The sequence below is a fragment of the Trichococcus pasteurii genome, assembly GCF_900112935.1.
Lineage (GTDB): Bacteria > Bacillota > Bacilli > Lactobacillales > Aerococcaceae > Trichococcus > Trichococcus pasteurii.
The window spans coordinates 1-57,671 of the sequence record NZ_FONM01000015.1 but is presented as its reverse complement, the minus strand read 5'-3'; the positions used below and the strand labels follow the sequence as shown (position 1 = coordinate 57,671).

The window sequence follows — 57,671 nt, the reverse complement described above, 5'->3', positions numbered from 1 at the left end:
GCAACTCTTGCCGGCAGTTTTTTGGGCTTCCTTAAGATTCTCGATCATCTTCATCCAGACGGCACTGTCGTCATGGGCGCAGTTGATGCGGGCAACATCCATGCCGCGCTCCAGCAGGCGGACGAGGAAGTCTTTGTCGGTTGCGGCCTGCTCCGGAAGGGTGACCATGATCCGGGTCGTCCGGTGCTTCGGCGCATCGCCCAATAAGGCGGTCGCCTCGGTCGCCAGTTTTTTCCGGCCCGGGAATTTCTCGGGCGTCTTCGGATAGTCAGACAGCTGCTTGATCGCCCCTGACATCAGCGCCAAGTTGCGCACAATCGCATCCAGTTGTTGGAGTACTTTCGATTCCGTCCTTCCCAATGAGGACAAGCCCCATTTCGACAGTCGGTTCTGCAACGGGCGGATATCCCTTCTGCGCAGCGCCAGATAGTAGGCCAAGTTTTTGGCGCTCAACTCAAATGCTGTCCGGGAAATACCCGACTTCCATTCCGCATAAAGGCCATTGCCTTCCTCATAGACCGCCTGACGGAGCGCCTTCATCTCCTCGTATAATGACAGCAATTCATTCCGTTCTTTTTCTTTCATTCCGCACCCACCTCGGCCTTTCATCATCTTTGAAACAAAGGATTGTCTACTGAAATATAACTCGGTATCTGAAACAAAAACACCCTGCTCTGCTTCAGAATAGGATGTTTTTGAAAGTATGGATGACGCTCGTCAGAACGCCCCTCCGCCTGAACCGCCACCGGAACCGCCGGATGAACCACCGCTGAAACCGCCGCCGAAGCCGCTGCTGTTCGAGGAAGTCGGCATCGATTTGGTTACACCTGTGTTGATGCTGTTGTTCAGCGAAGACAGGAAGATGGCGTTGTTCATGTAATAATAGCTGCCGAATGCGGAAGCCTGGATTTCATTCACCGGGAATTCGACCTGCATCTGTTTCATGACTTTGTCGGCCACGCCCAGAGAAACAGCATAAACCAAGAAATGATCCCATAAAGCGATGGATCCGACTTCACGCATCGGGAAATCACCCACGTCCTTCAGCATATTGCGGAAGCCGTTCCATTCCTGCTTCGTCCGTTCACCTTCCGCAGTCATGATCGGCTTGACCGCCACTGCCATAAGCTGGATGAAGCTGAAAGCCGCACCCAAAACGGCGAGAACGATTGCCCAAGCGGTAAAATTGCCGCTCATGGCGCCGAAGAACACAACAGCGATCACAAGGAAGATATTTGCCACCAAAGCCAGTGCTGCAAAGGCAACGGCTTTCTTATTAACCTTCGAACGATAGGTTTTACGTTTTGGCGTGGCAACGTCCATTACGCGTTCTTGCCATTTTTCCCGATTTTCATTGAATCGTTTTGCTTCAGCCGAGTTATCGGCGATATTCTCGATATCATCGAGGGTGACGCTTTCCCCATCCCCGACATCGCTGATGAACCAATCCAAAAGCTGCTTTTCGTGGCTCAGGAGCGGCGCATTTTTCGTATCCTTGATCTGCGTCAGACGGAAGGAGTCTTCCGGCGCTTTTTCCCGCCCGAAGATCCCTTTTTGAGGAATCTGCACCGGCGAAATCGTCAGATAGCCTTTCCGCACCAGATCCAGGATAGTCGCCGAAATGTCGGCAGCCTGCACATTGCCGCTGAAGACGGCACCGTTCATGACGGCCGGCGTCATATCCTCAGGCAATTCATAGATATGGTCCGGCAGATGGATTTCCTGCGGGATTTCTTTTTTTCTGGCTTTCCTTATCCAAAGGAACACCAGGATCGGCAGGATCGGCGCGACCACCGCCAATACCGCACTGAGGATGCCGAAGATCATCGCATTGCGTTCTTCTTCCTCCGCCAATGCGGCTTCCTGCGCCAAGATTTCATCGAATTTGTCTTCGTTCACGACATTCGGATTGTCTGCGGTGATGCTGGTCGGGAAGATCACATGGGCCTCCACGAACTGGTTAGCCGGATTCTGCGGGACATAAAGCAGGACTTTTTGGTTGTCTTCCAACACTACTGTACTGTTCTCATCGCCGCCGTGTCCCCAAGCGCGCAATTCCTCTTCGCCGGTGGCTTCCGGCAAAAGAACGGTGACGTCCACATCGTTCAATGGATCCTCCCAGGCGGAACCGATGACTTTGCGATTGAACTCAGCAATGTCGTTATAATTCGTGACGATTTCGGGAATGCGGTATTGGTAGATGACCGTCTGGATCTCATCGGTCATTTTGTTGTAGACGGTGAAATTCAGGAAATCGCCGGTGTTGTCCAGTTTGAACGTTCCCGATTCCTCCGTGTCGCTTAAAGCAAAAGGGAAAGGATTTTCCGACAGATAGCCTTGCATCGAAACCTTCACGTCTGTCGGGTCCGCTACCTCCGAAATATCCAAGTCATAAAGCACCCCATTGAATTCCCCTTCAAAATCGTAAGTGATGCTCTCTGTGAAAAAAGCGCTACCATCCCGCTGTATTTCAACCAACACATCATAATTCGTAATCTCATAGGAACGGGCCTGTACTTCCTTCTGTCCAAATCCGATCAAAAAAAAGAACATGAACAGCACAATTGAGCCTATCCGTTTCATTATTACCTTCCCCTTCCGATACCCTCCATCAAGCTTGTCGCTTCTGATACCCCCATTTTAACAAACTTAAGACAGTAAGAAAAGCTATCCAAGCCCGCTCTGCCTCGAAAGAAATTTAGGAAATCTGGCCCTGAATGAGCATCGTAGAGCGCAATGGGTCAGATTTATCTAATTTCCGAGAGGCAGGCTTGGATAGCTGGACAACTCATTTTGGTGCACAATTTTTTTGGAATCTTTAAAGCACCGAAGGTGATGCACTTTTGCAATCTAAAATATTATAGGATTAGTTATATATTAAAAAAGGAAGAACCTCATTTCGAGACCCTTCCTTTTTTAAGTGTTGGTTTAGAAAACAATTTCCGTTTCAATCCACTGCGTTGTCTGTTTGCGAAGAGTCCTCTTCCTCCAGCAGCAACGCACTGCTGGTGGCTGTCTTCGCCTTGACTTGCGCTTCGGCTGACGGAAGCGTAACGGTAGGCGTCGTGATGATGCTGCCGGTCAACGCATCCACCCGTCTGATTTCCACAGGCGCATTCTCGATTTCAAGCTCGATATACCACATCGGGCTGTAGATATCCATATCCGACAGACTCAGCGTGCGGTAATACGTCAATTGCACCGTCCGCACGGTGGAATTCGCCGGAATCTGGTTGTTGAGGTACAGTGCTTCAACCGCCCGCTTCTGTGAAATCACAGTCCGGCTGTTGCCTTGCACTTCCGCCGTGCCCGCAAAAGTCTGTTCATAGGAAATAACCTCATAATCGGGATCCAGGTTGAAAGTGATGCTGCCCGTACTGTCGCCGATAGGGATATTGTTCGCGACTTGCGCGTACACAAGTTGTCTTCTCAGCGGCAAATACGTTAGGAAGGTATATTCGGCTCCGTGGAGTACGTTGCCTTGCAAAATGAAATCCGTGATCGGCGTTCTGTCGACAATCGCCAAATCTTCCGCATCAATCTCAAGCGGGATCGGCTCGGACAAGGTGCTGAACAACACACCATCCTCAAAGACAGTCGTCTGATTCACCAATTTTGACTGATCGGACTCCAACGTGCTGCCTTTGTCCGTCTTCAGCAAAGGGATTTTCTCCTGATCGGACGACAAAGCCGAAAAGCTGATGTCATCGGCCTTCATTGCCTCTTCGATGTTCAGCGTGCTGCTCTCGGTGCCGAAGCTCAAGGTTGTCGCGTTTTTTTCCAACAGCACACTGAGCAGGTAGATGTTCAAAGCTGCAAAGGTGAGGATAAAAATGATTTTGATGCGTCTAAAGTCCACTATCATCCGCCTCCGTTTCCGTTCCGCCGATCCATTGATCCAGCGCCTTCCATGCGCCGTCGATCTGGATGAACCATTTAGGCGTCAGATTGACGAGACGGTTGGATTCCTCACTGAAGGTCCAATCATACCCCAAAGCGATCATCTGAATCTCTTGGCTGCTGTAGCCACCGGCATCCAGAGCGGCCAAAAGGTCTTTTCCGCTCAACAGGGTGACATCCTCTCCGCGATCCGTCAGCGGCGTCTGGATGACTTGCGTCAGGAATTGCAGTTCAGTCAAGGATGATCCGGACATATGGATCTGCGTCAAGCCGTAATCGACTTCCCCGAAGATCGGATAGCCGTTCACATATCTGCGGTAATAGACGTTGTCCGTCCCCTCATCAAACCCATAGAAGTAAAAAGGATTCGTCCAATTGTCCAACATCTTGATTTCATGGAAACTGTCGCGGATCAGGCGGTAATCAGGCAGCTCCTCGGCATCGAGGATGTTGCGGTAATAGCTCAACTGCCCTGTTTCCTTATCAATGCTCAATTCGGAGATGTTATCACTGTAGCTCACGAATGCATCGCTTCCGTTATCCTTCAGGTCGGTTGTGTCATCGAAAAGCAGATCGATGAAATAGCTGTTCGAAGGCTTTTCCACCAGATAGACCAACTTTTCGATCGTGATTGCCTCTGTCGGAAGGTAGGAGATGGATGATTCGGATTGATACGATTCCACTTCCATGTACGCTTCCTTTTGACCTTCGTAAAGGTCCACCAACGGCTGCAGCAGATTATCCGGCCGCGCTACTGTGAACACTTGCTTCGTCTCATCATTCAGCAGATAGACGGGATCTTCCTCCTTTGAGTTGAGGATGATCCGATCGACGCCCTCATCGTAATATTCCTCCTGGAGATTCGTGAAATAACGTGAAAGCAGCTCCAGCGGAACCTCCTCAGCAAAGCGGATTTCCAGTTGCGTCGGCGAGAGGATGAGCGCATCATAGTCCTCCTGCGTGTAGGTGGAGACTCCCTCGATTCCGTCAAACACGCTCTCACTCAACAGCTCATTCACGCTCTGCATGATTTCGGGTTCCTGCGTCAAATAGATGCGCTTATCCGTATGGATGATCATCCTGATCGGCGCAAAGACATCCTCTACCTTCTTCGTGTTGGTCAGATTGGCGGAGACGGATGTCGTCGAATTTTGGCTTAAACCGACCGTACTCGGAGTGGAAAGGATCCTTACAGTAAGGAACAGGCTGATTGCGACCAAAGTGTACAGCAACGCGCTCAGCATCGGTGATTCTTTATGTTTCATCCCCACTCATCCTCCTCGTCCATCGGAATGTAAGGCAAGGAAATAAAGAAAGTCGATCCTTTATTTTCCACGCTGGTCACCCAGATTTTTCCGCCGTGCAATTGGACGACCTCTTTTGAAATGGCCAATCCAAGTCCGGTGCCGCCCATCGAACGTGCGCGGGCCTTATCGACCCGGTAGAAACGGTCAAAGACATGGCCGATATCTTTGCGCGGAATGCCCAAGCCTTCATCGGTAATGCTGATGACGACGCTGTTGTGCGTCTCCATCAGTCGGCAGGTGATTTTCCCGCCGTCCGGAGAATATTTGATGGCATTGTTCATGATGTTGTCGATTACCTGGATAAATTTATCCTGATCGATTTCGACCCATAGCGTACGCTGCGTAAAGTCCCGCTCGATCTTGTATTTTTTGTTGCGGTACTGTTCCGATTTCAACACCATTTCGAAGCGGTCGATGATATGCGCGACCAATTCGTTGATGCTGACGAACTCCAGGTTCAGTTCCTGTTTCCCTTGGTCCATCCGGGATAAGTTCAGCAGGTCGGTGATCATCCGGATCATCCGATCTGTCTCCGTGGAGATGACCTTCAGGAATTCAGGAGCGATTTCTTTATCTTCCCAAGCACCGTCGATCAGCGACTCCGTGTAACTTTTCACGCTCGTCAACGGCGTCCGCAATTCATGGGACACGTTCGAAACGAAGCTGCGGCGTTCCTGTTCGACTTTTTCCTGCTCCGTAATATCGGAAAGCACACACACCAATCCGCTGATGAAGCCGGATTCCCGCTGGATGACGGAAAATTCACCGCGCAGGATCGTATCCTGATCGTCTGTCGGGATGTTCAGGATCAATTCATCCTGCGTCTCCAGCAACTGGCGGAAAGTGAATTTCTCGCCTAGCTTCAGCACCTTCATGATCGATTGTCCGATCGCTCTGTCTTGTGAAATCGAGAGCAGATCCATCGCCCGGCTGTTGATGATGATGATCTTGCCGCGGCGGTCGGTGGCCAACACGCCATCCGTCATGTGGCGCAGGACGCTGTCCAACCTTTGGCGCTCCGATTCTGTCGTTTCCTGGGCATCCTTGACTTTGTAGGACAGGTCATTGATGGTCTCAGCTAATTCGCCCAATTCGTCCGCTCCATAGACGGTCACCTTGCCGGAATAATCCCCATCGGCAATGTTCGCCGTCTGTCGGCGCATTTCTGATATGGGCCGCGTGATGCCGCGGGAGATGATCACAGCCAGCACAATCGTAATGATGATCGCCACGACCGAAGCATTCAGAAAGATGCTCACCGTCTGGCTCATCTGCGAATAGACCGATTCGATGTTCGATTCCATCACCAAGACGCCGATCAGGGTACCCGTATTGTCCGTCGAATAGATCGGACTGATGTTCTTCAGTACGCGGCTATTCGTGTCTTCCTTCACATATTGATAGGAAGAAGGTGCATCCAGAAGAATGACTTGTTGGACATCCTGATCGGTCGACTTCGTTCCGATCAGCGATTGCAGCGTTTGGTCATTGATTCCGAGAATGTATCCCTGCTCATCCATGACCTGCGTTTCCAGGATGTTGGCACCCGTAAAATCGCTGAGGATGGTCTGCACCGACTCCTCCAGCTTATCCGTATCATCGGCCATCAGGATCGGCTGCAGCGTTTTTTCCAGAAAGCCCGCATTCAGGCTCATCTGGCTGTCGAAATTGCTGATCATTTTCGTTTCCAGTTCACGGATAAAATAAGCCCCAATCAGTTGCAGGGATACCAACAGGAGAAGAATGAACAGCATCGGTATCTTGAAATGGATGGAGTGAACCAAACGTATCTTTTTGTTCATATACTGTTACTCCTGATCCGGATTCTTCAAGAAGTAGCCTACTCCTCTTCGCGTGATCAACCAAGTCGGATGGCTCGGTGTATCTTCGATTTTTTCGCGCAGTCTGCGGACCGTCACATCAACCGTGCGGACATCGCCGAAATAATCATATCCCCATACAGTCTGCAGCAGATGCTCCCGGGTCATCACTTGGCCGATGTGTTTCGCCAAATAATGCAATAATTCGAACTCGCGGTGGGTCAGCTCGATCTCTACCCCGCGCTTCGACACGATGTAAGCATCTTCGTGGATGACCAATGCTCCTATTTTGATTTCATTCGTATCGTCTTCTTCAGGCGGTGCGGCGACCGGAGAGGCTTGTCTCCTCAAATTTGCTTTTACGCGCGCGACCAATTCCCGGTTCGAAAATGGTTTCGTGACATAGTCATCCGCACCCAATTCAAGTCCAAGCACTTTGTCGATTTCAGAGTCTTTTGCCGTCAACATGATGATCGGCACATCGCTCGTCTTACGGATTTCCCGGCAGACTTCCAAACCGTCCATCTTCGGCAGCATCAGATCCAGCAGGATGATATCCGGGCCCACTTCCGCGAACTGCGCCAAGGCTTCTTCACCATCAAATGCAGTGAAGACATCATAACCTTCTTTGGTCAGATTAAACTTGATTATATCTGAAATTGGTTTTTCATCGTCTACCACTAGTACCTTTTTCATCTTCAAACCTCCTTGTTTCTTGAAACTCTCTGTCCCATTCGGAACGTCTACTCTTTATTATACAATTGCAGGCGGTTATGTGCAAAGCGTTCCTGGATTACCGGGCGACTGTACCAAAAAGGACGAGCCATCAATCGTTTTCCTGACTGATGGCTCATCCCCCTATTAGACATTATGGCGTTCGTTCATTGACTCATCAGCTGTGGATGACGACCGGAACCCCGATACCGATCATCCCATACAGTTCAGCCATGACCCCCGGTGGCGTATTGACACAACCATTCGATCCGGCAGTAAGCCAATATTCGCCGCCGTAAGCAGGCTGCCAGGATGAATCGTGGATACCGATCCCGGTCCAATCGACAGGCATCCAGTATTCGACAGGCGACTCGTAATCTTTTTCCGTCTTTGGATTGTAGCCTTTCAGGACGGCATCCTCTTCTTTGTTCCAGATATAGAAGACCCCAGTCGGAGTCGGTGTCTGCGGGTGTCCGGAAACGATATCCGTCTCGAGCGCAACCGCGCCGTCCTTGTAGTACCACATGTGTTGGCTGGAAAGATCCACTTCGACATAGGTAGTGCCGATGTCCGCGCCGTCCGCGTGATAGCCGGTACCGTTATAATTCGGCGTTACCGTAACGTCCTCACCTGCCAAAACATATTCGATCAGGTTGTCCGTTTCGGCTGCGACAGCCAGTGTCCATCCATACGTACCGGATGGGACCTGGACCGTTTCTCCGTCCGTCGCCAAGAAATCGCGCGTACGGGAATAGGTGCTGTATGTATCGCTCAGTCCCTGCAGATAGGCTGCAACGCCTTCACGGTTGACGGACACTTCGCCGTTCTCGTCTATGCCCAACCATTCGACGATGGCTGTTTTCGGAACGGTTTCTGTCTGTCCGGAAATGGTGTATTGGATGACCGTATCGGTCAAATCATCCAATTTCTTCACTGTTTCCGTCAAAATTGGATCGTCCGCGGTCAATGTCGGTTGCTGATAGGCCTCTGTCAGATCGATTTCGGTTTCTCCGGCAATGATCGCTTCCAGCATCGTTGCCTTCAACAATTCCAGATCGACTTTATTTCCGGCAGTTTCTGGCGAAATTTCGTAGCCTTCCGTTCCTTTGACGACTGTAGCGTTCACGGGGGCAGTGCGCGTTTCGTTCTCCAACGGCATCGCCGCCAAGATGTCCGCCAAAGCTGTTTCATCCACAGCTACGCCGCTCAGGTCGGTTTCTTCCTGTTTGTCTTGGAACAGCAGGATTGGCCAATTCCAACCGCTTTGTTCGGCCTTCATCGTTTCCAATTTCTCGGTGTTGTCGATGGAAACACCCAGCTCAGCGGCTGTGAATGCATAGATGGTTTCTCCATTTTCGACGATTTGGATTTGTGTTTGTGCGATTGCTGCAGTTGTCTCTTCTTTTGCTTGGGCTACGGTATCATTCGATATGTCAATGCCATCCAGCATCGTATTCGGTAAGAATTTATCCTCATAATAGCTACCTGCACCAAAGTATCCGGCTGCGACCAATAAGACCGCTGCAGCGCCAATGATGATGGGTTTCTTTTTCACTTTCAGACCACCTTCTTGTTTTATTACAATCAGATTACGTTTTCGTTACAAATAATCATAACTTACTTTTTATTACTTTACCATGTTTTCTTGAAAAATCAACCTATTTTATCTTAATTTTTTTATAATAGGCCGATTCTTAGACACTCATCATAATACCAATGCGGAAGAAATGCAAACAGACACGTTCCGTTTTCACCAGCCCCGCAATCCTCCGGGCGGGCTGAAATGGGCGGCACCGCAAGGTTTTCCTCCGATGAACGCAGGCTTCGCCGGAGTTTGATTACATTTTGTCTGCGTTCTCTGATAAGGACCGCTTCCTCGGAGTTGCGGCCGATTGTTACCGGTCTGCTCCGGCGGGCGGCCGCTTGCCGGAGTTGGGACCCGTTTCACCGGCTCTCCTCCGGCAACCTGGCGCCACGCAAATCAAAAAAGGCCTGTCTCATTTCGAGGCAAGCCCTAAATTCCTATGCGCGATTCTGTTTCTCCGCTTTGATTTCATCCAGGATGTAGCCGAAATCGAAGTCTTCTTTCTTTACGATCAGCAACAGGCCATCGCCCAAAGGCACGAGGGAAGTTTCCAATGCCGGGTGGTCCAGCACGGTATCCATCAGCTTGTTCAGGCGGCGGTGGATTTTGCGGACCCGTTTGGGAACGTCTGCTTCATCATCCAGGATGGTTCCGCCTTGGAAAACATCATCGATGACCAGCATGCCCTCTTTCTTCAGAAGTCTCATGCAATGAGGCAAAAATTCATAATATTTGGATTTCGCGCTGTCCATGAAGATGAAATCATACGGCCCTTCCAAAGTAGGCAGTACTTCCGCCGCATCGCCTTCCAGCAGTGTCACTTTGTCCGCGATGCCGAGTTTTTCAAAATTCGCTTTGGCGTGGTTGATCATGACCTCAAAACGATCGATGGTCGTGACGTGGCCTTCCGCTCCGACGTGCTGCGCCATCAGGCTGCCTGAGAAGCCGATCGCCGCACCGATTTCCAGTATCTGTTTGGGTTTGATCTGGCCCAACAGCATATTCAGGAAAACGGCTGTTTCGTGAGGGATGATCGGCACGCCTTTTTCATTCGCGGTTTTTTCCAGTTCCCCCAACCCTCCCGGGAAACGTTTCAGTCTGTCGCGCATAAAAGCGACCAGTTCTTTCTTTACGACGGGTCTGTTCATCATTTCGTTCAATGCCATACTTTTTTCTCCTTATCGCATACTCTTTTATTAATGGCAACAAGGCTGGGAATGGATCCCAGCCTTGTGCTTATTCGTCTTCGACAACTGCTTCTTGGACGGGCTCTCTTGTGACACGGATGCCACGGATCCGGCCGCTTTCGACTTGCGTAGTCGTCAGCAGGTACTCTTCCGCCTGAATCGTCGCCTGTTCATCATCTTTCGGAAAATAGCCGAGTTCCTCGATCATGTAGCCGGCGATCGTGTCCACTTCTTCGGAAGCGATCGCTGTCTTGAACAATTGATTGAACTTGTCCAATGGCATGCGTCCATTGACGACATAATGATTGTCATCGATTTTTTTCGAAAGGCGGTAAATTTCATCATATTCATCTTCAATGTCCCCAACGATTTCCTCCAGAAGGTCCTCGAGGGTGATGATTCCCTCCACGCCGCCGTATTCATCCTTGATGATGGCCATATGCGTGTGGGTCTTGCGGAATTCAACCAAAAGATCATCGATATAAATAGTGGAAGGGACAAACAAAGGCGTGTTGACCAACTCACGGAAAGAGATCCGCTCGAAACCGACTTCCTTTGATGCCTTCAAAACATTTTTCATATGCAGAACGCCGATGACATTGTCCTTGTCTTCCTCGTAGACCGGAATCCGGGAATATTGACTGTTCAGAACCAGCGCGATATTGTATTCCAGATCATCATCCAAATCCATCATCAAAGTGTCGGTACGCGGCACCATCAATTCGCGGGCAAGCTTCGTGTCCAACGAAAGTACCCCCTGCATCATCGTGAACTCGGATGGATCGATGACCCCTTCGCCTCGGCTCTGCGCAAGGATGGCCTTCATTTCATCACGGGTGAGCTTCTCTTCCTCATTCGTGAATTCGATCGGCGTCAGCTTTTTCAGGATACCTGTCGAAAAGGACAAAAGCCAAACGAACGGCTTGAAGAGTGTCTTGACGACAACGATCGGTCCTGCAGTATGGCGCGCAATGCTTTCGGGCATCTGCAAGGCAATCTGTTTAGGGTACAGCTCACCAAACACGAGCGTGATATAGGAAAGGACAACAGTGATGATGATCATCGCTATCGTTTTGCCGCCTGCGATGCTTCCCAACAACGGTTCGATATAGCCGACGAAATTGGAAGAAGCTGACGCACTGCTGAAGAATCCGGCAAATGTGATGGCAACTTGGATAGTGGCCAAGAAATCATCCGGATTCTCCAAGAGACGCAAAACCTTCTGCGACTGCTTATCGCCGTCTTTGGCAAGCTTCTCGATTTTGGAACGGTTGATGGAAACAAATGCTAATTCGGCTGAGGCAAAATAAGCATTCAGTAAAGTCAGGGTTAGGATCAATGCTATTTTTGATAATAACGACTGGCCTTCGGGGTCTGGGTTCATATGATTTTTTTCTCCTTTTGAATGATGACTCACGCAACTGGGACATGCCCTGAAACAAGACACTGTGCAGCTGCATAAAAAAATATAGATTGTGTTCAATTATATACTACTTAATATAGTGAACTCCACTCGAAAAATCAAGAGATTTTTCATTTGCGGGCTAATGGAGCCCCCTTGCTCTTCACCTTTCAGCCTTTCGTGACCGACAAGTGTTCTCATTCCAATCTAATGTTCAATAAATCCTGGCATCCTCTTGGAAGGGCTTTACCGCTTGATTTATCAAATGTTTAAGAATTTCCAAGTATGCGTTTATAACCGTTGCTTTTTTTCATTTTAATGTTATTATCACATTAGACAACCGTGTTTTTAGGAGGATTTAAACTATATGCTTATCCGCTCACTTGCCATCCCCAAAAGGGAGTTGACCATCGTCAAAGAGTCAGCCACGCTTCGGGATGCACTGGATATCCTTGAAAATTCCGGCTACCGTTGCGTTCCGATTTTGGACGAAACAGAAACCATTTTCCGGGGAAATATCTATAAAATGCATATCTATCGGCATAAAGCGAACGGCGGCGACATGAACCTGCCCGTCACGCACCTGCTGAAGAATGCCACAAAATTCATTTCGATAGACAGTTCATTCTTTAAGGTATTTTTTACCATCAAAGAATTGCCCTACATTTCCGTTTTGAATAAGGACATGACCTTTTACGGCATCCTGACCCACAATGCCTTGTTGAACATGCTGGCCCAATCGTGGAGCATCGACGTCGGCAGCTATGTGCTGACGGTCATCGCACCCGGCCAAAAAGGCGATCTGTATCATATCACCAAGATCATCAACCGCTATTCCTCCATCGCCAGCTGCATTTCCTTGGACATCAACCGTGAGGACGCTTTGCGCAGGGTATTGGTCACGTTACCCGCCGGCACTCCCAAACAGGTGCTGGACTCTATCGTAAAGGCGCTGGAGCGCAAAGATTTCCGTGTGACGGAGATCGAAAACCTGCAAGTTGATTTCTAAAATCCAACCCGTCACATTAAGTGTCCGGAGCGGCGTTTTCCCGGCGAGGCGGCCTTCATCGGGAATTCCGCTCCGGACGGGTGGCGTTTTCCCGGCGAGGCGGCCTTCATCGGGAATTCCGCTCCGGCTCCAGACGCCTGCTCGATCTAATGCCTAATTAAAAAAGTCGGACGAAGCCTTGTGCTTGTCCGACTTTTTTTGCGCGTCACCTGATCAGCGGGTAGCGCCATTCAGATAGGGGTTTGAATATATTTCTTCCCTTACTGTCGTAGGATCGCCGTGTCCCGGGAACAGTACTGTTTCCCCCGGCAGGGTTACGATATATTTCTGGATTCCTTCAATCAAGGTAGTATGGCTGCCGCCCGGCAAATCGCTGCGGCCTACGCTCCCTTTGAAGATGACATCCCCAACGATCGCGAACCCATTTTCACGGAAAATGAACACGGTGCTTCCTGGCGAATGCCCAGGAATGTGTTGCATCTCAAAGCGGAACTCGCCGATTTCGTATGGCCCCATCTCTTCGAAGAAGACATCCGCTTCTTTCGTCAATCGGACATCCGGAACGTTCGGATTGCCTGCAGATCCATTCAGTTGCGGATCCAACAACCACTCCCGTTCGATTGGATTTTGATAGACGGGAACGTCGTATTTTTCCCGGATCGTTTCAAGGGCTCCAATGTGATCATAGTGCGCATGAGTCAACACGATCGCTATCGGATGCAACTCATTCTCTTCGATGGCTGCGATGATGTCCTCCGCTTGCTCACCTGGATCAAAGATGATCGTGTCATTTTCATGGTCTCCGATCAAAAAATAACAGTTTTCCTGGATAGGACCGACTGTAATTGCGTACATTTCCATATACTGATTCCCCCCTCTTTTTGGATTACCTCTCTATTATAAGAGAACGATGAGAAATATCCTAGCAAAAAACGGGGATTTTTGCTGTTCATCCAGCAAAAGCCCCCGTTCTCCCGTTTTTTTCATATTAATTTTTAATGGATCAAGCCATTTTCTCGGCAAAACCGATGATCTTGTTCATGTACTTCATGAGCGGTGCTGACACAACCAGCACAACAGCTTCACCGAATGCCGCTGTCACAAAGCTGAACCAGAAAGGCAAATCAAGAACGATGTAGAGCTCGATTGCGACAAGAACCATCGTCACCGTGAAGACGAACGCGGTCATCATCATGCGTTTCATTTCAGAATCGTTGGGTTTGAAAAGTTTCTCCAGAATAAGGAAAGAGATCAATGTCTGTCCAAATCCGAACACCAAGTCCCAAGCCCCTAATGTTGAAAAAATCAGATTGGCGATAAAAACACCCGCCAAAACACCGTATTTATAATCTTTGTGGTAGCCCACCAAATGATTCAGCATTTCTGAAACGCGGAATTGGACGGCACCGAACGACATAAAAGCAAAAATCCCTGTCATAGCGACATAAAGCGCTGCGATAATTGTATTGATAACCATTTTTTTTGTACTCAACCTGAAAACCTCCTAGTTTTTTTTCGTGGGATGGTAGACGAACCACGCACTCTTCCAAGAGCTAAAACAGTTTACCATACATGTTCGCTTTTGAAAACGACTAACGGCGCATTTTCATCTGATTTTCATAACAAAAAGCCGCCTGGCCTTTAGTAGGCACCGGGCAGCTTTCCTGATTTATCTGTTTTTCTATTTGTAGATGCGCGGAACGCGGGCGTTGATTCCCGTCAAGATTTCATAGCCGATCGTATCGATTGTTACCGCCATTTCGGATGGATTGTTTACGATTCCGCCGTTTTCACCCAGAAGTGTCACTTTCGTCCCGACCGGATATTCTTTCGGAAGGCTGATCATGCATTGATCCATGCAGATGACTCCCCGGATCGGACAGCGCTGGCCATCGACGATGACGGTCTGATGGCGAAGATCCCGTCTCCACCCGTCGGCATAGCCGATCGGAAGTGTAGCGATCCATTCTCCCTCAAAAGCGCGGTAGCGGGCGCCGTATGCGATCGTGTCGCCTTCATGCATCTGTTTGACATAGCTGATCTGCGTATCCAACTGTACGGATGGCTTCAGTTCATAAGGAAGCTCCAACACGGTGTCGGAAGGGTTGTAGCCGTACATAGCGATTCCGACGCGGACCGCATCCGTCCGGAACGCTTCATGCCAAAGCGAAATCGCGGAATTCGCCAGATGCACAATCGGCGGCCGTTGCGCCATCGCCTGCAAGATTTCTTCAAACAATGTCAGTTGGCGTTCCACCAATGTCGGATCTTCGCCATCGGCCGTTGCGAAGTGCGTAAAGATGCCTTCAAACACAAAGCCACCCAGTTCGGCAAGGCGCGTTTCGAAAGCTTTGACCTCTTCAACCGTGCGCAGACCGATGCGGCCCATGCCGGTGTCGATCGCCAAATGGACACGGACCGGCAGATCCGTTTTTCGTTCCTGCAGATACGGCAAGGCCGCCTCCAGCCATTCTGTTGCCGTGACAGCCACGCTGATTCCGTTGTCGGCTATGAGCGCAGCGTCTTCTGCCTCCGTTGGGCCCACAACCATGATGAAATCATCGGACAGCCCATTCTCCCGCAACTCCATTGCCTCATCCAACAGCGCGACACAGAAGCCGTCCACGCCAGCTTCCTTCGCCTTTTTCGCGACCGGGACAGCTCCCAGTCCATAGGCGTCAGCTTTGACGACCGCGAAAAATTTCTTTCCAGGCGACAGGCCCTTCCTGATTTGTTGGATGTTCCACGAAATAGCTTCCAAATCGACAGTTTCTATTGTGGGACGGTGCTTTCCTACTACCATGTGTAAAAGACCCCTTTACTTTTCTAGTACCACTTGCGCGGCAATGATGTTCCCCGAATGGGTGATGGAAACGAATCCTGTCCCTTCAAACGGAGATTTGGTTATTTCAGGCTTTCGGTTCTCTCCTGGCAAAATTTCGATGTCTTGGAAAGACAGCTTGCCGATGCCTGTTCCGTAAGCCTTCGAAAAAGCTTCTTTCGCGGCATAGCGTCCGGCCAGAAACTCCATTTGGCGTGATCCGCTCAAAGCCAGGAACAATTTCAGTTCCGCTTCGGTCAAAACCCGTTCCGCAAAACCCGAACGCCGATCATAGGCTTTCGTGATGCGGTCCAGCTCGGTTACGTCCAGTCCTATTCCATAAATCATTCCAATCACCGCCTCTTCTGCATGCATTGTTCTCATTTTACCAAAAAAACAAAAAATTTCCAGCATAAGAAAAACCTCTTCTCCTGGCGCAGGCCAATTGGAGAAGAGGTTTTTGATTATGGATTAGTCGTTGTTGTTGCGGATAGTGAAGCTATGGCTGCTTTTCTTAGGTGCGCCGGCACTGCCGCCGCCACGTTTTTCATCATAGCGTTTGCCGCCGGAGCGTGGTTTGCTGTCGCTTGAGCGATTTTTGTTGCCACTGCGTTCTCCGCTGCGCTCTCCGCCGCCACGTCTGTCTGATGAACTACGGTTACCTTTGTAGCCGCCGCCACCTTTACCTTTGTAACCACCGCCGCCTTTACCTTTTCTTGAAGGCAATGGGCGTTCTGGTGTGATTTTAACAGGAACATCAGTAGCATCTTTAGAAAGACTCTTCAAGAATGCTGCCACCAAATCTTCAGCAGTGTGCTCTTCAAGCAAGCGAACAGCTGCACGTTTGTATTTGTCTGTTTCTGTTTCTTTAACCAATGTTTCCACTTCATCCATAGCTGTTTTCACTTGGCCACGGAAAGCTTCTTCATCACTCGGTGGTTGTAATGGAGTGATTGGTTTTTTGGTTAAGTTTTCGATTGTACGCAAGTAATCCATTTCGTTTGGTGTAACGAAAGTCACTGACATACCTTCTTTACCGGCACGACCAGTACGGCCGATACGGTGAACATAGCTTTCTGGATCTTGAGGGATATCGTAGTTGTATACGTGTGTAACACCTGAAATATCCAATCCACGAGCAGCAACGTCAGTCGCTACCAAGATGTCCAAATCGCCTGTCTTGAATGCGTTCAATACGCTCATACGTTTTTGTTGCGTCAAGTCGCCGTGGATTCCTTCTGCACGGTAACCGCGTAATTCCAAACCTTTTGACAATTCGTCTACACGACGTTTTGTACGGCCGAATACGATAGCCAATTCAGGATTTTGCACATCGAACAAACGAGTCATTGTATCGAATTTTTCAAAGTCTTTACATTTAACGAAATACTGATCGATTAAGTTAGCTGCAGTGTGTGACGCTTTGATTTTGACATGCTCTGGAGCGTGCATGAATTTAACACCGATTTTTTTGATTGAGTCAGGCATTGTAGCTGAGAACAACAATGTTTGACGTTCAGCCGGTGTTTCGCTCAAGATTGCTTCGATGTCTTCCAAGAAGCCCATGTTCAGCATTTCATCTGCTTCATCCAGAACTAATGTTTCGATGTGATCCAGACGGATTGTTTTGCGTTTGATGTGGTCCAAAAGACGACCTGGCGTTCCGACAATAATTTGCGGTTTGTTTTTCAAAGCACGGATTTGACGATTGATGTCAGCTCCACCGTAGACAACCTGCACGGATACTTTTTTGTCGCGGCTCAAACGGTACAATTCTTCTTGCGTTTGGATAGCCAACTCACGTGTAGGTGCAATAACGATACCTTGAATAACTTTGTTGTTGTTGTCGATTTTTTGCAGCATAGGCAATCCGAAAGCAGCTGTTTTACCAGTACCGGTTTGTGCTTGCCCAATAACGTCCAACCCTTGCAATGCCAAAGGAATGGTTTGTTCTTGGATCGGTGTTGCTTCCTCGAATCCCATTTGTTCAATCGACTTCAATAACTCCGCGTTTAACCCTAATTCTGAAAATTTCATGTTTCCTCCTATGATTGAGAAACTAAAATTTAGAGAGTCTTTTCTTTTACCCACATATCTAATGCGGTTCATAATCTTATAAATAAAAGATAAACCTTTTTTACTTAATCCCTTGAATAGAAAGCTTGATAAATCAAACATTCTGCACTTCGCAGAAAAAACCCTCTTATTTCTCTATTCTTACCATCAGCAATAATAACACGTTCCGCAGAGTTTTACAAATCATTTTCTCTTAAAATAATGAAATTTCTTACAAAAAAACCTTGTTGTAAGGATATTTCCAATGAAAATGACAAGTAGCCCTACAATTTACCGACAATTGACGCATGCGCTCCAAATTGGCTGAAAAAGGTAATCCCTTGCTTTTGCGACGACACGAACCATCCAAATCCCTTACGGTTACTATTATACACGCAAAGCTGCCACGACCGCCAATAAATCAGTGCCGAAACTGGATTTGATCAGCACTTGGTCGGCTTTTTGAAGCTCTGCCTTCAGCTTTTCGATCAATGGCGCCTTCTCCCCAACATAATGATAAAGTGTCCCTTCCGGAAAGGCAGTCTTTAAGTTTTCATAAAGAGCCCCCATTTCCGTGCCGTAAAGATAGACCTGATCAAAATCTTCAGGGGAAATTTCAGTTGCCAAGGCTGCGTGCATCTCAGCAGAACGCTCGCCCAATTCACGGATATCACCGAGCACCGCAATTTTCTTGCCCTCCCGCGGCAGATTCGCGAATGAGCGCAGCACAGCCGTCATCGAAGTCGGACTGGCGTTGTAAGCATCATTCAACAGCTGCGACCCATTTACGCCATCAAGCCACTGTGTGCGGTTGGCGGTCAGCTGAAAGGTCGCCAGCGCTTCCTTCACCTCAGCGATCGTCATGCCCAGCACTTGGGCAGCGGCTAACGCAGCCAATGCATTCCGGACATTGTACACGCCCAATACAGGAATCTCCAGATCGACGTTCGGATCCAGATTCACATGGAAAGTTGTTCTGGTTTTGCCAGGAACGATGTCATAGGCATTGACCGCAGCCGTTTCGTCCGTACCGAAAGTCAGTTGGCGGAAGTTGCTTTCCTGAGGCAGCTCTTCAGCAATCAACGGCTCGTCGCCAGGATAGATGAACGTCCCTTCAGGCTTCAGCCCTTCCAGGATTTCCAGCTTGGCTCTTGCGATGCCTCGGCGGCTCCCGAGGAACTCCAGATGGCTGTCCCCGATCAAGGTAACGATGGCGATATCCGGTTTTGCCAATCGGCTCAACAAGCTGATTTCGCCGAAATTACTCATGCCCATTTCAAGCACCAGCACTTCCGTGTCTTCCGGCATCTCCAGAATGGTCATTGGCATGCCGATTTCATTATTGTAATTTCCCTCCGTCTTGTGGACACGGAACCGCGCGGACAGGACAGCAGCCGTCATATCCTTGGTGGTCGTTTTCCCGTTGCTGCCGGTGATTGCGACCACTTTTGGTTGGATCATATCCAGGTAAGCTTCCGCCAGCTTTTGCAAAGCTTCCAGCGTGTCATCCACCAGAATGACGGCAATATCTTCTGGCGCTTCTCCTGCTGCACGGCTCCATAAAGTTGCTGCCGCCCCGTTTTTGATTGCCGATTGGACATAATCATGCCCATCCGTTTCCCCCTGCAAAGGCACAAATAAACTGTCGGGCATTGCTTTACGGGAGTCAAAGACAACAGAATTTATTTCAGCGAAGCGGTTGGCCGACGTATAGTCGATCGCTCCAACAGCTTTCACAACATCAATGATGCGTAATGGTTTCATACTCAGTTCCTCATTTCCGGTTTTTTCGGCAGCTCTTCGGCTGCTCTAAAAAAAGACCGTCCTTTCCCTTTGGCTGCAGCAAGCATTCCATGCTTTCAGTGCTGCTGGCGATCAGGAAAATCACGGCCTTTCGTTCATCATTCTACAAATTGATAGGATACTTTTTCTTCATGGCGCTTCAAGGCCAACTGGATCAACTCTTCCACCAAGTCGCTGTATTTCAATCCAGTTTCTTCCCAAAGCAACGGATACATGCTGCGGGAAGTGAAGCCAGGCAAAGTGTTGACTTCGTTGATGTAGATTTCATTGTTTTTGGTCACAAAGAAATCGCAACGGCTCAAACCGCTGCCGTCAAGCGCCCGGAAAGCGATTGTTGCATAATTCTGCAATTTGGCGGTGATTTCTTCCGGTAACTCAGCAGGGATCTGCAGCAATACTTCTTCATTGCCGTACTTCTCTTCGTAGTCATAGAAGTCTTTGGTTTTAACGATTTCACCGGGTACGGAGGTATGCACATCGTCATTTCCCAATACCGCGATTTCGATTTCGCGGGCTTCGATACCTTGTTCAACGACCACGCGACGGTCATAGCGGAAAGCCGTCTCGATTGCAGCGGTCAACTCTTCAAGATTCGTAGCTTTGGAAATGCCGACGCTTGAGCCCATATTGGCTGGCTTTACGTACATTGGGTAAATCAGGCTGCCTTCGCATTGGATGAAGATCTTCTCGCGGTCATTTTTCCAGTCATTACGGGTGACTGCAACATAAGGCACTTGCGGCAACCCTGCCTGTTGGAAAAGATGCTTGCTGACGATTTTGTCCATCCCGCTGGCGCTGGCAAGGACTCCGCAGCCGACGTAAGGCATATTCAGGACTTCAAACAGCCCTTGCACCGTACCGTCTTCGCCGTTTGGTCCATGCAATACCGGGAAAATGACAGCATCTTCAGACTGGATATCTGCAGGTGAAATAAGTTCGCCGTAGGATTTCCCATCCTGTGAATCGGCAAAGCGCTTCTCGGAACCTGGCTCCAAGTAAAGGTTCTCAGAGAATGCCACTGGTTCAGAAAGGGATTGCCCTTGAATCCACGCGCCTGCCTTAGTGATATAGACGGGCACAACTTCATAATAGTTGAAATAGATCGCTTTTATGATTGAATGTGCTGTCAGGATCGAAATATCGTGCTCAGCGCTCTTTCCGCCATAAATCAAATAAATTTTCATCGAGAAATCCTCCGAATTTTTTGATAACTGCTTTAACTCAAGAAACATTGTACCACATTTATTTTTTAGCTAAAACGATTTTTGTGAAAAGTGGATTGGCATCCCTGTTGGCGGGGCCAAAACATACAGCCCGTCTCAACGGATACAGAAAAAGCCTAAGTTTCGGCTTAGGCTCTCATTCAAAGTCTATGTCTATTTTCCATTCATTGCGATCCATGTCATAACAGATGGTGCCTACCGAATCCTTTTCGTTGAAACGGCCGCCGATGCTGGCGTAACGGTCTTCCGCGATGAACAACGGGATGCAGTATGTATTCCCTTCGATGCTCATCTGCCTGAAGGAGATCACGGCGCCTTCTTTGAAGATCGGAATGAATTCCTTCACGCGTTCGATCGGGAATGGCGCAATTTCTTTGCTTTTCTGATAGAAACGCTTCTTCTCATTCACTTTTTCCTTCAACTTGACGGTGATGGCTTCGGCGAACAACTCATGGAATTGCTCCAGGTAGCGATAATACATTTTTATGAAGCCATTTGGCAAAGTGAGGTAGATGTAGTTATTTTGTAATTTATAATAGAACGGTGAGTGCAAGTGTGTATGCGCATGGGCGATATAAAGGATCTCGGATATTTCGATTGGGGTGAGGAGATGCAACATGTCCACATTCACAAAATCAATCCACTTCCCCATAGCGGCTTGATTGTCCGTCCCTTTTTGGAAGAACGCTTTTACGTTTTCCTGGCCTTTGATCACCTGAAAACCAGTATGATTATCATATGTTCCTATACTTTTTCTTCCGTCCACCAACAACAAGTTTTCTGGAAGCTTCCGGGCTAACTTTGTGTAATCTTTCACCGCTATCCCTTTGCTCAAAACATAATTGCTGACTGTTTCATAATGAACATATAACATATCTTCGCTCATGAATGATCCCCCCCTTTCCAAAATATCCCTTATTGTCATTCTACTACTTGCAAAACCGATTAAGGTATCAGTACCATGTTAATATTATTACAAATCCGTATCTTTTACAAAGATAATTTGCCTTTTTCTCCTATTTTTTTTCACAGCAACAAACTGAAAGGGTTTTCACTTCAAAAACCGAACTTTATTTATGCAATTTGAATAAAACGTCCGAAAAAAAGAAGCTATTTACATAGCTTCTAATCGTTTGATTCGGTTTGCCGTTGAGGGGTGTGTCGAAAACAGGCCATCACTTTCTGCTTCACCCTCCTTCAGACGTTTGAAAGGATTCACAATATAGAGCGAGGCACTGGCAGCATTCGCCGCCTCCATCGGTTCGCTTGTCGCTATTTTGATTAAAGCGGATTTCAGCCCTTCCGGATTGCGCGTGAACTCGACCGCACTCGCATCCGCCAAATACTCACGGTTGCGGGACAGCGCCAGACGGATGATCGTGGCCACAAAAGGCGACAGAACCAGAATCAACAAGGAAAGGATCAGCAATATGATGCCCGCCCCTCCGCTGTTATCGCTTTTGCGTCGTCGGCCGCCACCCCAAAACATCATCCGGGTGCTGAATTGGGCCAAAAATGCGATCAATCCGGCGATAGCCAAAGCGACAGTGGATAGGCGGATGTCGTAGTTGCGGATATGCGCGAACTCATGCGCCAGCACCCCCGTCAATTCTTCCCGGTTCAACTTCTCCAACAAGCCAGTCGTCACGGCAACGGATGCTTTTTCCGGCGAATTTCCGGCCGCAAAAGCATTCGGGCTTTCGTCCTCAATGATGAAGATTCTCGGAAATGGCAAGCGTGTCACGATCGTCATTTCCTCGACGATATTCCAGAGCATCGGGAATTGCGCCTTATCCGTTATTTCCCGGGCATTGTTCAGGCTCATGACCACTTGGGTGGATTGCGCCACCATGATGAAGACGTAGACCACTCCGATGATCAACGCAAGCGCAAGCCCGGACAAGGCATTATCCCAATTCAGATAGCCGATGGCCGCCCCCAATGCCGCAAACAGGAGAAAGAATAAGAATACGATCAATACAGTGCGCCGTTTATTCTGCTCAATTTGTTGATGGAGCAAAGGTACTCACCAACTTTCCATCTAAATCATATTTACTCAGAATGATACTTTCGGTACATTTTTTTCTTCTTCCGGGGTAGCCAGAACGACTTCCGGACGGAAACCATGGACACCTGCCACAACATTGCTCGGGAATGTCCCTAATTTGATGTTGTACTGCGTAACGCTCGAATTGTACAATTGGCGCGCATAAGCGATCTTGTTTTCCGTTGCGGACAATTCTTCCTGTAAAGCCAGGAAATTCTGGTTCGCCTTCAGATCGGGATACGCTTCCGCCAAAGCAAAGACGGTCCGCAATTGACTGGAGAGTTGATTGGACAGTTCCATCTTCTTGGCCGGATCCTCAGTACCCATATCGGAAATCATATTGCGCAGATTGATGACTTTGGTCAAAGTTTCTTGTTCATGCTTCGCATAGCCTTTGACTGTCTCAACGATGTTCGGGATCAGATCGTTCCTGCGTTTCAATTGGACATCGATCTGGCTCCAAGCTTCCGTTACCCACAATTTATTTTTCACAAGACTGTTGTACAACGAAATCCATACTGCCCCGATGATCGCTGCCACTACAATGATTCCTATTAACCAATCCATTTTGCTCACAGCTCCTTTTCTCTCACGCCGCCTCTGCGGCTGACCTAGACAACTTTCCGTCTACACCTTTCATTATAGAAGAGTCTATTCGTTTTGTAAAAAAATAGACTAACTATCTCTGCGCCGAAAAGTGCTGGCATCTGTGATATCATAAAGGAAAGAAAATCAGATGAGGTGTCCACATGTATTTCATCCCGCAACACACTTTTAAATATCCGCCCATCCTCTTGAAAACCATTCCTCTGTACAAAGGCGTCACTGCAGCCGACCTGCCCCGGGCCTATCTTGCCCTGCTGGCGGAACAGAACGGCGGTTATCTGTTGTGCTCCCGCATCCCGACCAAAGAGCCGACATCGGACGGCATCGATTATGCAGCGGTGCATGAGATTTTGGGACTTCACGATGATCCCAAGAGCAGCCTGTATGCCCAGCAAGAAATTGCCCGTTCGGCGGGTCTTCCGGATTATTTTGTACTTTTCAGCATCAACGGCAGCCAACTCTTTGCCTTCGACTATTCAAAATTGTCCCCATCCGGAGAGCCGAGCATCCGGCATATCGATATCGAAACGGACAACTGGCAGACTGTCGCTGCCGATTTCGATCAATTCCTGCGACTTTTGACTCCCGCCCCCATTGCCGTTCCTGAAGAGGTCCGGCTCACGCACACGGAAGGCGCGCATGCCTTTTTGCTGGCCGATTCCGCGGGATTGCCGGAGCTGTTTCTGCACTTCGAGGATGACCCCGACAAACAGTGGTATCTCCAGTGGATCGCGCATTTTTCCGACCATCCCGATGCGGCCTGCCGAAGCATCGCCTGTGAAGCGCTCGAAACGCAGATACTCTACTTCAGGAACGAGCTGCCGGACACCGTCCACGCGGTGCTGGCAAAGTTCCTTGCCGATCCCGACCCTGCGATCCAGGAGCTGGCCGGAACGCTGGAAAAAGAACTGGCGGATGAGTGAATACAACACCAACTCCGGTGAAGAAGTGCTCGCCGGAGCTGGTGCCGCGAAAACATCGTCACTTTCGATGAGGAAGTGCTCGCCGGAGGAGGAACCGCAATAGCAGTCGGAACTCCGGCGAAGCCTGCGTTCACCGGTGGAAAGAGACACAAAAAACTACTGCCAAAAGCAGGGAAGTGCCGTAACGCGGTACTTCCCTGCTTTTGTTGTTATCCTTGTTCCTTCAGCCACTGCTGGTAAAGGTTCTTCGTTTTGTGGCCTTTGCCCAGTATATCCAGCATCTCGGTTTTTCGTTTTTCCTGCGTAGCGGCTTGTTTGGCGCTGTAGATGTAGCGCGCCCAATCCCGCTGATAGCCCGGCGTCAGTTCCGCATAAAGCTTTGCGGCATCCGGATGCCCTTCTTCCAGATACTGTTTCACATCCGGGATGAATTTCTCATAGTCCGCTACATTGCCGCTGCTCGCTTTGGTTGGCTTGCCTTTTCCTTTGACATCATTTTTCATTCCGACGAGCGTGAACGTATCATCCAGCTTGACCATCCGCGCAAATTTCAGGGTGCTGTCGCCGACATAGCCGTTGCCGTCGTCCACGCCAAGACTGGGAAAGATGGCATCGCGATGCACGGATGTGTCATAGGTTTTGTTCCCGATTTTCGGATATGCGATGTAAAGATAGCCTTCCGGATTCAAGCGAGCTTGGTTGATCGTATCCCATACGCACTCATTCAGCTCCTCCAACGTCAGCACATAGGAAAAAATCAGATCGTATTTACCGGAACCCAAACCCGTATCATAGGCTTCCAGATCCGCAAAATCGTCAGCGATGGCGCGCTCTTTCCCCAGAACGGCACGCTTTGGGAATTTGTCCAATCCCAGCCGCTTCGTGAGGGAATTCGAAGCCGGTAGCGGTTTGTCGGCGGTCCCGCCCCCGTAAAGTCGGGTCGCATGAGCGATGTTTTCGCGGATCATGTCCTTCAGCACAGCGGAATCGATATCGGAAAGCTTATTGACGTAAACGCAGCCCTTTCCGATTTTGTGTTTGCCGAGTTTCGCAAGCAGCTCCTCCCGTCTTTCGTCGGGCAGCATAAAATAAAGCGTCAACGCCGTCTTGCGCGGCGAAAAGGCAGCCAGCGGGGCATCGCCTTCATGACCGGTCGCGTACCGGTAATGATATTTCCCAAAGCCGATGATGCTCGGCCCCCACATTTTGGCTTCCTCTCCGGTCACTTCCGCAAACAACGACAACAGCGCATAAGCATCCTCTTTCTTTTGCGGCTGTTGGATCTCCTCGATGAACTCCTCCACGGACACTTCCGTGGGCTTGGTTTTAGGTTCGTATGCCATCTTCGCTTCTCCTCTCGTTTCCTTGTTAAAGCTATCATAGCAAACCCATCGACCACCCGCAAAATCCAAGACTTGACGACAACTGGTTCAGCGGAAATATACCGTTTCTGTGATGAACGCAGGCTTCGCCGGAGTTCGGCCCACATTTTCAGCCTTCAGCTCCGACGGGGTGGTGCTCATCGGAGCTGGCTCCATCAAATTACCGATTTCCTCCGGTGAGCAGGCCCTCCCCGGAGCTGACGCACGTACCCAGAAAAAAACCGGTAGAAACAAAAAAAGAGCCCTCCCGAAACCGGGAAAGCCCTCCTCAAGAAGATTACTCTTCTTCTTCTTTGTTTTTGAAACCATACTTTTTGTTGAAGCGGTCCACACGGCCATCGGCTTGCGTGAATTTTTGACGTCCAGTATAGAATGGGTGTGAATCAGAAGAAATTTCTACACGGATCATTGGGTAAGTGTTGCCATCTTCCCATTCAACTTTTTCGCTTGAACCTTTTGTTGAACCTGATAAAAATTTGAATCCTGTAGTTGTATCCATGAATACAACTGGTTGGTAATTTGGATGGATTTCTTGTTTCATGTCTCTTTCGCTCCTTTTGCCCTGGATTATTTACTAAGCCAGAGTTGTCTTTTTGTAATAAAAGGTATACCGCAGGGTAATCCTTTTTAACGTTAAAATGATACCACGCAAACAACAAGAATGCAATGACAAATTAAAAAAATACGTTTTCCCCCTGCAGCCAGTGCCGAGAAAAACGTATTTTTTATTATTTATCCAGAATGGCTGCAATCTCTTCTTCCGAAAGGCTGCTGTCGGCATTCAGATTTGTGAATTGACCCGGTCCATCGATTCGTACAAGAGCAGGCACCGTACGGACGCCCATTTTGTCGCGCAGGCTTTGGATAGCTGGGTCTGTCGGCGTATTCTGGCTGTCCAGATAGTGGATCGTCAGGTTCTTTTCCTTGCGGACATTGTCCAATTTAGGGACAAATTTCCGGCAGTACGGACAAACGGCCTTCCCTAGATAAACGACCGCTTTTTCTCCGGCAGCAAGTTTCCTTTCAAACTCCTCAGCCGTTATCTCTATGAATTCTTGCGTGTGTTCTTCATAAGTTCCTTTATTGAACAGCATTTAAAAACCTCCAGTTTTTGCGTTTTGATAGTCCCACTATACCGGGAAGCTGTAAAAAATGCTCATGATTTGCTCACACGCTGTAAGGTACGCTTCTATTTCATCAACGAAATCCGGTTCAGCAACGCTTCATTGTTTTCGGTCGTGTTCATCTGTTTCAGGAAGCTCTCTGTATATTCCAAAGCATCCCCGCGCATGCCGCGACGGACTTTGTAGATACTTTCGAGCGTTTTCGCATCCAGCAGGAGGTCTTCTCTGCGGGTTCCCGATTTTTTGATGTCGATGGCAGGGAAGATGCGGCGTTCAGCCAACTCACGGGAAAGCACAAGTTCCATGTTCCCAGTTCCCTTGAATTCTTCATAGATGACTTCATCCATCCGGCTGCCCGTATCGACAAGCGCAGTTGCGATGATCGTCAGACTGCCGCCATCCTCAATATTCCGGGCTGCACCGAAGAAACGTTTCGGGCGATAAAAGGCTGCCGGATCGATCCCTCCGCTTAAAGTACGGCCGCTTGGCGGTATGACCAAGTTATAGGCACGGGCCAAACGCGTCAGGCTATCCATCAGAATGACCACATCACGTTTGTCTTCGACAAGGCGCATGGCTCTTTCCAGGACAAGTTCCGTCACCCGGACGTGGTTTGCCGGTTGCTGATCGAAAGTCGAGGATACGACATCGCCCTTCACACTGCGCTCGATATCCGTCACTTCTTCGGGACGCTCATCGATAAGCAGCATGATCAGTTCAACATCGGGATGATTGGTGGTGATGCCGTTCGCGATCTCTTTCAGCAGGGTCGTTTTCCCTGCTTTAGGAGGCGCAACGATCATCCCCCGCTGGCCGAAGCCGATGGGCGAGAACAAATCGATCATCCGAGCTGTTACGTTTGTACGCGTGGTTTCCAACTTCATCTGATGGTTCGGGTAAATCGGTGTCAGCCCCGGGAAATGCGAGCGTTCTTTGGCTTGATCCGGCCGTTTTCCGTTCACTGTGCTGACTTGCATCAGCCCGTAATAACGTTCGGATGCTTTCGGAGGTCTGGCTTTTCCGGCCACTTTGTCCCCGTTGCGCAGATCGAAGCGTCTGATTTGCGACGTCGATATGTAAATGTCTTCCTGGCTCGGCGAATAGTTGATCGGCCTTAAAAATCCGAACCCTTCCTGGGAGACGATATCCAAAATGCCCTCGGTCATGAAGAACCCCTGCTTCTCCTCTTGGGCACGGATGACCGCCAAAGATAATTCTTTTTTGTTCATCTGGCTATAATACGGGATCTTCAGGTCTCTGGCATAGGTGTATATTTCTTTCAGAGTCTTGCTTTCCAACTCTTGCAAGGTAAGCATATCTTCCAAACAGCTCCACCTTCCTCTCTTATCATTCTTATGATGCTTGTTTTTGGCAAATGCAACATACAGGAATCAAAACACCTTCAAAGTCGTTTGCTGCTTTGAAGGTGCTCATTATTATCGTGTCGTGCGAGGAAGTTTATTCTTCGTCTTCGATCATTTTGATGTCCGCGCCCAAAGCAGTCAGTTTTTCGACGATATGATCATATCCGCGCAGGATATTCTCGATACCGGAAATCGTGGTTTTGCCCTCCGCCATCAAGCCGGCGATGACCAGGCAGGCACCCGCACGCAAATCGCTGGCCGTAACTTCCGCACCGGTCAATTTGTTTGGCCCTTGCATGAAGATCATGTCACTTTCCACCTTGGCCTTCGCACCCATCCTGCGGAGTTCCGGGATATGGTTGACGCGTTTCGGATAGATCGTATCGATGATGGTACCGTCACCGCTCGCTTTCAGCAAGAGCGGAGTCAGCGGTTGCTGCAGATCCGTCGCAAAACCGGGATAAGGCAACGTCTTGATATGGACCATCTTCAGGTTATCGGATTTTTTGACCAGAATGCTGTCCTCACCGATTTCCATATCCACACCCATTTCTTCCATTTTTGCGATCAGGCTTTCGATATGCTCGACAATCACATTTTTCACAAGCACACGCTCACCCATTGCAGCCGCAGCGGCCAGATAGGTCCCCGCTTCGATGCGGTCAGGTATCACCGTGTGTCTGCAACCATGCAGGCTCTCCACGCCTTCGATCCGGATGATGTCTGTACCGGCTCCGCGGATTTTTGCCCCCATGTTGTTCAACAAGATACAAACATCAATGATTTCCGGCTCTTTGGCCACATTCTCAATGATTGTTTTGCCTTTTGCTTTGACCGCCGCCAAGATGATGTTGATCGTCGCTCCGATCGAAACCACATCAAGATAGATGCGCTCGCCTTTCAGCCCCTCTTCCGGTGTAGTCAGGTAGATGGCACCCATTTCGTTGCGCACTGTCGCGCCCAGCGCCTCGAAACCTTTGATGTGCTGATCGATCGGTCGTGGGCCCAAGAAACAACCTCCAGGCAGCCCGATGACGCCTTCACCAAATTTCGAAAGGATAGCTCCCATGAAATAATACGAAGCACGCAAGCTTTTGATTTTTCCGGTAGGCATCGGAATGGAAATCATGTTGGTCGGATCGATTGTGATGATGCCCTCATCCTCTTCGAATGACACTTCGACGTTGAAGTCCTCAAGGATATCAATCAGAGAGTGCACATCCTGAATGTTGGGGATGCCTTCCAAGATGACTGGGGAGTCCGCCAAAATGGCAGCCGGAATCAGCGCAACTGTACTGTTTTTCGCTCCGCTGATCGTGATTTCACCGTTCAACGGTTTATTCCCCTCTATAACTAATTTTTTCATAAAAAAGCCTCACTTCATGTGTAGTTGCCGAACGACAAATCGCCCGGAAATAAATGGAATCGTTCACCCGGATTGCCTATCACAGAAAAAACGGTGCAACGATACCGAAATACCATTATTTTTAGTTTCATTCGATTGTTGGTTGATCATCTACAATTCTAACAAAAATACAGGGTCCATTACTAGTTTTTTTATGCAAACGTCTACTTTCCGCTATATTTCTCAATTTGATACGGCCGAACAGCGTGAAAAATGACTATTATGCTTCAATTGAAGCAAACTGTCCCTATCTTATGATGTAATGTTAACACAAACTCAGAAATATATGGAAAATGAGGCGCCGATGCACATACGTTGAGGAAAATAAGACAACAAAAAAAGGAGATCCGGAACATAGGTCCCAGACCTCCTCGAAGATCGTTTGATTAAATTAAGCTTTGTTGCTTGAACCGAAAACTTGCATTCTTTCTTTAACGACAGCAACGATTGCTTCTTTACCAGGTCCGATAACTTTACGAGGATCGTAAACGTTAGCGTCTGTAGCTAATTTTTCTCTTACAGCAGCTGTAAAGACTTGTTGGCATTCAGTGTTTACGTTGATTTTTGAATGTCCGAACTCGATAGCTTTTTTGATTTGGTGTTCTGGAATTCCTGAACCACCGTGCAATACTAATGGTTTGTGAGTCAATTCAGAAATTTCTTTCATTTCGTCGAAACCAAGTACAGGTTCGCCAGAGTAAGGTCCGTGTACGGAACCTAATGCAGCAGCCAATGCATCGATAGCTGTTTCAGTAGTCAAACGTAGGCATTCAGCCGGATCAGCGTATTGGATTCCGCCAGTGATTCCGTCTTCAGTACCGCCGACAGTTCCGATTTCAGCTTCTACAGAAGCGCCTTTAGAATGTGCGTACTCAACTACTAATTTAGTTTGTGCAATGTTTTCATCGATAGGGTAATGTGATTTGTCGATCATTACAGATGAGTAACCAGCATCGATAGCGGATTTGCAGCTTTCAAAGCTTGTACCGTGATCAAGATGCAATGCTACAGGAACAGTGATGTCCATAGTTTCTAATAAAGCATTAGTCATAGCTGCAACAACTAAATGTCCGCCCATGTATTTTGCTGCGCCTTCAGAAACACCCAAAATAACTGGAGATTTTTCTTCTTGTGCAGCTTGCAATACAGCTTGCGTCCACTCAAGGTTGTTGATGTTGAATTGTCCTACGGCATACTTTCCTTCTAACGCTTTGTTTAACATATCTGTCATACTTACTAAACGACTCATTCTTGTTGCCTCCTTGGAATCCATTGGTCTCTTTTGTTTGCAGAAAATTCACATATTGGAATGTGAACACTTTACAACAATTACATTTTATCAGAAAATGTAATTTTTTACTACCTTATTAGGAAAATCAGTCAAAATGAAAGCGCAAAATAATTCATTTTTATTGAAAAAAACTCTGATTTACAGGCTTTTTTCCAACGCCGCTGCAATGAAACCGTCAAAGATCGGCTGCGGTCTGTTCGGGCGTGAGATGAACTCAGGATGGAACTGGGCAGCAATATAGAACGGATGGTTTTTCAATTCCACAATTTCCACTAAGCGTTGATCAGGAGATACACCTGAGAAGACCATGCCTTTTTCGGACAGCGCTTCACGATAAGCATTGTTGAATTCATAACGGTGACGATGACGTTCTTGCACCATATCGGCGTTGTGGTAAAGTTTCTTAGCCAACGTGCCTTCCTTCAACTCGCAAGGATACAGGCCTAAACGCAACGTTCCGCCCATCTCGTCGATGTTCTCTTGGTCCGGCATCAGGTCGATGATGTTGTTTTTGCATTCCGGATTGGTTTCAGCTGAATCCGCGTCTTCCAAACCGACAACGTTACGGGCAAACTCCACACAAGCCAATTGCATCCCTAGACAGATACCGAAGAACGGCACATTGTTTTCGCGTGCGTATTGGATGGCAGCGATTTTGCCTTCGATACCGCGGTCTCCGAAGCCACCAGGGACCAAGATGCCATCTGCAGTAGCCAAGTGTTCTTGCGCGTTCGCAGTAGTCACTTCTTCCGCATTGATCCATTGGATATCGATTTCCGTATTGTGCGCATAACCGGCATGCTTCAATGCTTCCGCTACAGACAAGTAAGCATCCTGCAGTTCCACATATTTTCCGACAAGCGCGATTTTAGTCGTTTTTTCAAGGTTTTGGACTTTTTCGACCAACGCTTTCCAATCAGTCATATCGGCTGGCGGCAGATCGGACAGACCAAGATAATCGCAGACGATCTGATCCATGTTCTGTTCCTGCAGCATCAAAGGAATTTCGTACAAAGTTTCCACGTCACGGGATTCGATGACCGCTTCAGGTTTCACATCGCAGAAGGAAGCCAGTTTGTTTTTGATGTGTTGCGGCAATGGCATTTCTGTACGCACAACCAGAATGTTCGGTTGGATACCAAGACTGCGCAATTCTTTAACGCTGTGCTGCGTCGGTTTTGTCTTCAATTCGCCGGCTGCGCGCAAGTAAGGGATCAAGGTTGTGTGGATGTACAGCACGTTTTCAGCGCCTACTTCCATACGCATTTGACGCAAGGCTTCCAGGAATGGCAAGGATTCGATATCCCCAACTGTTCCTCCGACTTCGGTGATGACGATGTCTGAATCCGTCGTTTCGCCGGCACGCATAATTTTTTCCTTGATTTCATTCGTGATGTGCGGGATGACTTGGACAGTAGCCCCTAGATAGTCCCCTTTGCGTTCTTTACGGATGACTTCAGAATAAACTTTTCCGGTCGTCACATTTGAATATTGATTCAGGTTGATGTCTATGAAACGTTCATAGTGGCCCAAGTCCAAATCAGTTTCGGTGCCGTCATCCGTGACGAACACTTCCCCGTGTTGGTAAGGACTCATCGTGCCTGGATCCACGTTGATGTAAGGGTCGAATTTTTGGATCGTGATCTTCAATCCCCGGTTTTTCAGCAAACGTCCTAAAGACGCCGCAACGATACCTTTACCGATTGATGATACTACCCCGCCTGTTACAAAAATATACTTTGTCATTTTTTCTTCCCCCTGTTTTTAAATGTGCAAAATTATGTCCGAAGGATCCTCCAACGCTGCAATAAGAAAAGCTGAACGGGTTCGTTCAGCCCTGAAAGAATTTTAGGAAATCGTGCCATGCAACGTTCCCTACGGTCACCTTGTACTGGGTCTCTAAGGGATGAATCCCTAAGACTCTCATGCAACTGAGCATCGCAGAGCGCAATAGGTACGATTTATCTAAATTCCGAAGGGCTAACCCGTGAAGCTAGCCATCTTTTTAGTTGCAGGAAATATTTTACAAGCATCTAGAACACCTATGGTGATGCACTAAAAACTTATAAACATCCCACTCTTTCCTGCCTGCTAAAAAAAATAAAGCTCCCTGTTCTTTAAAGAACAGGGAGCTGTAAAAATTCAACGTATGCTTTCCAAAAAGAATTGCTTTTTGGGAGCCCAAGGAAGATAATACATCCAATTACATAAGGTGTCAAGAAAGAATTGAATACCGGGGAACGATTATTCCTCGTCTTCCGTTTCTTCCGCAACGAACTCTTCTTCCTCTTCGAACTCTTCTTCGTCTTCAAACTCTTCATCTTCGATGATCAAGGTCAAGTCTTCTTCGATGCCGCTCGTGATGTCATCATCGTCATCCGTGATATCCACAGCGTCGACGTCATCGACTTCATCCTCATCCACATCTATTTCTTCATCTTCGTCAGCAACATCAATATCTTCCGGATCGTCATCATTATAATCGATAACATCATCATCATCTTCTGATGTAGCGAATGCATTCAGCTTCTTGCGTTTCTTGCGGCGGACTTTCACTTCGTCCTCATCGATACTGGAAAGAATCTCTTCATCGATTGAATCAATTGGATACCATGAACGCAATCCCCAACGATTTTCTCCTAAAGAAATAAAGCTGCCATCAATGTTCAAGTCAGTGTAGAAACGTGTCATCTTACTTTCCAATTCTTCTTCCGACATTTCAAGATAGTCCTGTATCTGAACCAATAATTGGTTAAAGTCCAGTACGTCACCGTTTTCTTCGAAAATTGCGTGTGCAACTTCTATCATTGACAATTCGTTTTTGCTAGTACCATCTAATTGCTTCAATTTCAATGGTGTCACGTCCTTTCAAAAGTTTACTCTTAATCATACAATACTCAGGTGGTAAATTGCAATTCAATTCGATAATCTCCCAATTTTTGTTCATTCATCTGGAGCTCATAATGCAAGGTTACTTTTCCGGCAAACGGTTTTTCCTTGAACTCCAGCAACATTTCATGGGTGATCGTTTCGATTTCCATCAATCCGGCCGGCGTCGGAACCATAGCCATGCCTTTTCCTTCTGCATCGAAGGTCATACGGCTCGTCTGTTCCATTCTGCGGATGATCGTCATCTTGCCTTCACGGGACAGTTTGAACGTAACCGGGACAGCTGTTTCCGCTTCGATATAGCGCAGATAGAGCCAATTGCCCATTTCCACGATTTGGCCCATTCCTTCATATAGGAAGCTTTCCTGCTCCCCTTCTTGCTTCACCAGCGTTTCCAATTGGAACTCGATGGGCATTCCTTCATTTAAAGACAAGCTTTTCCACCTCATTGACCATCGTGCGGAAGCCTCGCGGTCGCACGTGTTTTTCAAATACAGTATAGCGGTACAAATGAGCGCTGGTCAATCATTTGCGGGCTGATTTTCCAAAATGCTAAGAAATCCTGCCTTTCTGTGCAATTCACACTCAAATCTTTCCGGAACTTTGCTATAATGGGAGCAGAAACAGCCCCAAAGATAAGGAAACGAACATGACAAACCATTTAAAAAACAACATTTATCATATCTACGATACTTCAAATACAGCATTCGGAGTTGACCCCCTCTCGCACTTCGCGATGGGCGATGCACTGATCAGATTGGTCGGGAACGCTGAAGCTCCGGCAGCGTTGCATTTTTGGCCGATGGAAAAGCTGGTCATCCTGGGCATGATGGACACCCGCCTGCCCCATCTGGAGGACGGGCTGCGTTACTTAAGGAACGTCCCGACCGATATCGTCGTCCGCAACGCCGGCGGATTGGCCGTCGTAGCCGATGAGGGAATCCTGAACTTCTCCTTGGTGCTTCCGGAAACCGAAAAAGCCAAACTCACCATCCATGACGGTTATGTGCTTATGAAAGAACTGGTTGAGCAGACTTTTTCCGATTCCGAACAGGTGATTGAAGCCTTCGAAATCAGCGACTCCTATTGTCCGGGCGACTTCGATCTGAGCATCAACGGCAAAAAATTCGCCGGCATCGCGCAGCGCCGTTTCAAAAACGGTGTGGCCATCATGATCTACATGAGCGTGACCGGCAATCAGCAGCAACGCGGAGAAATGATCCGCCGCTTCTACGAAGAAAGCCTGCAAGGCGAAGAAACCCGCTGGCATTTCCCGGCCGTCGATCCCGCCTCCATGGCAAACTTGGCGGAATTGCTGGACAAACCGTTGACTGTAGCTGATGTAAAAGAACGGATCCTGTCCGTTTTCACCCGCAACGGCAACACGCTCCTGCCCGGAGAATACAATGAGCGTTTGATGGCGGAGTATGAAACAGCTTATGCGAAAATGAAGAAACGCAATGAACAAGTCAATCAGGAACAGTATCCCGAAGCGGACTGACAGAAAGAGGCGATGCGATTTGAGTACACACTATTCCGCGGAATTATTGCCGAAAGAAAAAGTATTTCGTGACCCTGTCCATGACTACATCCACATCCAGTACCGGATCATCATGGACCTGATCAATACACCCGAATTCCAGCGTTTGCGCCGGATCAAGCAATTGGGGACTTCTTCCTATACTTTCCACGGCGCCGAACACTCCCGCTTCAATCATTCTTTGGGAGTCTACGAAATCGCCCGCCGGATCTGCGATAAATTTGTCCGGAATTATCCCAGCAAAGAGCCTGGGGATGGCCTTTGGGACGATAGGGAGCGGCTTGTGACGCTGTGCGCCGCTTTGTTGCACGACATCGGCCACGGACCGTTCTCGCATACCTTTGAAAAAATATTCGATACGGACCATGAAGCCATCACAATCGAGATCATCACCTCCCCGGATACCGAAATCAATCGGATTCTGCAGCAGATCGGCCCGGATTTCCCCAATCAGGTTGCCGCCGTCATCGCCAAAACCTACGATAATCCGCAGGTCGTCCAGCTTATTTCCAGCCAGATCGATGCGGATCGGATGGATTACCTGCTGCGCGATGCCTATTATTCCGGCGTAACTTACGGCAATTTCGACCTGACGAGGATTCTGCGTGTCATCAGGCCCTACGAGCATGGGATCGCCTTTGACATTTCCGGCATGCATGCGGTGGAGGATTATATCGTCAGCCGCTATCAAATGTATATGCAAATCTACTTCCACCCGGTTTCCCGCGGCATGGAGGTCGTGCTGAGCCATCTGTTGAAACGGGCGAAGGATGTCTATTTGGATGAAGAGGCCGAATTCCGCCATACCGCCACATTCCTGACGCCGTTCTTCAAACAGACTTGGACGCTGAAAGATTACCTGCGCTTGGATGACGGGGTCCTGACGACCTACTTTAACCATTGGCTCGACGAAAAGGATCCGATTCTGAACGATTTGGCCCATCGTTTCGTCAACCGCCATCCTTTCAAATCGGTCCGCTACACAAAAGGACGCGATGATGCTACACTGGAGCGGATGAGTACGCTCATTGAACGCATGGGCTTCAACAGGGATTACTATACGGCCGTCAACAACAGTTATGACCTGCCGTATGATCTCTACCGGCCGTACCAGGCCACCACCCGGACCCAAATTGAGCTTGTCCAGAAAAACGGCAGTTTCCTGGAGCTCTCGCAAGCAAGTTCGATTGTTTCGGCTTTGACGGGCAAGGTCCGCGGGGATGAACGTTTCTACTTCCCGCGCGAAATTACCCATAGCGACGAGGAAGCGGGCATCAACCTGTTCGAATCCCTCTCACAGGAGTTTTCAACTTTTTTCGAGAATGATGAAATTTTACCAACCCAACAAACAGGAGGAACGTTATGAGCATCAAATTAATCGCTATCGACATCGATGGCACATTGGTAGACAAGGAGTTCAAGATCACCCCGGAAGTAAAAGCAGCCATCACGGAAGCCCGTGAACAAGGCGTCAAAATCGTACTCTGCACAGGCAGACCGTTACCGGGCGTCAAACGCTACATCAAAGAATTGGAATTGGATCAAGACGAAGATTATGTCATCACCTACAACGGCTCTTTGGTGCTGTCCACAGGAACAAACGAAGTGCTCGTTTCGCACACGTTGGATTACAACGACTTCGTCAGAATCAACGAATTGGCCGACAAATTCAATGTGCACACACACGGAATAGATAGCGAAGCCATCTATACCGCAAACAAAGACATCAGCATCTTCACGACACGCGAGTCTTTCATTACGACGATGCCGATCCGCTATCGCTCATTGGCTGAATTGCCGGAAGATAAATTGTTCACGAAAATCATGTTCATCGACCATCCAGAGCTGTTGGACATCCTGATTCCAGCGATTCCTGCGCAGTTCCACGAGGATTATGTGATTGTCCGCAGCGAACCGCATTTCCTGGAAGTGTTGAACAAAGATGCCGGTAAAGCCAGCGCCTTGGCCGAATTGGCTGCATTGTTGAATATCGAAGCGGAAAATATAATGGCGATCGGCGACAACGAGAACGACCTGAGCATGATCGAATACGCAGGCGTCGGCGTCGCGATGGGCAATGCCGTCGATAAAGTGAAGGAAGCTGCGGATTTCATCACCACATCCAACGCCGAAAGCGGCGTGGCACACGCAATCAGAACTTACCTGAACAAATAAACCAGAAAAAGGTATGCATGGGGCTGTCTGGAACTGAATTCGGGCTGAAATAACCCGTCAAAACCAGTTTGGCGGGGAAAAACAGTTCAAATCGCAGTCAGAAAACCCGCCGAAACCACCTTGGCGGGGAAAAACATCCGCGGGCAATGCGAGATTCCCCGCCAAATCTATTTTGGCGGGGAATTCCGCCGTGAATTCGATCCTCAGACCAGTCAATAATACCACCCAACCACAACCAGGGCTGTCTCATCGAGACAGCCCCATTATTTTAATCACGCGTGAAGCAGGTGCCTGATATGGACAATCATTCTGCGGGTTTCGGCAAAACCCTCTTAAGGATAAGGAAAAACAAACACTATTCCCAACAATACATGGCGGAAAACAAGATCCACCAATCGACCTATTCCAAGATGGAAAGGGATCTGATCGAGCCGACGCTGGGCAACTACCGGCATCTTTTGAGCAGGCTGGACATGACCGATGAAGAACTCCATTACATCATGAATGAATACAATCATTCCGAAAAGGAGCAATTGGTGGCAGCTTTTATGAACCTGTCCTTCAACGATGTCCCCCTCTTGAAGGAAATCCGGGAGAAAGCCCTGAACTATTTGGGGATCCATACCGATTACATCATCACGGACATCGTTCATCTAACGGATGCACTAATCATTTTGGCCCGAACAGGAGATATTCTGAACGCCCGGAAAGAAGCGATTCCGGTATGGAAAAGGCTTGAAAAGCTTGACGGTTGGTACTTGGTCGAATTGGGGATGATCAACGCCATGCTGTTTCTGTTCCCTATCGACGAAGCCATTCTGATCTCCGAGACCGCCTTCACACAAACGAAAAAATATGCCGGCCATCCTTCGGCCACAAAGATAGCCACCTCGCTACGCTATAACTTGTGCTTACTGCTATTGAAGAATAAACGCTATGAAGAGACGATTGCCTGCATCGATGAGCTTATCCCGGCTGCAAAGAAGGCCGGCTCCTACCGGCATTTATGTGTCTGCTATCTCAGAAAAGGTTTCGCCTTAGCGAAGACGGGCAATCCCGAAGGCCAGCTGCTGCTCGATCAAGCTTTCCAATTGATCGAAGCGGCAGATGATCCGGCCTTCAAAGCCAATCTCGAAAATGAATACAATCTCCTGAAAGAGCAATCAAAAAACTGATTGCTCTTTTATGCTTATAGGAATATTTTGTAGAGAGACGCAGGATCTGTATTAAAATGAAAGCAACTATGGGAAGACTGTCCTGACAATTCCCAGAATGACCACTTATTCGAGGGAGGCGGGGAAGTCCATGAATCCAAAAAGTTGTAATCTGTGCGCTTATATACTGGGCTGTGCTTGCCTGATCGGAATGGTACGGTATCCGGAAGTGTCAGAATCTTGGTGGCTAACAATCGGTATATGCAGTGGCTTGTTGTTCGTTTCCAGCAACTGTATGGAATCCGCGAAGCATTGGACCTTCCTTGGCATCGATGCTTTGAATCTGATTGTGCTTGCCTTATTAATACAGCTCCTTCCTCCTAGTTGGGGGTTTGCGCTGAATGTCGTTGTCCTCATGGCTATCTTCCTGCTTCTCTACATCAAAAGTACCTTTTACGAAAAATAGCTGTTTTTGTAGTCATTATATTCGGTCGCAAGCTTGCCTGTTCTGAGAAAGGGGGCTCACCCATGAATTGGATCCGTCTGATCATCGGCGATATTTGGTTTCTGTAGACATCGGGCAATAAACGCGGAACGGGTTTGCTCAGCCCTGATTCAGGAACCACTATGACGCTTAGGTTCACAAGTCCTTACACTTCCTCAATCTCAAAAATCGCTTCAATTTCAACTGTGGCATCCAGTGGAAGATGTGCTGTACCGAGTGCTGTACGTGCATGTCTTCCGGCCTCTCCGAACACATCGAATAACAGCTGGGATGCAGCATTAATAACAATATATTGTTCTAAAAATCCAACTTCACTGTTTACAAATCCTTGTAGTTTAACGACATTTAAAACACGGTCCAAATCACCCAGGTAATCCTTGACTGCTGCCAATATATTAATCGTGCAAATTTTTGCTGCATCCTGTGCTTCTTCTAATGTTCTTTCACTGCCGACTTTCCCTGTATAAACAAGTTCCCCGTTAACAATCGGAATATGTCCTGATACAAACAAAGCATTTCCTAATTGTTTTACAGGAATGTACATTGCACTGGGAGTAGATTTTTCTGGTAATGTAATACCCAATTGATTGATTTTCTGTTCAACTTTCATAATACCAAAACTCCTTTTCATTTGTATTTATTTGTTTCAATCGATAAAAATATCCCCGATAGAATACAAAGCTGCGTGACCGCTAATTTTTACCCGGTCACCATTATTTTTGCAGTATACCGTCCCCCCTCGTTGCGACAGCTGGCGAGCAACCATTTCCGTTTTCCCCAATCTTTCTGTCCAAAACGGAACTAGACTGCATTGCATCGCGCCGGTAACAGGGTCTTCATTGATATTTAATTTCGGGAAGAATGCTCTTGCCACATAATCATAGGATTTTCCTTTTGCAGTTACAAACACAGCTAATCCAGGAAGTTTTTTTACTTTTTCAAAATCCGGTGCGAGATTGCGAACCGCATCTTCCGATTTTAAAAGAAAAATTAAGTCACGCCCTTTATACACTTCCACTGGTTCAACACCTAGAGCGTCTATCATCTGCTCTGACACAGGATATTTTTCAGGAATGATGATCGGGAAATCCAGTTCATACAAGTCATCTTTTTTGTTAACGGTCAGCTCCCCACTCATCGTGTTGAAGCGGATAGAAGTTCGGTCTGTATCTACAAATCTCATCAGGACATAGGCTGTCGCTAAAGTAGCATGACCACACAGATCTATTTCCCCACCTGGCGTGAACCAGCGCAGATGATAGCCGGTTTTTTCCTTTACGGCAAAGGCTGTCTCGGAAAGATTGTTCTCACTAGCGATGTTTTGCATAGTGTCATCCGGTAACCATTCCTCCATAATACAGACACCGGCAGGATTTCCTTCAAAGACCTTTTCCGCAAAAGCGTCAACCACATAATATCTCATTTTTCCAGCTCCTTTACTTATATTAATAAGGGTTTTATTGCAATTTCATGCAGAGTTGCTATTATTAATATAGCGTTGATTATCAATAAAGCAAGAATGCACTTTTTGGTAATATACTACCCAAAAAGATACTAAGGAGATCTGTAAACATGAGGACCAATCAAACATTCAGTTGCCCGATAGAAGCTGCAACAAGCTTCATCGGCGGAAAATACAAGACTATCATCTTGTGGCATTTGGTGAATGAAACTTTAAGATTTAGTGAACTGCAGAGGGCAGTCCCCAAAGCCACTCCTAAAATGTTGACACAGCAGCTACGAGAACTTGAGGCTGATGGATTAATCAGAAGAGTCGTTTATCCTGTTGTCCCACCCAAAACGGAATATTCTTTAACAACATTAGGAGAAAGTTTGATTCCAATTTTAGAAGGCTTGCGTAATTGGGGTGCTTATTACTTTGATGAGCGCGGTATTCCTAATCCTTGTATCGATGGGAACCAGTAATGGATTGTTGGAATTGAGTTATCGGCAAGGCCATACCCATTAAATACACGGTTGCTATGGAATCTGATAAAAAATAAGCCAAGTCCGGATTTCCCATCCCGGACTTGGCTTATTTTATGGCATCCTTAAGCTTTTTCGCCTATGAATTCGCCGTTTTTGGTCAAATGTTGTTTCGAGATCTCATTCAGGATCACGTGCACGCTTTCCTTCGATACATTGGCATTTTTTACGACAGCATCCACGACATCGCGCATCAGCCCTTGTTTCTGCTCGTCGGTTCTGCCTTCCAGCAATTCGATGTGAACATATGGCATTTCAATTCCCTCTTTTCGATTTATGGTTTCAACTCAGTTATATTTTAGCAAGTATCCCTGTGGATTGCACCTCTATTTGGAGGCGATGTAGGTCTTCAGGCGTTCAGCCGCCTCAGCGACCATATCCGTGCTCAGCGCGTAGCTCATGCGGACATAACCTTCTCCGCCGGGTCCGAAGATCGAGCCCGGGAGCATGCCCACTTTGGCGTTCATGCCGATTTCGCGGCAGAAGGCCTTGTCGTCCGTACCGAACTTCGCCGGAATCTTCGCAAAAGCGTAGAAAGCCCCTTTCAGTGCGGGAACCTCAAAGCCGGCTTCCTGCAAGGCGGGAACGAGGATGTTTCTTCTTTTTTCATATTCGGAGCGCATCTTTTCAACGTCCGGCGCGCTGTTGCGGAAAGCCTCTTCGGCAGCACGGTTGGAAACCGTTACGCCGGTCGTCACCAATTGCTGATGGGCCAAGAACAAGGTCTTCATCCATTTCGCATCCGCTGCCAGCACACCGACACGCCAGCCCGTCATCGCAAAAGCTTTCGAAGCCCCTTGGAACAGGATTGTGCGGTCACGCAGCAGGGTCGCAATCGACGTATGCTTTTCCCCATAGGTGATTTCGCTGTAGATTTCATCGCTCAGCACAAAGATGTCGTACTGCTTGATCGCATCGGCCAAAGCCGTCAGTTCCTTTTTTGTATAAGTAGCGCCTGTCGGATTGCTCGGATAGTTCAAAAAGAGCGCTTTGACATTTTTGTTTTCGGCCATCGTCTTGTGCAGCAGCTCCGGTGTCATCAAAAAGCCGGTGTCGGAAGTATCGACGAGGATGCATTCGCCGCGGTTCAGTTCCACCGCATAACTGTATAAGGGAAAGTACGGCGACGGGATGATGACCTGATCGCCCGGGTTCAACAAGCCGAAAGCCGCAGCAAAGAGCCCTTCAGTGGCGCCCACTGTCATGACGATTTCGGTTTCGGGATCGTAGTGCAGATCATATTGCTTTTCCAGGAATTCGCTGACTGCCTTACGGACGCCGATTTCGCCGGAAGTGTGGGCATAATGGGAGGCATTGTCCTCGATCGCCTTGATGGCGGCTCGCTTGACGTTTTCGGGCATATCAAAATCCGGTTCCCCGATCGTCATCGGAATGCAGTCTTCCACGCTGCGGAATAATTCATCAAATTCGCGTATCTGCGAAGGTTTGATGCGGGAAAATAGTTCATTCGTTGTCAAAGCCATGTATTACATCCTCCATCCAAGTTTGCATCACCGCCAGAATCCCCTCGGCATATGCTTTTTTATAGGAATATATCCTTTTTCTCACATAATTTTAATATTAATCAGAATACGACTATTCGGGCAATAAGTCAAGCGCACCATGGCATCGTCCGTTTCGTGAGAGCGTTTTCCGTTTCGCAAAATGAGAAAATTTGAAAATTTTGCGTTTCTTTTTAATCTTATCTGTTGACAAAGAAAGCGGGATTGGGTATATTAATCACATCAAAAACACAGCGAAGAGAAGAGTAAATCATTCCACTCCTTCATTAGAGAGCTTGGTCAGGTGAAAGCAAGCAAGGAAGTGTTGGTTGAAGATGGTCTCAGAGTGGCTTGTCCGAAGAGTAATTTCTTAAGACAGGACGGGAACGCCCGTTACAGTGTCACAGTCTGACTTGCAGCAATTTGCAGGCGCACTGGCTAAGGCGGATGCAGCGATGCTTTCGTGAACTAAGGTGGTAACACGAGATCGAACTTTGACCTCTCGTCCTTATCTTGCGCATAGAATATGCAGCAGATAAGGCGAGAGTTTTTTGATTTTATGATAAAATGTAAACGCAAGGAAGAGGAAAGTAAAAACCGCAACGTATCACAGCGAGCCTGGTTGGATGAGAACAGGTATACGGAACGGTTTTGAAGATGGCCTCGGAGCGGGAGGGATGAGCTGCGCAAGCAGTGAGTCTCTCAAGGGAGCACCCTTTATCGTGCACGAGTGAAGCAAGCCTTCACTCATGGAGGAATCCTGCCGCGAGGGGGATTCGAACAAAGGTGGTAACACGAAGCGTCCGCATTCGTCCTTAACGTCATATTTTTTTGATGTAGGATGGATGTTTTTTTTTATTAGAGGAGGAAAGATACATGATCAGTCTACAGGATATCTCAGTGACTTTTAAAGCAGACAAAAACAAGGCCATCCATGCCGTGCAGCATGTTTCCCTGGATGTCGATAAAGGCGACGTCTACGGCATCGTCGGATACAGCGGCGCCGGCAAAAGTACATTAGTAAGGACCATCAATCTTCTGCAGCGGCCGACTGAAGGAAAAGTCATCGTGAGCGGAAAAGATATGATGGCATTGAACGACAAGGACCTGCGCGAGTCCCGCAAAAAAATCGGGATGATTTTCCAGCATTTCAATCTGATGCGTTCCCGCACCATTTACGACAACGTCGCATTTCCCTTGAAGAATTCTTCCTTAAGTAAAAAGGAGATCCACGACAAGGTAACGGAACTTCTTTCATTGGTTGGGTTGTCCGAAAAAGCCAAAGCTTACCCTTCCCAATTGTCAGGAGGGCAAAAACAGCGTGTGGCCATCGCCCGCGCTTTGGCGAACGACCCGGAAGTGCTGCTTTGCGATGAAGCGACCAGCGCTTTGGATCCAAAAACGACTTCTTCGATACTGGCTTTATTGAAAGAGCTGAACAAGAGATTGAACCTGACGATCGTCATCATCACCCATGAGATGCAGGTCGTGAAGGAAATCTGCAACAAAGTGGCTGTGATGGAAAACGGCGGCGTGATCGAATACGGCTCGATCCTTGACATCTTCACGAAGCCGCAGAATCAATTGACGAAGGACTTCATCGATACAGCAACACATGTCGAGCACGGCATCGAAACGGTCATCACCCACCCGACCATCCTGAACCTGAACGAACATGATGTGCTGACAAAGCTTTCATTCGTAGGAGGTTCCACAGGCGAGCCGCTTATCGCAAAACTGGCCAATACATTCAATGTCCAAGGCAACATCCTCTTCGGAAACGTCGAGATCCTGCAGGACACGCCAGTCGGCACCCTGCTCCTCGTCCTGAGCGGAACACCGGAAGCAATCGCAAAAGCCGTCCGCTATCTGCAGGATAATGGCGTGACAGTCGAGATCATAACCGATGAAATCATCGCCGAAAAGAAAAATAAAGGAGGAGCTGAAGAATGAATACATTCATCACAACATTTCTCCCTAACGTCTCTGAAATCTGGGATGAAGTGCTCCTGAGCACATGGGAGACCTTATACATGACGCTCGTTGCCGGACTGATCGCAGGTGTGCTGGGAGTCATCCTAGGCGTAATTCTGGTTGTCACCCAAGATGGGGGTATCCTTGAGAGCAAACATCTGTACAACGTTCTGGATAAGCTCGTCAATATCTTCCGTTCACTGCCCTTCATCATCCTGATGGCGCTGATCGTACCGTTCACGCGGTTCGTGGTCGGCACTTCGATCGGAACGACTGCATCGATCGTACCGCTGGTTGTAGCGACGGTTCCCTTCTATGCCCGTCAGATCCAAAATGCATTGGTTGAAGTCGATCCCGGCGTCATCGAGGCAGCCCAGTCAATGGGTGCCAGCCCTGGGGAAATCATCTTCCGAGTCTATCTGAAGGAAGGTTTGCCCGGCATCATCCGCGTATCATCCGTAACGATCATCAACCTGATCGGTTTGACGGCAATGGCTGGAGCCATCGGCGGAGGCGGCTTGGGTAACCTGGCCATCACCCGCGGCTACAACCGATTCCAGAACGACGTGACCTTGGTCGCAACCATCATCATCCTGATCATCGTATTCATCAGCCAAGCCATCGGAAATGCTTTGGTCAAAAAAGTTAGTCACTAATATAAAAAAACAAAAACGGAGGAAATCAATCATGAAAAAGAAAAACGTATTATTCTCAGGTGTTGCAGCACTTACCCTATTTTTAGCAGCTTGCGGAAGCAGCGACTCGAACACGGACTCAGCAGCAGACACGGCCGCTTCAGAAGCTGAAGCAGTGAAGGTCGGCGTAGTCAGCGAAGTCGAAGTTGAAGTCTGGGAAGATGTAGCCAGCCGTTTGGAAGCTAAAGGTATCGAATTGGAAATCGTCCAGTTCAGCGACTACGTGCAACCTAACGTCGCCTTGGAAAATGGCGATATCGACCTGAATGCCTTCCAGCACGTGGCTTATCTTGAAGATTTCAATGCCAACAACGAGTCAGATCTGACTCCGATCGGTTTCACTTATGTTTCTCCACTTGGCTTGTATTCCGAAACAGTGACGGACTATGCTGACATCGCTGATGGAGCGAAAATCGCCATCCCTAACGACGTGACCAACGGCGGACGCGCACTCTTGCTGTTGCAAGCAATCGGCCTGATCAAAGTCGACGAAGCGAAAGGAACAACACCGACAGTCAGCGACATCACTGAAAATCCTAAAAACATCAGCTTTGAAGAATTGGATGCTTCCCAAATTCCCCGTTCCCTTCCGGATGTGGACGCAGCGATCATCAACACAAACTACGCTACCGATTCCGGCCTGAATCCTAAAGAAGACGCGCTCTTCTTGGATACTGACAACATCGCAAGCGTTGCGGACGTCTACAAAAACATCGTAGCTGCACGTTCTGAAGATGTCGACAACGAAACCTACAAGCAAGTCGTTGCGGAATACCAAACATCCGAAACAGCAGCACTTCTGGACGATGTAACAGAAGGCAATGACGTACCCGCTTGGGAACAGTAAGACCCATTCACTTGTTTACAAAAATCACGTTTGCAGACGTGATGTAAAAATAAAAAAAAACAATCGGAGGAATTACATTATGAAAAAGAGTAAATTATTTGGTGGCCTAGTCCTTACAGCTTCATTATTCCTGGCAGCATGCGGAAACGGCGGAACAACCGCTGATTCATCCGCTTCAGAGTCAAGCAGCACAGTTGCAGCAGAACCAACTACAGTCAAAATCGGTCTGGTCAGCGAATCCGCAGTCGAAATCTGGGAAGCCGTCGCAGAGCGTCTGGAAGACGAGAACATCGATCTTGAAATCGTCAAATTCACTGACTACAACCAACCGAACATCGCGTTGGATAACGGCGAGCTCGACTTGAACGCCTTCCAGCACGTAGCCTTCCTGGAAAACTACAACGCAAACAACGACGCAGACTTGACACCAATCGGATTCACTTTTGTGTCTCCACTGGGGATCTACTCTGACAAATATGCAGATTACAGCGAAATTCAAGACGGCGACACGATTGCTATCCCGAATGACGTAACCAACGGCGGACGCGCTTTGCTGCTGTTGCAAGCCATTGATTTGATCACTTTGGACAACGCAACCGGCACAACACCAACCGTAAACGACATCATCGAAAATCCTAAGAACCTGAACATCGAAGAATTGGATGCCGCTCAATTGCCGCGTTCGCTTGAAGATGCAGGCGCTGCAGTAATCAACACCAACTTTGCCGTCGATGCTGGACTTGTACCGACTGAAGATGCCCTTTACCTGGATACAGACAACATCCAGGAAGTCTTGGACATCTACAAAAACGTTGTAGCTGCCCGTGCAGAGGACGTTGACAATGAAGTCTACAAAAAAGTTGTAGCGGCATACCAAACAGAAGAAACAAAAGCTTTGATCGCAGAAACAACTGCTAACACAGATATCCCTGCTTGGGACTAAGCGAACCCCTTTCTTCTTCAGCCTGAAACCATACTAAATTTACGAGTAGCATCAAGCCGGTGCGTTTCTTTCGCGCCGCTCTTGATGCTATCTTTATATACAAAGGAGCCCTTTATTGATGAAAAATAAGACATTTTTAGCAACCTTGACCCTTTCAGCCAGCCTTTTCCTTGCCGCTTGCGGCAACGCAGCCTCCGATTCCGCCAGCGACTCCTCCACTGCGGACGTGACTGAGCCCGTCAAAGTAACGCTGGGCGTCGTCGGCGAAGTCAACGAGCCCTGGGATTACGTCATCGAAGAGCTGAAAGAAAAAGAGAACATCGAAGTCGAACTAGTCAAATTCACCGATTACACGACTCCTAACAATGCTTTGGCCGAAGGTGAAATCGACCTGAGTTCGTTCCAGACAGAGATCTTCATGGACAACTACAACAGAGATCATGGAACGGAATTGACGACCATCGGCTATACAGTAATGGCTCCCTTAGGACTTTATTCCGAAAAAATCACAAGCATCAACGAACTGAAGGATGGCGACACGATCGCCATCCCGAACGATGTCTCCAACGAAGGACGCGCTTTGATCCTGCTGCAGACAGCTGGCCTGATCAAGCTTGACACTGCGGCCGGTTTGGTCCCGACAACCGAAGATGTCGTCGAAAACAGATTGAACCTGCAGTTCCAGACACTTGAATCCAATCAGACTGCCCGCGCTTTGCAGGACGTGACCGCTTCTGTCATCAACAGCGGCATGGCCGTGGATGCCGGCTTCATCCCGAGTGAAGATGCCGTCTTCCTTGAACCGGTTACGGAAGACTCAAAACCTTATTACAACGTCATTGCGGCACTCTCCGAAGATGTCGACAACGAAGTCTTCCAAACGATCGTAGCTTACTATCAATCCGAAGGAACGGCCAAAGTCATCGAAGAATCTTCAAAAGGCTCGCAGTTCCCGGTTTGGGACGAAGCAAAATAATATAGATAATCAAACCATCACTAGGGGCTTGGGCCATTTGCCCAAAGCCCCTTTCCTATAAAGATTCAAGGAGGAATCATCCATGACAATCAACCAACAACAGATCCACCAAGAAGTTACCGATATCTACGACTACATCATCGCCCTGCGCCGCCATTTCCACCGTCATCCGGAGCCGAGCCTGAAGGAATTCGAAACGATCCAACGCATCAAGGAAGAGGTCGAAGAAATCGGCGTGCCTTACATAAATGTCGGGGAGACCGGCATCTTGGCCACCTTGGAGGGCGGAAAAGGATCAGGCAAGACCATTCTGCTGCGTGCCGATATCGATGCGTTGCCTTTGCCGGATGAGACCGGTAAACCCTACGCTTCCGTCAATCCCGGTTTCAACCATGCTTGTGGCCACGACGGGCATACCGCTTCCTTGTTGGGCGCGCTGAAAATACTGAAGGAACATCAGGATGAATTTGCCGGGACGATCCAGTTCGCCTTCCAACCAGCAGAAGAAATCGGCGCCGGGGCGCGCCAATTCGTGCGTGGCGGCTATATCGACGGCATCGACCATGTGTTCGGCATCCATCTGCAATCCGGCACGCAAGTCGGCAAAATCGTCGCGACACCGGGACCTTCCAATGCGTCTTGCGATATCTTCAAGATCAAAGTTTTCGGTAAGAGCGGACACGTCTCGCGTCCGGATCTGGGGCGCGACGCTTTGGTCAGCGCAGCCGCCATCGTTACGGAACTGCAGACCATCGTTGCCAGGGAAGTCCGTCCTACCGACGAAGTCGTTGTCGGCATAGGAGTGTTGCGTGCCGGAACGAACTACAACATCATCGCCAACGAAGCCGAAATCGAAGGGACCGTGCGTACCTTCAGTCATGAAGTACGCGCACAAGTTCTGGATGCCGTGGAAAGGATCGCCAAGAACGTTTCGGATGCGCACCGCACAACCATCGAATTCTCCAACTACGATGCCGCGGCACCGCTGATCAACGACATCCAGGCAGCCAACCATGCCATCAGAGTCGCCTCGGACATCGTCGGCATCGAGAACGTCATCACCGACAGCCCGAAAAGCATGGGCGCCGACGATTTCGCCGATTACTTGGCGGTCGCACCCGGAGTCTACTGCTTCATCGGCACGCAAAGCAGCGAAGAGACAGCCTACGGACATCATCACGAGAAATTCGACATCGATGAAAAAGGTTTGGCAATCGCGACGGAACTGCATATTTCTTATGCACTGTCATACTTGAAAGAGCCTTTCTAATGCAAGAAAAGCTGAACGGGTTCGTTCAGCCCTGAAAGAAATTTAGGAAATCTGTCCGACTGAGCATCGAAGAGCGCAATAGGACAGATTTATCTAATTTCCGAAGGGCTAACCCGTGAAGCTGGACATCATTTTAGGTGCATGAAACATTTTGCAAACTTGTGAAACACCTACGGTGATGCACTTTTCACTCTGGAAAATTTTATAAATTCCTATATGTCAAAAAAAATGCGCCGTTCCTTGGGACTTCCCAAAAGAGCGACGCATTTTTATATATTTCGGAAAATCTTGTCAGAACTGAATCGTGCCTTCCGCGTTGTAGAATTCGCGCCAATCGACGAAACCGGCATCCAGTCCGCGGAGCAGCACTTCGGCTGTGCCGATATTGGTGGCCAACGGGATTTCATAAACATCGCTCAGACGGATCAAAGCGGTTACATCCGGTTCATGAGGCATAGCGGCCAACGGATCCCTCAGAAAGATGACCACATCCATCTCGTTTTGCGAAATCATGGCTCCGATCTGCTGATCCCCGCCGAGTGGACCTGACTTGAAGCGGTGCACATCCAGACCGGTTGCTTCCATGATACGGGTTCCGGTCGTTCCTGTCGCGAACAATTCGTGTTCTTGCAGAATTGCTTTATAGGCGGTACATAACTGGATCATCAAATCTTTTTTACGGTCATGCGCAATTAATGCTACTTTCATCTGATTTCCTCCCTACCATTTTATAAGAACAGTATATCATTTCATGTGTTTTATGGTCGAACCGGTCGCAATATTTTTCTTTTTATTGCTAAAACAACCAAAATAAAGTAGGATTTCTTCATATTTTCTTCACAATTCAGGACTATTATACAGATAGGCCAATCACAACAATCTTTTTACTCTTCTTTACTCCTCCAAAGTAAAGAACAACTCCTTTATGCCACTGCTCTTATGAGCGGTGGTTTTTTTGTTCATTATGCGTAGGCGGGATGTGTATATGAATGATAATTGGCATCCAGGGCGCCTCAACTCCGGTGAGCGGTTGGTCCACCGGAGCTGATGTAGCGATCTAGCTTCGATTTACGATGAAGGCCGCCTCACCGTAGTTAGTCGGTTTAGTCCTCCATCCATCTCCGGTGATCCCTCGCTTGGCCGGAGTTGGCGAGCCCTATGAAGGATCCTTACAAGCAGACCACATTACCGAACAGCAAAAAAGCTCAGCGGGATATCGCGCGATCCCGCTGAGCTTTTTCATGCATAAAATTTAAGCTAATTCTTCCCCGTTGGAAGCAATGACCTGCTTGTACCAGTCGAAGGAGTCCTTCTTGCTTCTCTCCAGTGTTCCGTTGCCTTCGTTGTCGCGGTCGACATAGATGAAGCCGTAGCGTTTCTTCATTTCGCCGGTCGTGAAGGATACGCAGTCGATGCAGCCCCATGGCGTGTAGCCCATCAGATCGACGCCGTCCTCTTCGACAGCTTTTTTCATCTCTTCGATATGCGATCTCAGGTAGTCAACGCGGTAAGGGTCATGACAGCTGCCATCCTCTTCCTTGACATCGATGGCGCCAAAACCATTTTCGACGATGAACAATGGTTTTTCATAGCGCTCATAGAACTGGTTCAAGGCGTAACGCAACCCTTCCGGATCGATTGCCCAGCCCCAGTCGGACTCCTTGATGAACGGATTCTTCACGGAGTGTGCACTGGAACCGTCCAAAGCTTTCGATACATCTTTATTTACGGTCGAATCGACGCAATTGCTCATGTAGTAAGAGAAGCCGATGTAGTCGACTGTGCCTTCCGCCAAAGCTTTTTTGTCTGCTTCGGTGATGTCCAGGTTGAAGCCTTTGCGTTCAAACATCTTCAGAGCGTAGGCCGGATAGTGGCCGCGGCATTGCACATCGCAGAAGAACCAGCGGTCGTGCATCATCTGGTTCGACAACACCATATCCGCCGGACGGCAGGAATACGGATAGATTGGCACCATCGCGATCATGTTCCCGATCTGGAAATCCGGGTTGATCTCTTTGCCGATTTTGACTGCCAATGCGCTAGCGACCAATTCATAGTGTCCGCATTGGTACATCGCTTCTTCCGGATTCGGATAGTCGCCGAAATGCGCACCTGAGTTGGTCCAGCCGAAGATGTCGTTCTTGTAGTTCATTTGGTTGTTGATTTCATTGAAGGTCATCCAATATTTCACTTTGTCTTTGTAGCGCTTGAAGCAGACCTCCGCGAAATTGACGAAGAAATCGATCGTCTTGCGGTTCATGAAACCGCCGTATTCCTTAGCCAAGTGGTATGGCATCTCAAAGTGGGAAAGTGTGATGACCGGTTCGATCCCGTATTTCAACAATTCATCGAAAACATCATCGTAGAACTGCAGCCCTTCTTCATTCGGTTCCGCTTCATCCCCGTTCGGGAAAATGCGCGACCAGGCGATCGACGTGCGGAAACATTTGAAGCCCATCTCGGCGAACAAAGCGATATCCTCTTTGTAGCGGCCATAGAAGTCAATGCCGACGTGGTTCGGGTAATAATTGCCTTCGACTACACCATCCGTGATGACGCGGGGAACACCATGTGCTCCGGCTGTCATGACGTCCGCCACGCTCAAGCCTTTGGAAGTGTTCAGAACCCCTCCTTCAAACTGATGGGCTGCCAAGGCGCCGCCCCATAAAAAGTCTTTATCCAATGCCATAATGATCTCTCCTCTTATTTATATTTGATTTTATAAGCCAAGATAATGGATGCCAGTACAAAGGTGATGCCGTTCGCTGCAATGATGGCATAATCCTGGATATTCCATCCGTGGATCAACCATAAAAACACACCGACCACAAACATGGAGTACATACCCAACGAAATGCCGGAAGTGTCCTTTGTTTTGATGATCTGCCACGCTTGCGGAACGAAGGACAATGTAGTCAAAATGGCTGCGATGAATCCTATCATTTTTTATTCCCCCTACCGATATGGATGTGCGACTAAAATGACCAACGAGGCGGTAACATTCTTTTACAACTCGAATTATAATGGATAGAAAAACATAATCAATAATTTCCGGATACTCCGTAACAACGTTTACAAATTTCCCATTTTTTTGCTCCGGATTATCAAATAACATTCGCAAATATGATAGGATAATAGTGAGGTTCAGAAGAAACACGTTAGGGGGATGCGGATGCTCATCAGAGAACGGCTGGAGAATTTTGATTTCTCGAACAGCGAACAAAAGATAGTGACCTACATATTGGAGAAAAAAGCGGCCATCCAGGAAATGACCACCAAAGAGATTGCCGAAGCAACATATACATCCCCTTCCACATTGGTAAGGATTGCCCATAAGATGAACTTCAGCGGTTGGAGCGATTTGAAGGTGGCCTTCTTGAAAGAAGAATATTTGCAGAAACATTTCAGTGAAATAAACGCCAATCTGCCTTTTCAACGTAATGATACCATCATGTCGATTGCAAGTAAAATTGCTGCCTTGGAAAAGGAATCCATCGATGATACCTTGTCGCTGATCACCCATGACGACCTTCAGAATGCCGTCCAGATCATCCGGAAGTCTTCCTATACCAGTCTTTTTGCAGTCAGCAACAACCTGTTGATCACACAGGAATTCCAACACAACATGTCGCGGATCAAAAAACGGGTCGAAATCTGTTCATTGCAGGGCGAAACGATCTTCAAGGCGCACCTGGCGGATCCGTCCTCCTGCGCGATCATCGTTTCCTATTCCGGGGAAACTTCGATATTGAACGAAACGATCCAATATTTGAAAGCGAACAAGATCCCCATCATCGCCATCACCAACATCGGGGACAACACGACGGCGCGGATGGCGGATTGCGTCCTCAGGATTTCCACAAGGGAGAAGCTCTATTCAAAAATCGCTACCTTCTCCACCGACAGCGCCATCGTGTACCTGCTGGATGTGCTCTATTCCTGCATCTTCGCGCTCGATTACGATGCCAACCTGCAGCTGCGGATCAGCACTTCCAAGATGATCGAAGCTGGCCGATCCTCAACGGTGGATATCATCAAGGAAGAGGACCACGCTTCTAGATGATAAAATATCAATTGTGTCCGTAAAAACAGCAAAAATAAGTTAGATTTTCTTCACGCTTTTTTCACACGTGGGGCCTATTATAAAGACAAGCCAATTAAACAATCTTTTTACTCTTTTTCACTTCTTTACTCCTCCCATGTAAAGTGCACGCGCAAAAAACCATCGCCCCAACCCGGCGATGTTTTTTTGTGTGCTGGTCAGCCCAGCTTCTTCGTCATGATGAAATCGGTCTGTTCATCTTCGCCCATAAAGAACGAATGCGAGCCGGTACGGACGAAGCCCATTTTTTCATAAAAAGCGATGGCATTCACATTGTGTTCCCAGACGCCCAGCCAAATCAGTTGCTTGCCCTGCGCGCGGGCGATTTCAATCGCTTTATCGATCAGATATTTCCCGAGCCCTCTGCGCTTGAAGGCCGGTCGGATATAGATCCGCTCCACTTCCAATGAATCGGCACCCATCTCTTCCGTCAAGGCTGCATCGACATTGAACTTCATATAGCCCGCAAGTTCCTCTCCGTCATACAGAAAATAGAAGGTCGAACCTGCAGTCGAAAGCTCCTCCTTCAGCTTTTCCGGATCATAGGCCTTATCCAGGTAAGCCTGCAGGTCTTCCGGCGTGTTGTGGGCCGCGAAAGTGTCCGTGAACGTTTCGATGCCGATTGCTTGAAGATCCGCCAAATCTTCGCTTCCGCATTTTTTCAGTGTGATTGCCATATATGATGCACTCCTTATCTTTGCTTCAGTAGTTTCGTTTGTTACCTTTTTTCACGTATTCCCAGTCGCCTTCGACGTTTTTTCGGACCGTTTGGAGCAGTCCGCTGAGAACCGTCGCTTCCTCTTCCGATAATCCCTGCAGCGCCACCCGTTCCGAGTGCTCATTTTCCCTGCTGATGTTCGGGGAGATCGCTTTGCCTTTTTCCGTCGGGAAGATCCGTTTGATTTTTCTGTTAGCGGCATCGGCTCTCTTCTCGATGAACCCGTTCGCTTCCAGTTTTTTGATGGCGCGCGAAGCCGTCGTGCGGTCAACTTTGATCATTTCCGCCAACTTTTCCTGGATGATGCCCGGATTTTCGCAGATCCGGATGAGATACAAGTACTGCCCTCTCGTCAGGTCGTATTCCTTGAACTCGATGTTCGCGATCGAATCCAAAGCCCTGGCTATCATGCCGATTTCGCGGAGAATTTCCGCCATACAACTCACCTGCCTTCTTCAGGAAATTTAGATTAATCATAACAGTTTTTTGTTGCATTTGCAATAAAAAGACCTAAAGAAATAGAGAGGTCGCGCTCCAGATGTCGGATATTCCCAAGTTATCCGACAATGCGCGGCACGTTCTCTCTCAACTTGTCGGATATTCCAATGCATCCGACAATTATGATCATATTTGCTCTCTGTTTGTCGGATTCTTCCAGTTTATCCGACAATGCTCGCTGGCCCAGCGGATAACATGGTGCCTCGGATGAAACTGGCACAAAAAAAAGAGCTGGAACAAAAGTCCCAACCCTACTCTTTCAACATCCCATCATAATGATCTACTTTGCTTTTCATTTGCGCCAAGGTTTCCTGCAGTCCGAGGATCCTCTCTTCCAGCAGGTCGCACTCGTCGACCCACAGATCCCGCCTGGCCGGAACGGTATGGAAGCCTCCGCCACACAGACGCACATAATCGATCAACGGTTCGATCGACACCCCCGCAGATCGCACCTCCATCATGAAATCCAGCCACTTCAGATCTTCATCCGAATACTCCCGGATGCCGCCTTTGATCCGTTTCACGGGAGGAATCAGCCCGATCCTTTCATAATAACGCAAACCATCAAGCGAAATATTCTTCTCTTTGCTGACTTGAGCGATTTTCATCTTTATCCCCTGCGCTTTCAGCTTTCTTCCGGAGCGACTTCATTCAGGCAATTCAGCGCCGTTAACGTCCGCGGATACCCGATGAACGGCAACAATACTGTGATCGTATCCAACAACTTTTGCTTGTCATTGCCAACGCGGAGGTTGTTGCGGATATGCCCCTTCATTTGCGGCTCAGCCCCGCCCATCGAAGCCAGCATGGTAAAGATCAGCAGTTCCCGTTCCTGGATCGATAACCCGCTGCGCGTAAAGAAATCGCCAAAACAGTTATCCGCCAAAAAAGTGGCAAAATGCTTCTGGTTCTGCGGCATCGTGTCCAACATTTTATCCACAGTGTTCCCCGCAGCTTCGCGGACAATTTCCAATCCCTTCTCAAAACGGTTTTCGACAGTCGTTGTGGATTGGCCCTCCAACGGCAGCGTAATCCCTCTTTCCTCCAACACTTCATTTGCCGCATGCAGGAAATCGAACACTTTCCCCAAGCCGGCATAAGGGACGGCCTGATAGACGATCTCCTTCAGCTCTATCGGCGTGACGGCTACATTCAAAGAACCCTTCGCCATCGCTTTGAACTCGTTCACGCATTGCATGGCGATCAAAGCAGCCAACAGCACTTTCTGCCTTTCCTTCACATCCAAACTGGTGCATTGCAGCACTTCATCAAACGCGAAATTATCAAAAACTTCAATAAATTCCGGATCCTTTTCAGCCAATATCGACACGTGCCCGGGAAACAGTTCATCATGGTTCTTTTTGGCAGTTTCGCTCATTTTCATCTTCCATTCCTCCTATTTCATATTTTTGTTACCCCCAGTTTAAATCCTGAAGTGGACTCCAAGTCAACCGTTACAGCAGCTATTGAATAATATTTTTTTATTCGGCATAAAACACTTGTCTTGGAGTTTACTCCAACACTTACACTAGGGTTATAATAAAAATAAAACATTTGGAGGCGCTATCATGGAATATGTAAAATTAGGGAATACCGGTATGGAAGTCTCAAAACTCTGTCTGGGTTGCATGGGCTTCGGGGAAACGGAACGCGGTCGGGAAAAATGGTCGATAGGTGAAGCGGAAAGCCGCGAAGTCATCAAAAAAGCTTTGGACTCCGGAATCAATTTCTTCGATACTGCAAACTTGTACTCAGCTGGATCCAGCGAAGAGATCGTAGGCAAGGCTTTGAAGGATTTCGCCAACCGCGATGAAATCGTCTTGGCTTCCAAATTATATTTCCCGATGTTCGACGGACCGAATGCGAAAGGCTTGTCCCGCAAAAGCATCTTTTCGGAAATCGATCACTCTTTAAAAAGATTGCAGACCGATTATCTGGATTTGTACATCATCCACCGCTGGGATTACGGCACACCTATCGAAGAGACGATGGAAGCACTGCACGATTTGGTGAAAATGGGGAAAGTGCGTTATATCGGAGCCTCTTCCATGCATGCTTGGCAATTTGCCAAAGCCCAATTCATCGCCGAGAAGAACGGCTGGACGAAATTTATTTCCATGCAGAACCTGTACAATCTTCTCTACCGGGAAGAAGAACGCGAAATGATCCCTTTACTGCAGGACCAAAAAGTGGCGATGACGCCTTGGAGCCCGTTGGCGGGAGGAAGATTGACGAGGGATATCGGCGCCGTCACAGCCCGTGCCAGCCAAGCCGTGGAGGCAAATCTGCCTGCATACATTGTGGCATCCGACAATGAAATCATTTCACGGGTCCATAAATTGGCCGACGAACGCGGCATCACCCGCGGACAAGTCGCGACTGCCTGGATGCTGAGCAAAGATTACGTCACCGCCCCACTGATAGGAGCGACAAAAGTGAAATATCTGGATGATGCCCTAGGCGCATTCGAGGTCGCATTGAGTGCCGAAGAGATCAAATATCTCGAAGAAGCCTACGTTCCAAGGAATATCACGGGGTACAGATAGGAACGATGAGAGTCTGCGGATGGATGGCTCAAGATAGCTTAGGCGGGGGAGCCCCCTCACCTCCGATGAGGAGTGATTCGCCGGAGGTACGGAAACAATCCGGACACTCAGTTCCGGTTAATGGGCGCTCTCCGGAACTGAGTGGAGTAAGCGACATCTGAACTTCGGCGAACCCTAGCTTCATCGGAGTTCAGATGTCCAGTGGTGCAGAGCAACCTTGCCGCACATCAGCAACGCCAAAAAAACAAGCCCAGAAGGATGGAAACCATCTCTCTGGGCTTGTTTTTGTGTGATACCGGCGGCCGGGGTCGAACCGGCACGCCCTCGCGGGCACTGGATTTTGAGTCCAGCGCGTCTGCCAATTCCGCCACGCCGGCATGATA

General features: G+C 48.3%; 55 protein-coding genes, 1 tRNA gene, 1 riboswitch and 2 other annotated features (1 of these 59 running past the window's edge). Of the genes, 16 read left to right on the top strand and 40 right to left on the bottom strand.

What is annotated here, in order from left to right:
* From BM184_RS11840 to BM184_RS11795, 9 genes are all read right to left on the bottom strand, one after another.
* Positions 1-585, bottom strand: the beginning of a protein-coding gene (locus BM184_RS11840) for a pyruvate kinase (RefSeq protein ID WP_177208647.1). It extends 936 nt beyond the left edge of the window; only the first 585 of its 1,521 coding nucleotides appear in the window; the start codon lies at positions 583-585; its stop codon lies off the left edge, out of view.
* Between the two features lie 132 nt (positions 586-717).
* Positions 718-2,583: a DUF2207 domain-containing protein gene (locus tag BM184_RS11835; protein WP_086943792.1), complete on the bottom strand. Its 1,866-nt coding sequence runs from the start codon at positions 2,581-2,583 to the stop codon at positions 718-720.
* 364 nt (positions 2,584-2,947) lie between these two features.
* Positions 2,948-3,859 carry a two-component system regulatory protein YycI gene (locus BM184_RS11830; RefSeq protein ID WP_177208646.1) on the bottom strand — a complete coding sequence of 304 codons (912 nt, stop codon included), beginning with the start codon at positions 3,857-3,859 and terminating at the stop codon, positions 2,948-2,950.
* A complete protein-coding gene (locus BM184_RS11825) occupies positions 3,849-5,165 on the bottom strand; it encodes a YycH family regulatory protein (RefSeq protein ID WP_086943790.1) in 1,317 nt (438 codons plus the stop codon). Before BM184_RS11825 ends, BM184_RS11830 begins: the two co-directional genes overlap by 11 nt.
* Entirely contained in the window at positions 5,162-7,009 is a 1,848-nt protein-coding gene (gene walK, locus BM184_RS11820) for a cell wall metabolism sensor histidine kinase WalK (RefSeq protein ID WP_086943789.1), read from the bottom strand. Before walK ends, BM184_RS11825 begins: the two co-directional genes overlap by 4 nt.
* A gap of 6 nt (positions 7,010-7,015) precedes the next feature.
* The gene (gene yycF, locus BM184_RS11815) at positions 7,016-7,723 is read right to left on the bottom strand and encodes a response regulator YycF (RefSeq protein ID WP_086943788.1); all 708 of its coding nucleotides are present in this window, start codon (positions 7,721-7,723) and stop codon (positions 7,016-7,018) included.
* A 196-nt stretch (positions 7,724-7,919) separates the two neighbouring features.
* The gene (locus tag BM184_RS11810) at positions 7,920-9,296 is read right to left on the bottom strand and encodes a L,D-transpeptidase family protein (protein ID WP_086943787.1); all 1,377 of its coding nucleotides are present in this window, start codon (positions 9,294-9,296) and stop codon (positions 7,920-7,922) included.
* 467 nt (positions 9,297-9,763) lie between these two features.
* A complete protein-coding gene (locus BM184_RS11800; protein WP_086943785.1) occupies positions 9,764-10,492 on the bottom strand; it encodes an O-methyltransferase in 729 nt (242 codons plus the stop codon).
* Positions 10,493-10,562: 70 nt separating this feature from the next.
* Entirely contained in the window at positions 10,563-11,897 is a 1,335-nt protein-coding gene (locus BM184_RS11795; protein WP_086943784.1) for a hemolysin family protein, read from the bottom strand.
* 385 nt (positions 11,898-12,282) lie between these two features.
* On the opposite strand from BM184_RS11795, the gene cbpA reads away from it, so the two are divergent.
* A complete protein-coding gene (gene cbpA / locus BM184_RS11790) occupies positions 12,283-12,924 on the top strand; it encodes a cyclic di-AMP binding protein CbpA (protein WP_086943783.1) in 642 nt (213 codons plus the stop codon).
* A gap of 213 nt (positions 12,925-13,137) precedes the next feature.
* Here cbpA and BM184_RS11785 read toward each other — a convergent pair whose 3' ends face one another.
* From BM184_RS11785 to BM184_RS11740, 10 genes are all read right to left on the bottom strand, one after another.
* On the bottom strand, positions 13,138-13,785 hold the full coding sequence (locus BM184_RS11785; RefSeq protein ID WP_086943782.1) for an MBL fold metallo-hydrolase: 648 nt from the start codon (positions 13,783-13,785) through the stop codon (positions 13,138-13,140).
* 142 nt (positions 13,786-13,927) lie between these two features.
* Entirely contained in the window at positions 13,928-14,416 is a 489-nt protein-coding gene (locus BM184_RS11780; RefSeq protein WP_245830778.1) for a QueT transporter family protein, read from the bottom strand.
* A gap of 6 nt (positions 14,417-14,422) precedes the next feature.
* Positions 14,423-14,468, bottom strand: a riboswitch (PreQ1 riboswitch).
* A 137-nt stretch (positions 14,469-14,605) separates the two neighbouring features.
* A complete protein-coding gene (alr, locus tag BM184_RS11775; protein ID WP_086943781.1) occupies positions 14,606-15,727 on the bottom strand; it encodes an alanine racemase in 1,122 nt (373 codons plus the stop codon).
* A 15-nt stretch (positions 15,728-15,742) separates the two neighbouring features.
* Positions 15,743-16,093, bottom strand: coding sequence for a holo-ACP synthase (acpS, locus tag BM184_RS11770; RefSeq protein WP_086943803.1), 351 nt, complete (start codon positions 16,091-16,093; stop codon positions 15,743-15,745).
* Positions 16,094-16,216: 123 nt separating this feature from the next.
* On the bottom strand, positions 16,217-17,782 hold the full coding sequence (locus BM184_RS11765) for a DEAD/DEAH box helicase (protein WP_086943780.1): 1,566 nt from the start codon (positions 17,780-17,782) through the stop codon (positions 16,217-16,219).
* A 405-nt stretch (positions 17,783-18,187) separates the two neighbouring features.
* Entirely contained in the window at positions 18,188-19,564 is a 1,377-nt protein-coding gene (locus BM184_RS11760; RefSeq protein ID WP_086943779.1) for a UDP-N-acetylmuramoyl-tripeptide--D-alanyl-D-alanine ligase, read from the bottom strand.
* Between the two features lie 137 nt (positions 19,565-19,701).
* Positions 19,702-20,787: a D-alanine--D-alanine ligase gene (locus tag BM184_RS11755; protein ID WP_086943778.1), complete on the bottom strand. Its 1,086-nt coding sequence runs from the start codon at positions 20,785-20,787 to the stop codon at positions 19,702-19,704.
* Positions 20,788-20,962: 175 nt separating this feature from the next.
* Positions 20,963-21,712 carry a hypothetical protein gene (locus BM184_RS11750; protein WP_086943777.1) on the bottom strand — a complete coding sequence of 250 codons (750 nt, stop codon included), beginning with the start codon at positions 21,710-21,712 and terminating at the stop codon, positions 20,963-20,965.
* Positions 21,713-21,940: 228 nt separating this feature from the next.
* Entirely contained in the window at positions 21,941-22,846 is a 906-nt protein-coding gene (gene htpX, locus BM184_RS11745; RefSeq protein WP_086943776.1) for a zinc metalloprotease HtpX, read from the bottom strand.
* A gap of 36 nt (positions 22,847-22,882) precedes the next feature.
* Entirely contained in the window at positions 22,883-23,440 is a 558-nt protein-coding gene (locus BM184_RS11740; protein ID WP_177208645.1) for a LemA family protein, read from the bottom strand.
* Positions 23,441-23,622: 182 nt separating this feature from the next.
* Between BM184_RS11740 and BM184_RS11735 the strand changes: the two genes are divergently transcribed.
* Positions 23,623-24,402, top strand: coding sequence for an SMI1/KNR4 family protein (locus BM184_RS11735; protein WP_086943774.1), 780 nt, complete (start codon positions 23,623-23,625; stop codon positions 24,400-24,402).
* A gap of 209 nt (positions 24,403-24,611) precedes the next feature.
* On the opposite strand, the gene BM184_RS11730 is transcribed toward BM184_RS11735, so the two are convergent.
* The 9 genes from BM184_RS11730 to BM184_RS11690 all read right to left on the bottom strand — a co-directional run bounded on the left by BM184_RS11730 (position 24,612) and on the right by BM184_RS11690 (position 34,291).
* On the bottom strand, positions 24,612-25,745 hold the full coding sequence (locus BM184_RS11730) for a DUF1801 domain-containing protein (protein ID WP_218151035.1): 1,134 nt from the start codon (positions 25,743-25,745) through the stop codon (positions 24,612-24,614).
* A gap of 316 nt (positions 25,746-26,061) precedes the next feature.
* On the bottom strand, positions 26,062-26,325 hold the full coding sequence (locus BM184_RS11725; RefSeq protein ID WP_086943773.1) for a type B 50S ribosomal protein L31: 264 nt from the start codon (positions 26,323-26,325) through the stop codon (positions 26,062-26,064).
* Positions 26,326-26,512: 187 nt separating this feature from the next.
* Positions 26,513-26,878 carry a conjugal transfer protein TraF gene (traF, locus tag BM184_RS11720; protein ID WP_086943772.1) on the bottom strand — a complete coding sequence of 122 codons (366 nt, stop codon included), beginning with the start codon at positions 26,876-26,878 and terminating at the stop codon, positions 26,513-26,515.
* A gap of 95 nt (positions 26,879-26,973) precedes the next feature.
* On the bottom strand, positions 26,974-28,233 hold the full coding sequence (rho, locus tag BM184_RS11715; protein ID WP_086943771.1) for a transcription termination factor Rho: 1,260 nt from the start codon (positions 28,231-28,233) through the stop codon (positions 26,974-26,976).
* Between the two features lie 133 nt (positions 28,234-28,366).
* Entirely contained in the window at positions 28,367-29,638 is a 1,272-nt protein-coding gene (locus BM184_RS11710; RefSeq protein ID WP_086943770.1) for a UDP-N-acetylglucosamine 1-carboxyvinyltransferase, read from the bottom strand.
* A 430-nt stretch (positions 29,639-30,068) separates the two neighbouring features.
* Positions 30,069-30,926 carry a class II fructose-1,6-bisphosphate aldolase gene (fba, locus tag BM184_RS11705; RefSeq protein ID WP_086943769.1) on the bottom strand — a complete coding sequence of 286 codons (858 nt, stop codon included), beginning with the start codon at positions 30,924-30,926 and terminating at the stop codon, positions 30,069-30,071.
* A 180-nt stretch (positions 30,927-31,106) separates the two neighbouring features.
* Positions 31,107-32,714 carry a CTP synthase gene (locus BM184_RS11700; RefSeq protein WP_086943768.1) on the bottom strand — a complete coding sequence of 536 codons (1,608 nt, stop codon included), beginning with the start codon at positions 32,712-32,714 and terminating at the stop codon, positions 31,107-31,109.
* 498 nt (positions 32,715-33,212) lie between these two features.
* A complete protein-coding gene (gene rpoE, locus BM184_RS11695) occupies positions 33,213-33,821 on the bottom strand; it encodes a DNA-directed RNA polymerase subunit delta (protein ID WP_086943767.1) in 609 nt (202 codons plus the stop codon).
* 44 nt (positions 33,822-33,865) lie between these two features.
* Positions 33,866-34,291 (bottom strand): YwiB family protein, encoded by a 426-nt coding sequence (locus BM184_RS11690; protein ID WP_177208644.1) that lies wholly within the window; start codon positions 34,289-34,291, stop codon positions 33,866-33,868.
* Positions 34,292-34,506: 215 nt separating this feature from the next.
* On the opposite strand from BM184_RS11690, the gene BM184_RS11685 reads away from it, so the two are divergent.
* The 5 genes from BM184_RS11685 (at position 34,507) to BM184_RS11665 (ending at position 39,192) form a co-directional block, all read left to right on the top strand.
* On the top strand, positions 34,507-35,358 hold the full coding sequence (locus BM184_RS11685; RefSeq protein WP_086943765.1) for a lipoate--protein ligase family protein: 852 nt from the start codon (positions 34,507-34,509) through the stop codon (positions 35,356-35,358).
* 19 nt (positions 35,359-35,377) lie between these two features.
* Positions 35,378-36,763 (top strand): HD domain-containing protein, encoded by a 1,386-nt coding sequence (locus BM184_RS11680; RefSeq protein ID WP_245830777.1) that lies wholly within the window; start codon positions 35,378-35,380, stop codon positions 36,761-36,763.
* Entirely contained in the window at positions 36,760-37,572 is an 813-nt protein-coding gene (gene yidA / locus BM184_RS11675) for a sugar-phosphatase (RefSeq protein WP_086943763.1), read from the top strand. Before BM184_RS11680 ends, yidA begins: the two co-directional genes overlap by 4 nt.
* A gap of 296 nt (positions 37,573-37,868) precedes the next feature.
* Complete coding sequence (locus BM184_RS11670) at positions 37,869-38,747, top strand: helix-turn-helix domain-containing protein (RefSeq protein ID WP_086943762.1); 879 nt, start codon at positions 37,869-37,871, stop codon at positions 38,745-38,747.
* 130 nt (positions 38,748-38,877) lie between these two features.
* Positions 38,878-39,192: a hypothetical protein gene (locus BM184_RS11665; protein WP_086943761.1), complete on the top strand. Its 315-nt coding sequence runs from the start codon at positions 38,878-38,880 to the stop codon at positions 39,190-39,192.
* A 184-nt stretch (positions 39,193-39,376) separates the two neighbouring features.
* Here the strand turns inward: BM184_RS11665 and BM184_RS11660 are convergent, their stop codons facing one another.
* Both BM184_RS11660 and BM184_RS11655 read right to left on the bottom strand, forming a co-directional pair.
* Positions 39,377-39,841 (bottom strand): RidA family protein, encoded by a 465-nt coding sequence (locus BM184_RS11660; RefSeq protein WP_086943760.1) that lies wholly within the window; start codon positions 39,839-39,841, stop codon positions 39,377-39,379.
* A gap of 36 nt (positions 39,842-39,877) precedes the next feature.
* The gene (locus BM184_RS11655; RefSeq protein WP_086943759.1) at positions 39,878-40,654 is read right to left on the bottom strand and encodes a PhzF family phenazine biosynthesis protein; all 777 of its coding nucleotides are present in this window, start codon (positions 40,652-40,654) and stop codon (positions 39,878-39,880) included.
* A gap of 149 nt (positions 40,655-40,803) precedes the next feature.
* Between BM184_RS11655 and BM184_RS11650 the strand changes: the two genes are divergently transcribed.
* Positions 40,804-41,157 (top strand): winged helix-turn-helix transcriptional regulator, encoded by a 354-nt coding sequence (locus BM184_RS11650; protein ID WP_086943758.1) that lies wholly within the window; start codon positions 40,804-40,806, stop codon positions 41,155-41,157.
* A gap of 125 nt (positions 41,158-41,282) precedes the next feature.
* Here BM184_RS11650 and BM184_RS11645 read toward each other — a convergent pair whose 3' ends face one another.
* Both BM184_RS11645 and BM184_RS11640 read right to left on the bottom strand, forming a co-directional pair.
* Complete coding sequence (locus tag BM184_RS11645; protein ID WP_086943757.1) at positions 41,283-41,471, bottom strand: 2-hydroxymuconate tautomerase; 189 nt, start codon at positions 41,469-41,471, stop codon at positions 41,283-41,285.
* A gap of 72 nt (positions 41,472-41,543) precedes the next feature.
* On the bottom strand, positions 41,544-42,701 hold the full coding sequence (locus tag BM184_RS11640) for an aminotransferase class I/II-fold pyridoxal phosphate-dependent enzyme (protein WP_086943756.1): 1,158 nt from the start codon (positions 42,699-42,701) through the stop codon (positions 41,544-41,546).
* Between the two features lie 263 nt (positions 42,702-42,964).
* Positions 42,965-43,232: a binding site (T-box leader), on the top strand.
* A gap of 56 nt (positions 43,233-43,288) precedes the next feature.
* Positions 43,289-43,539, top strand: a binding site (T-box leader).
* Positions 43,540-43,595: 56 nt separating this feature from the next.
* On the opposite strand from BM184_RS11640, the gene BM184_RS11635 reads away from it, so the two are divergent.
* From BM184_RS11635 to BM184_RS11610, 6 genes are all read left to right on the top strand, one after another.
* Entirely contained in the window at positions 43,596-44,672 is a 1,077-nt protein-coding gene (locus tag BM184_RS11635; RefSeq protein WP_086943755.1) for a methionine ABC transporter ATP-binding protein, read from the top strand.
* Complete coding sequence (locus BM184_RS11630; RefSeq protein ID WP_086943754.1) at positions 44,669-45,349, top strand: methionine ABC transporter permease; 681 nt, start codon at positions 44,669-44,671, stop codon at positions 45,347-45,349. Before BM184_RS11635 ends, BM184_RS11630 begins: the two co-directional genes overlap by 4 nt.
* A 31-nt stretch (positions 45,350-45,380) precedes the next feature.
* Positions 45,381-46,235 carry a MetQ/NlpA family ABC transporter substrate-binding protein gene (locus BM184_RS11625; protein WP_086943753.1) on the top strand — a complete coding sequence of 285 codons (855 nt, stop codon included), beginning with the start codon at positions 45,381-45,383 and terminating at the stop codon, positions 46,233-46,235.
* Between the two features lie 79 nt (positions 46,236-46,314).
* Positions 46,315-47,178 carry a MetQ/NlpA family ABC transporter substrate-binding protein gene (locus tag BM184_RS11620; RefSeq protein WP_086943752.1) on the top strand — a complete coding sequence of 288 codons (864 nt, stop codon included), beginning with the start codon at positions 46,315-46,317 and terminating at the stop codon, positions 47,176-47,178.
* A 118-nt stretch (positions 47,179-47,296) separates the two neighbouring features.
* The gene (locus tag BM184_RS11615; RefSeq protein WP_086943751.1) at positions 47,297-48,154 is read left to right on the top strand and encodes a MetQ/NlpA family ABC transporter substrate-binding protein; all 858 of its coding nucleotides are present in this window, start codon (positions 47,297-47,299) and stop codon (positions 48,152-48,154) included.
* Between the two features lie 82 nt (positions 48,155-48,236).
* Positions 48,237-49,424 (top strand): amidohydrolase, encoded by a 1,188-nt coding sequence (locus BM184_RS11610; RefSeq protein WP_086943750.1) that lies wholly within the window; start codon positions 48,237-48,239, stop codon positions 49,422-49,424.
* Between the two features lie 291 nt (positions 49,425-49,715).
* On the opposite strand, the gene BM184_RS11605 is transcribed toward BM184_RS11610, so the two are convergent.
* From BM184_RS11605 to BM184_RS11595, 3 genes are all read right to left on the bottom strand, one after another.
* The gene (locus tag BM184_RS11605) at positions 49,716-50,132 is read right to left on the bottom strand and encodes a methylglyoxal synthase (protein WP_068562318.1); all 417 of its coding nucleotides are present in this window, start codon (positions 50,130-50,132) and stop codon (positions 49,716-49,718) included.
* Positions 50,133-50,676: 544 nt separating this feature from the next.
* Entirely contained in the window at positions 50,677-52,113 is a 1,437-nt protein-coding gene (locus BM184_RS11600) for a 6-phospho-beta-glucosidase (RefSeq protein ID WP_086943749.1), read from the bottom strand.
* Between the two features lie 14 nt (positions 52,114-52,127).
* Positions 52,128-52,367: a SemiSWEET transporter gene (locus tag BM184_RS11595; protein ID WP_086943748.1), complete on the bottom strand. Its 240-nt coding sequence runs from the start codon at positions 52,365-52,367 to the stop codon at positions 52,128-52,130.
* A 229-nt stretch (positions 52,368-52,596) separates the two neighbouring features.
* Between BM184_RS11595 and BM184_RS11590 the strand changes: the two genes are divergently transcribed.
* Positions 52,597-53,487 carry a MurR/RpiR family transcriptional regulator gene (locus BM184_RS11590; RefSeq protein ID WP_086943747.1) on the top strand — a complete coding sequence of 297 codons (891 nt, stop codon included), beginning with the start codon at positions 52,597-52,599 and terminating at the stop codon, positions 53,485-53,487.
* A gap of 197 nt (positions 53,488-53,684) precedes the next feature.
* Here the strand turns inward: BM184_RS11590 and BM184_RS11585 are convergent, their stop codons facing one another.
* From BM184_RS11585 to BM184_RS11570, 4 genes are all read right to left on the bottom strand, one after another.
* Positions 53,685-54,203 carry a GNAT family N-acetyltransferase gene (locus BM184_RS11585; protein ID WP_086943746.1) on the bottom strand — a complete coding sequence of 173 codons (519 nt, stop codon included), beginning with the start codon at positions 54,201-54,203 and terminating at the stop codon, positions 53,685-53,687.
* 25 nt (positions 54,204-54,228) lie between these two features.
* Positions 54,229-54,681 carry a MarR family winged helix-turn-helix transcriptional regulator gene (locus tag BM184_RS11580; protein WP_086943745.1) on the bottom strand — a complete coding sequence of 151 codons (453 nt, stop codon included), beginning with the start codon at positions 54,679-54,681 and terminating at the stop codon, positions 54,229-54,231.
* 312 nt (positions 54,682-54,993) lie between these two features.
* Positions 54,994-55,350, bottom strand: coding sequence for a MerR family transcriptional regulator (locus BM184_RS11575; RefSeq protein WP_086943744.1), 357 nt, complete (start codon positions 55,348-55,350; stop codon positions 54,994-54,996).
* A 17-nt stretch (positions 55,351-55,367) separates the two neighbouring features.
* Positions 55,368-56,126, bottom strand: a complete 759-nt coding sequence (locus tag BM184_RS11570; protein WP_086943743.1) for a carboxymuconolactone decarboxylase family protein — start codon at positions 56,124-56,126, stop codon at positions 55,368-55,370.
* A 184-nt stretch (positions 56,127-56,310) separates the two neighbouring features.
* On the opposite strand from BM184_RS11570, the gene BM184_RS11565 reads away from it, so the two are divergent.
* The gene (locus BM184_RS11565) at positions 56,311-57,288 is read left to right on the top strand and encodes an aldo/keto reductase (RefSeq protein ID WP_086943742.1); all 978 of its coding nucleotides are present in this window, start codon (positions 56,311-56,313) and stop codon (positions 57,286-57,288) included.
* 293 nt (positions 57,289-57,581) lie between these two features.
* On the opposite strand, the gene BM184_RS11560 is transcribed toward BM184_RS11565, so the two are convergent.
* Positions 57,582-57,665 (bottom strand) — tRNA-Leu (locus BM184_RS11560).
* Positions 57,666-57,671: the final 6 nt, after the last annotated feature.

Excerpts from the sequence above, each read along its gene's own strand:
- BM184_RS11835 (WP_086943792.1), bottom strand. The coding sequence starts at position 2,583 with ATGAAACGGATAGGCTCAATTGTGCTGTTCATGTTCTTTTTTTTGATC.
- BM184_RS11825 (WP_086943790.1), bottom strand. The coding sequence starts at position 5,165 with ATGAAACATAAAGAATCACCGATGCTGAGCGCGTTGCTGTACACTTTG.
- walK (WP_086943789.1), bottom strand. The coding sequence starts at position 7,009 with ATGAACAAAAAGATACGTTTGGTTCACTCCATCCATTTCAAGATACCG.
- yycF (WP_086943788.1), bottom strand. The coding sequence starts at position 7,723 with ATGAAAAAGGTACTAGTGGTAGACGATGAAAAACCAATTTCAGATATA.
- BM184_RS11800 (WP_086943785.1), bottom strand. The coding sequence starts at position 10,492 with ATGGCATTGAACGAAATGATGAACAGACCCGTCGTAAAGAAAGAACTG.
- BM184_RS11795 (WP_086943784.1), bottom strand. The coding sequence starts at position 11,897 with ATGAACCCAGACCCCGAAGGCCAGTCGTTATTATCAAAAATAGCATTG.
- cbpA (WP_086943783.1), top strand. The coding sequence starts at position 12,283 with ATGCTTATCCGCTCACTTGCCATCCCCAAAAGGGAGTTGACCATCGTC.
- BM184_RS11785 (WP_086943782.1), bottom strand. The coding sequence starts at position 13,785 with ATGGAAATGTACGCAATTACAGTCGGTCCTATCCAGGAAAACTGTTAT.
- alr (WP_086943781.1), bottom strand. The coding sequence starts at position 15,727 with ATGGTAGTAGGAAAGCACCGTCCCACAATAGAAACTGTCGATTTGGAA.
- acpS (WP_086943803.1), bottom strand. The coding sequence starts at position 16,093 with ATGATTTATGGAATAGGACTGGACGTAACCGAGCTGGACCGCATCACG.
- BM184_RS11765 (WP_086943780.1), bottom strand. The coding sequence starts at position 17,782 with ATGAAATTTTCAGAATTAGGGTTAAACGCGGAGTTATTGAAGTCGATT.
- BM184_RS11760 (WP_086943779.1), bottom strand. The coding sequence starts at position 19,564 with ATGAAACCATTACGCATCATTGATGTTGTGAAAGCTGTTGGAGCGATC.
- BM184_RS11755 (WP_086943778.1), bottom strand. The coding sequence starts at position 20,787 with ATGAAAATTTATTTGATTTATGGCGGAAAGAGCGCTGAGCACGATATT.
- BM184_RS11750 (WP_086943777.1), bottom strand. The coding sequence starts at position 21,712 with ATGAGCGAAGATATGTTATATGTTCATTATGAAACAGTCAGCAATTAT.
- BM184_RS11740 (WP_177208645.1), bottom strand. The coding sequence starts at position 23,440 with ATGGATTGGTTAATAGGAATCATTGTAGTGGCAGCGATCATCGGGGCA.
- BM184_RS11735 (WP_086943774.1), top strand. The coding sequence starts at position 23,623 with ATGTATTTCATCCCGCAACACACTTTTAAATATCCGCCCATCCTCTTG.
- BM184_RS11730 (WP_218151035.1), bottom strand. The coding sequence starts at position 25,745 with ATGGCATACGAACCTAAAACCAAGCCCACGGAAGTGTCCGTGGAGGAG.
- BM184_RS11725 (WP_086943773.1), bottom strand. The coding sequence starts at position 26,325 with ATGAAACAAGAAATCCATCCAAATTACCAACCAGTTGTATTCATGGAT.
- traF (WP_086943772.1), bottom strand. The coding sequence starts at position 26,878 with ATGCTGTTCAATAAAGGAACTTATGAAGAACACACGCAAGAATTCATA.
- BM184_RS11710 (WP_086943770.1), bottom strand. The coding sequence starts at position 29,638 with ATGAAAAAATTAGTTATAGAGGGGAATAAACCGTTGAACGGTGAAATC.
- fba (WP_086943769.1), bottom strand. The coding sequence starts at position 30,926 with ATGAGTCGTTTAGTAAGTATGACAGATATGTTAAACAAAGCGTTAGAA.
- BM184_RS11700 (WP_086943768.1), bottom strand. The coding sequence starts at position 32,714 with ATGACAAAGTATATTTTTGTAACAGGCGGGGTAGTATCATCAATCGGT.
- BM184_RS11685 (WP_086943765.1), top strand. The coding sequence starts at position 34,507 with ATGACAAACCATTTAAAAAACAACATTTATCATATCTACGATACTTCA.
- yidA (WP_086943763.1), top strand. The coding sequence starts at position 36,760 with ATGAGCATCAAATTAATCGCTATCGACATCGATGGCACATTGGTAGAC.
- BM184_RS11670 (WP_086943762.1), top strand. The coding sequence starts at position 37,869 with ATGGACAATCATTCTGCGGGTTTCGGCAAAACCCTCTTAAGGATAAGG.
- BM184_RS11665 (WP_086943761.1), top strand. The coding sequence starts at position 38,878 with ATGAATCCAAAAAGTTGTAATCTGTGCGCTTATATACTGGGCTGTGCT.
- BM184_RS11660 (WP_086943760.1), bottom strand. The coding sequence starts at position 39,841 with ATGAAAGTTGAACAGAAAATCAATCAATTGGGTATTACATTACCAGAA.
- BM184_RS11655 (WP_086943759.1), bottom strand. The coding sequence starts at position 40,654 with ATGAGATATTATGTGGTTGACGCTTTTGCGGAAAAGGTCTTTGAAGGA.
- BM184_RS11650 (WP_086943758.1), top strand. The coding sequence starts at position 40,804 with ATGAGGACCAATCAAACATTCAGTTGCCCGATAGAAGCTGCAACAAGC.
- BM184_RS11645 (WP_086943757.1), bottom strand. The coding sequence starts at position 41,471 with ATGCCATATGTTCACATCGAATTGCTGGAAGGCAGAACCGACGAGCAG.
- BM184_RS11640 (WP_086943756.1), bottom strand. The coding sequence starts at position 42,701 with ATGGCTTTGACAACGAATGAACTATTTTCCCGCATCAAACCTTCGCAG.
- BM184_RS11635 (WP_086943755.1), top strand. The coding sequence starts at position 43,596 with ATGATCAGTCTACAGGATATCTCAGTGACTTTTAAAGCAGACAAAAAC.
- BM184_RS11630 (WP_086943754.1), top strand. The coding sequence starts at position 44,669 with ATGAATACATTCATCACAACATTTCTCCCTAACGTCTCTGAAATCTGG.
- BM184_RS11625 (WP_086943753.1), top strand. The coding sequence starts at position 45,381 with ATGAAAAAGAAAAACGTATTATTCTCAGGTGTTGCAGCACTTACCCTA.
- BM184_RS11620 (WP_086943752.1), top strand. The coding sequence starts at position 46,315 with ATGAAAAAGAGTAAATTATTTGGTGGCCTAGTCCTTACAGCTTCATTA.
- BM184_RS11615 (WP_086943751.1), top strand. The coding sequence starts at position 47,297 with ATGAAAAATAAGACATTTTTAGCAACCTTGACCCTTTCAGCCAGCCTT.
- BM184_RS11610 (WP_086943750.1), top strand. The coding sequence starts at position 48,237 with ATGACAATCAACCAACAACAGATCCACCAAGAAGTTACCGATATCTAC.
- BM184_RS11605 (WP_068562318.1), bottom strand. The coding sequence starts at position 50,132 with ATGAAAGTAGCATTAATTGCGCATGACCGTAAAAAAGATTTGATGATC.
- BM184_RS11600 (WP_086943749.1), bottom strand. The coding sequence starts at position 52,113 with ATGGCATTGGATAAAGACTTTTTATGGGGCGGCGCCTTGGCAGCCCAT.
- BM184_RS11595 (WP_086943748.1), bottom strand. The coding sequence starts at position 52,367 with ATGATAGGATTCATCGCAGCCATTTTGACTACATTGTCCTTCGTTCCG.
- BM184_RS11590 (WP_086943747.1), top strand. The coding sequence starts at position 52,597 with ATGCTCATCAGAGAACGGCTGGAGAATTTTGATTTCTCGAACAGCGAA.
- BM184_RS11585 (WP_086943746.1), bottom strand. The coding sequence starts at position 54,203 with ATGGCAATCACACTGAAAAAATGCGGAAGCGAAGATTTGGCGGATCTT.
- BM184_RS11580 (WP_086943745.1), bottom strand. The coding sequence starts at position 54,681 with ATGGCGGAAATTCTCCGCGAAATCGGCATGATAGCCAGGGCTTTGGAT.
- BM184_RS11575 (WP_086943744.1), bottom strand. The coding sequence starts at position 55,350 with ATGAAAATCGCTCAAGTCAGCAAAGAGAAGAATATTTCGCTTGATGGT.
- BM184_RS11570 (WP_086943743.1), bottom strand. The coding sequence starts at position 56,126 with ATGAAAATGAGCGAAACTGCCAAAAAGAACCATGATGAACTGTTTCCC.
- BM184_RS11565 (WP_086943742.1), top strand. The coding sequence starts at position 56,311 with ATGGAATATGTAAAATTAGGGAATACCGGTATGGAAGTCTCAAAACTC.